Annotated in this window: 62 protein-coding genes and 8 pseudogenes; 51 read left to right on the top strand and 19 right to left on the bottom strand. The window is 67.6% G+C overall.

All coding sequences use genetic code 11. The features are described from left to right. The first annotated feature begins 123 nt into the window (after positions 1-123). The 3 genes from LP418_RS14865 (at position 124) to LP418_RS14875 (ending at position 1141) form a co-directional block, all read left to right on the top strand. Positions 124-327 carry a cold-shock protein gene (locus tag LP418_RS14865; protein ID WP_257952651.1) on the top strand — a complete coding sequence of 68 codons (204 nt, stop codon included), beginning with the start codon at positions 124-126 and terminating at the stop codon, positions 325-327. Between the two features lie 206 nt (positions 328-533). After that, entirely contained in the window at positions 534-968 is a 435-nt protein-coding gene (locus LP418_RS14870; RefSeq protein ID WP_257952652.1) for a hypothetical protein, read from the top strand. After that, positions 962-1141, top strand: coding sequence for a hypothetical protein (locus LP418_RS14875; protein ID WP_257952653.1), 180 nt, complete (start codon positions 962-964; stop codon positions 1139-1141). The genes LP418_RS14870 and LP418_RS14875 overlap by 7 nt, the downstream gene beginning before the upstream one ends. A gap of 46 nt (positions 1142-1187) precedes the next feature. Here the strand turns inward: LP418_RS14875 and LP418_RS14880 are convergent, their stop codons facing one another. Beyond that, positions 1188-1583, bottom strand: a complete 396-nt coding sequence (locus LP418_RS14880; RefSeq protein WP_257952654.1) for a hypothetical protein — start codon at positions 1581-1583, stop codon at positions 1188-1190. Then, on the bottom strand, positions 1549-1815 hold the full coding sequence (locus LP418_RS14885; RefSeq protein WP_257952655.1) for a hypothetical protein: 267 nt from the start codon (positions 1813-1815) through the stop codon (positions 1549-1551). Before LP418_RS14885 ends, LP418_RS14880 begins: the two co-directional genes overlap by 35 nt. 45 nt (positions 1816-1860) lie before the next feature. Here LP418_RS14885 and LP418_RS14890 point away from each other — a divergent pair, with 45 nt between their 5' ends. From LP418_RS14890 to LP418_RS14925, 8 genes and pseudogenes are all read left to right on the top strand, one after another. Next, on the top strand, positions 1861-2094 hold the full coding sequence (locus tag LP418_RS14890; protein ID WP_257952656.1) for an NUDIX hydrolase: 234 nt from the start codon (positions 1861-1863) through the stop codon (positions 2092-2094). A gap of 5 nt (positions 2095-2099) precedes the next feature. Beyond that, complete coding sequence (locus LP418_RS14895; RefSeq protein ID WP_257952657.1) at positions 2100-2717, top strand: histidine phosphatase family protein; 618 nt, start codon at positions 2100-2102, stop codon at positions 2715-2717. A 201-nt stretch (positions 2718-2918) separates the two neighbouring features. Next, on the top strand, positions 2919-3131 hold the full coding sequence (locus LP418_RS14900) for a hypothetical protein (RefSeq protein WP_257952658.1): 213 nt from the start codon (positions 2919-2921) through the stop codon (positions 3129-3131). Position 3132: 1 nt separating this feature from the next. Continuing rightward, entirely contained in the window at positions 3133-3561 is a 429-nt protein-coding gene (locus LP418_RS14905) for a substrate-binding domain-containing protein (RefSeq protein WP_257952659.1), read from the top strand. Positions 3562-3578: 17 nt separating this feature from the next. Next, a pseudogene (locus tag LP418_RS30940) lies at positions 3579-3893 on the top strand (substrate-binding domain-containing protein); the annotation flags it as partial. A gap of 200 nt (positions 3894-4093) precedes the next feature. Further along, positions 4094-5764 carry a phosphate ABC transporter permease PstA gene (gene pstA / locus LP418_RS14915; RefSeq protein WP_257952661.1) on the top strand — a complete coding sequence of 557 codons (1671 nt, stop codon included), beginning with the start codon at positions 4094-4096 and terminating at the stop codon, positions 5762-5764. A gap of 130 nt (positions 5765-5894) precedes the next feature. Beyond that, positions 5895-6661 (top strand): annotated as a pseudogene (gene pstB / locus LP418_RS14920) (phosphate ABC transporter ATP-binding protein PstB). 117 nt (positions 6662-6778) lie between these two features. Then, positions 6779-7565, top strand: a pseudogene (locus LP418_RS14925) (phosphate ABC transporter ATP-binding protein). Between the two features lie 91 nt (positions 7566-7656). On the opposite strand, the gene LP418_RS14930 reads toward LP418_RS14925, so the two are convergent. The 3 genes and pseudogenes from LP418_RS14930 to LP418_RS14940 form a co-directional block, all read right to left on the bottom strand. Continuing rightward, the gene (locus LP418_RS14930) at positions 7657-8556 is read right to left on the bottom strand and encodes an inorganic phosphate transporter (protein WP_442939913.1); all 900 of its coding nucleotides are present in this window, start codon (positions 8554-8556) and stop codon (positions 7657-7659) included. Beyond that, on the bottom strand, positions 8538-9278 hold the full coding sequence (locus LP418_RS14935; protein WP_442939914.1) for a DUF47 domain-containing protein: 741 nt from the start codon (positions 9276-9278) through the stop codon (positions 8538-8540). The genes LP418_RS14930 and LP418_RS14935 overlap by 19 nt, the downstream gene beginning before the upstream one ends. Before the next feature lie 184 nt (positions 9279-9462). Further along, positions 9463-11428 (bottom strand): annotated as a pseudogene (locus tag LP418_RS14940) (RNA degradosome polyphosphate kinase); the annotation flags it as partial. Positions 11429-11638: 210 nt separating this feature from the next. Here LP418_RS14940 and LP418_RS14945 point away from each other — a divergent pair. After that, complete coding sequence (locus LP418_RS14945) at positions 11639-12673, top strand: alpha/beta hydrolase (RefSeq protein WP_257952662.1); 1035 nt, start codon at positions 11639-11641, stop codon at positions 12671-12673. Beyond that, positions 12670-13416 (top strand): hypothetical protein, encoded by a 747-nt coding sequence (locus LP418_RS14950; protein ID WP_257952663.1) that lies wholly within the window; start codon positions 12670-12672, stop codon positions 13414-13416. The genes LP418_RS14945 and LP418_RS14950 overlap by 4 nt, the downstream gene beginning before the upstream one ends. Positions 13417-13635: 219 nt before the next feature. Here the strand turns inward: LP418_RS14950 and LP418_RS14955 are convergent, their stop codons facing one another. Further along, positions 13636-13998, bottom strand: coding sequence for a DsrE family protein (locus LP418_RS14955; RefSeq protein WP_257952664.1), 363 nt, complete (start codon positions 13996-13998; stop codon positions 13636-13638). A 23-nt stretch (positions 13999-14021) separates the two neighbouring features. Here LP418_RS14955 and LP418_RS30945 point away from each other — a divergent pair, with 23 nt between their 5' ends. From LP418_RS30945 to LP418_RS14980, 8 genes and pseudogenes are all read left to right on the top strand, one after another. Then, on the top strand, positions 14022-14150 hold the full coding sequence (locus LP418_RS30945) for a hypothetical protein (protein ID WP_336275726.1): 129 nt from the start codon (positions 14022-14024) through the stop codon (positions 14148-14150). After that, a pseudogene (locus LP418_RS30950) lies at positions 14120-14302 on the top strand (FABP family protein); the annotation flags it as partial. The gene LP418_RS30945 and the pseudogene LP418_RS30950, both read left to right, overlap by 31 nt. 112 nt (positions 14303-14414) lie before the next feature. Next, a complete protein-coding gene (locus tag LP418_RS30955) occupies positions 14415-14516 on the top strand; it encodes a heme-binding beta-barrel domain-containing protein (protein ID WP_336276082.1) in 102 nt (33 codons plus the stop codon). 69 nt (positions 14517-14585) lie between these two features. Then, positions 14586-14954 (top strand): Fur family transcriptional regulator, encoded by a 369-nt coding sequence (locus tag LP418_RS14965; protein ID WP_257957053.1) that lies wholly within the window; start codon positions 14586-14588, stop codon positions 14952-14954. Continuing rightward, entirely contained in the window at positions 14951-15652 is a 702-nt protein-coding gene (locus tag LP418_RS14970) for a hypothetical protein (RefSeq protein WP_336275727.1), read from the top strand. The genes LP418_RS14965 and LP418_RS14970 overlap by 4 nt, the downstream gene beginning before the upstream one ends. After that, positions 15619-15897, top strand: coding sequence for a hypothetical protein (locus LP418_RS30960; RefSeq protein ID WP_336275728.1), 279 nt, complete (start codon positions 15619-15621; stop codon positions 15895-15897). Before LP418_RS14970 ends, LP418_RS30960 begins: the two co-directional genes overlap by 34 nt. After that, positions 15894-16193: a hypothetical protein gene (locus LP418_RS14975; RefSeq protein ID WP_257952665.1), complete on the top strand. Its 300-nt coding sequence runs from the start codon at positions 15894-15896 to the stop codon at positions 16191-16193. Before LP418_RS30960 ends, LP418_RS14975 begins: the two co-directional genes overlap by 4 nt. Before the next feature lie 290 nt (positions 16194-16483). After that, positions 16484-16693: a GNAT family N-acetyltransferase gene (locus LP418_RS14980; RefSeq protein ID WP_257952666.1), complete on the top strand. Its 210-nt coding sequence runs from the start codon at positions 16484-16486 to the stop codon at positions 16691-16693. Positions 16694-16696: 3 nt separating this feature from the next. On the opposite strand, the gene LP418_RS14985 is transcribed toward LP418_RS14980, so the two are convergent. Then, positions 16697-17425, bottom strand: a complete 729-nt coding sequence (locus LP418_RS14985) for a winged helix-turn-helix transcriptional regulator (RefSeq protein WP_257952667.1) — start codon at positions 17423-17425, stop codon at positions 16697-16699. Positions 17426-17612: 187 nt separating this feature from the next. Between LP418_RS14985 and LP418_RS14990 the strand changes: the two genes are divergently transcribed. From LP418_RS14990 to LP418_RS15010, 5 genes are all read left to right on the top strand, one after another. Then, positions 17613-17768: a hypothetical protein gene (locus LP418_RS14990; protein WP_257952668.1), complete on the top strand. Its 156-nt coding sequence runs from the start codon at positions 17613-17615 to the stop codon at positions 17766-17768. 295 nt (positions 17769-18063) lie between these two features. Beyond that, positions 18064-18657 carry a hypothetical protein gene (locus LP418_RS14995; protein ID WP_257952669.1) on the top strand — a complete coding sequence of 198 codons (594 nt, stop codon included), beginning with the start codon at positions 18064-18066 and terminating at the stop codon, positions 18655-18657. Further along, positions 18647-19024 carry a hypothetical protein gene (locus LP418_RS15000; protein WP_257952670.1) on the top strand — a complete coding sequence of 126 codons (378 nt, stop codon included), beginning with the start codon at positions 18647-18649 and terminating at the stop codon, positions 19022-19024. The genes LP418_RS14995 and LP418_RS15000 overlap by 11 nt, the downstream gene beginning before the upstream one ends. Beyond that, positions 19021-20127, top strand: coding sequence for a hypothetical protein (locus LP418_RS15005; protein WP_257952671.1), 1107 nt, complete (start codon positions 19021-19023; stop codon positions 20125-20127). Before LP418_RS15000 ends, LP418_RS15005 begins: the two co-directional genes overlap by 4 nt. Positions 20128-20214: 87 nt before the next feature. Then, positions 20215-20991: an FkbM family methyltransferase gene (locus LP418_RS15010; protein WP_257952672.1), complete on the top strand. Its 777-nt coding sequence runs from the start codon at positions 20215-20217 to the stop codon at positions 20989-20991. A gap of 303 nt (positions 20992-21294) precedes the next feature. Here the strand turns inward: LP418_RS15010 and LP418_RS15015 are convergent, their stop codons facing one another. Continuing rightward, positions 21295-22305 carry a hypothetical protein gene (locus LP418_RS15015; protein WP_257952673.1) on the bottom strand — a complete coding sequence of 337 codons (1011 nt, stop codon included), beginning with the start codon at positions 22303-22305 and terminating at the stop codon, positions 21295-21297. 77 nt (positions 22306-22382) lie between these two features. Between LP418_RS15015 and LP418_RS15020 the strand changes: the two genes are divergently transcribed. From LP418_RS15020 to LP418_RS15030, 3 genes are read left to right on the top strand one after another with little or no spacing between them, the layout of a single operon-like run. Then, complete coding sequence (locus tag LP418_RS15020) at positions 22383-23072, top strand: YveK family protein (protein WP_257952674.1); 690 nt, start codon at positions 22383-22385, stop codon at positions 23070-23072. Next, positions 23023-24078, top strand: coding sequence for a hypothetical protein (locus tag LP418_RS15025; protein ID WP_257952675.1), 1056 nt, complete (start codon positions 23023-23025; stop codon positions 24076-24078). Before LP418_RS15020 ends, LP418_RS15025 begins: the two co-directional genes overlap by 50 nt. Next, positions 24041-24616 (top strand): hypothetical protein, encoded by a 576-nt coding sequence (locus LP418_RS15030; RefSeq protein WP_257952676.1) that lies wholly within the window; start codon positions 24041-24043, stop codon positions 24614-24616. The genes LP418_RS15025 and LP418_RS15030 overlap by 38 nt, the downstream gene beginning before the upstream one ends. Positions 24617-24652: 36 nt before the next feature. Here LP418_RS15030 and LP418_RS15035 read toward each other — a convergent pair whose 3' ends face one another. Together LP418_RS15035 and LP418_RS15040 are read right to left on the bottom strand one after the other, a co-directional pair. Beyond that, entirely contained in the window at positions 24653-24967 is a 315-nt protein-coding gene (locus LP418_RS15035; RefSeq protein ID WP_257952677.1) for a glycosyltransferase, read from the bottom strand. Then, on the bottom strand, positions 24889-26790 hold the full coding sequence (locus LP418_RS15040; RefSeq protein WP_257952678.1) for an acyltransferase family protein: 1902 nt from the start codon (positions 26788-26790) through the stop codon (positions 24889-24891). The genes LP418_RS15035 and LP418_RS15040 overlap by 79 nt, the downstream gene beginning before the upstream one ends. Before the next feature lie 166 nt (positions 26791-26956). Here LP418_RS15040 and LP418_RS15045 point away from each other — a divergent pair, with 166 nt between their 5' ends. Next, the gene (locus LP418_RS15045; protein ID WP_257952679.1) at positions 26957-27931 is read left to right on the top strand and encodes an NAD-dependent epimerase/dehydratase family protein; all 975 of its coding nucleotides are present in this window, start codon (positions 26957-26959) and stop codon (positions 27929-27931) included. Positions 27932-28083: 152 nt separating this feature from the next. Beyond that, the gene (locus LP418_RS15050; protein ID WP_257952680.1) at positions 28084-29136 is read left to right on the top strand and encodes a glycosyltransferase family 4 protein; all 1053 of its coding nucleotides are present in this window, start codon (positions 28084-28086) and stop codon (positions 29134-29136) included. Between the two features lie 185 nt (positions 29137-29321). Here the strand turns inward: LP418_RS15050 and LP418_RS15055 are convergent, their stop codons facing one another. Then, complete coding sequence (locus LP418_RS15055; RefSeq protein ID WP_257952681.1) at positions 29322-29750, bottom strand: hypothetical protein; 429 nt, start codon at positions 29748-29750, stop codon at positions 29322-29324. 668 nt (positions 29751-30418) lie between these two features. On the opposite strand from LP418_RS15055, the gene LP418_RS15060 reads away from it, so the two are divergent. From LP418_RS15060 to LP418_RS15135, 16 genes are all read left to right on the top strand, one after another. Continuing rightward, positions 30419-31273, top strand: coding sequence for a sulfurtransferase (locus LP418_RS15060; RefSeq protein ID WP_257952682.1), 855 nt, complete (start codon positions 30419-30421; stop codon positions 31271-31273). After that, a complete protein-coding gene (locus LP418_RS15065; RefSeq protein ID WP_257952683.1) occupies positions 31273-31569 on the top strand; it encodes a DUF1416 domain-containing protein in 297 nt (98 codons plus the stop codon). The genes LP418_RS15060 and LP418_RS15065 overlap by 1 nt, the downstream gene beginning before the upstream one ends. A 187-nt stretch (positions 31570-31756) precedes the next feature. Further along, on the top strand, positions 31757-32563 hold the full coding sequence (locus LP418_RS15070) for a DUF4395 family protein (protein WP_257952684.1): 807 nt from the start codon (positions 31757-31759) through the stop codon (positions 32561-32563). 19 nt (positions 32564-32582) lie between these two features. After that, positions 32583-33086, top strand: a complete 504-nt coding sequence (locus LP418_RS15075; protein ID WP_257952685.1) for a hypothetical protein — start codon at positions 32583-32585, stop codon at positions 33084-33086. A gap of 13 nt (positions 33087-33099) precedes the next feature. Continuing rightward, positions 33100-33702, top strand: coding sequence for a glycoside hydrolase family 16 protein (locus tag LP418_RS15080; protein WP_257952686.1), 603 nt, complete (start codon positions 33100-33102; stop codon positions 33700-33702). Between the two features lie 110 nt (positions 33703-33812). Further along, the gene (locus LP418_RS15085) at positions 33813-34208 is read left to right on the top strand and encodes a hypothetical protein (RefSeq protein ID WP_257952687.1); all 396 of its coding nucleotides are present in this window, start codon (positions 33813-33815) and stop codon (positions 34206-34208) included. A 70-nt stretch (positions 34209-34278) separates the two neighbouring features. Next, positions 34279-35961 (top strand): DUF4012 domain-containing protein, encoded by a 1683-nt coding sequence (locus LP418_RS15090; RefSeq protein ID WP_257952688.1) that lies wholly within the window; start codon positions 34279-34281, stop codon positions 35959-35961. A 546-nt stretch (positions 35962-36507) separates the two neighbouring features. After that, positions 36508-36885 (top strand): hypothetical protein, encoded by a 378-nt coding sequence (locus LP418_RS15095; RefSeq protein WP_257952689.1) that lies wholly within the window; start codon positions 36508-36510, stop codon positions 36883-36885. Continuing rightward, the gene (locus LP418_RS15100; protein WP_257952690.1) at positions 36879-37724 is read left to right on the top strand and encodes a sugar transferase; all 846 of its coding nucleotides are present in this window, start codon (positions 36879-36881) and stop codon (positions 37722-37724) included. Before LP418_RS15095 ends, LP418_RS15100 begins: the two co-directional genes overlap by 7 nt. 57 nt (positions 37725-37781) lie before the next feature. Further along, positions 37782-38735, top strand: a complete 954-nt coding sequence (locus LP418_RS33530; RefSeq protein ID WP_442939916.1) for a glycosyltransferase — start codon at positions 37782-37784, stop codon at positions 38733-38735. Positions 38736-38886: 151 nt separating this feature from the next. Next, on the top strand, positions 38887-39633 hold the full coding sequence (locus LP418_RS15110) for a glycosyltransferase (protein WP_336276083.1): 747 nt from the start codon (positions 38887-38889) through the stop codon (positions 39631-39633). Positions 39634-39649: 16 nt separating this feature from the next. Continuing rightward, positions 39650-40426, top strand: a complete 777-nt coding sequence (locus LP418_RS15115; RefSeq protein ID WP_257952692.1) for a glycosyltransferase WbsX family protein — start codon at positions 39650-39652, stop codon at positions 40424-40426. A gap of 4 nt (positions 40427-40430) precedes the next feature. Beyond that, positions 40431-40838, top strand: coding sequence for a glycoside hydrolase family 99-like domain-containing protein (locus tag LP418_RS15120; protein WP_257952693.1), 408 nt, complete (start codon positions 40431-40433; stop codon positions 40836-40838). 956 nt (positions 40839-41794) lie between these two features. Beyond that, a complete protein-coding gene (locus LP418_RS15125; RefSeq protein WP_257952694.1) occupies positions 41795-42118 on the top strand; it encodes a polysaccharide pyruvyl transferase family protein in 324 nt (107 codons plus the stop codon). After that, on the top strand, positions 42115-43233 hold the full coding sequence (locus tag LP418_RS15130; protein ID WP_257952695.1) for a lipopolysaccharide biosynthesis protein: 1119 nt from the start codon (positions 42115-42117) through the stop codon (positions 43231-43233). The genes LP418_RS15125 and LP418_RS15130 overlap by 4 nt, the downstream gene beginning before the upstream one ends. A 254-nt stretch (positions 43234-43487) precedes the next feature. Continuing rightward, complete coding sequence (locus tag LP418_RS15135; protein WP_257952696.1) at positions 43488-44567, top strand: hypothetical protein; 1080 nt, start codon at positions 43488-43490, stop codon at positions 44565-44567. Positions 44568-44619: 52 nt separating this feature from the next. Here LP418_RS15135 and LP418_RS15140 read toward each other — a convergent pair. From LP418_RS15140 to cysD, 4 genes and pseudogenes are all read right to left on the bottom strand, one after another. Beyond that, positions 44620-45931, bottom strand: a pseudogene (locus tag LP418_RS15140) (ISL3 family transposase). Between the two features lie 168 nt (positions 45932-46099). Then, positions 46100-46792: an elongation factor 1-alpha C-terminal domain-related protein gene (locus tag LP418_RS33535; RefSeq protein ID WP_442939917.1), complete on the bottom strand. Its 693-nt coding sequence runs from the start codon at positions 46790-46792 to the stop codon at positions 46100-46102. Then, positions 46789-47352: a GTP-binding protein gene (locus tag LP418_RS33540; RefSeq protein WP_442939918.1), complete on the bottom strand. Its 564-nt coding sequence runs from the start codon at positions 47350-47352 to the stop codon at positions 46789-46791. The genes LP418_RS33535 and LP418_RS33540 overlap by 4 nt, the downstream gene beginning before the upstream one ends. Before the next feature lie 35 nt (positions 47353-47387). Next, positions 47388-48302: pseudogene (gene cysD / locus LP418_RS15150) on the bottom strand (sulfate adenylyltransferase subunit CysD). Between the two features lie 343 nt (positions 48303-48645). On the opposite strand from cysD, the gene LP418_RS15155 reads away from it, so the two are divergent. The 4 genes and pseudogenes from LP418_RS15155 to LP418_RS15170 all read left to right on the top strand — a co-directional run bounded on the left by LP418_RS15155 (position 48646) and on the right by LP418_RS15170 (position 53285). Further along, positions 48646-49767 carry a helix-turn-helix domain-containing protein gene (locus LP418_RS15155; protein WP_257952697.1) on the top strand — a complete coding sequence of 374 codons (1122 nt, stop codon included), beginning with the start codon at positions 48646-48648 and terminating at the stop codon, positions 49765-49767. Next, on the top strand, positions 49764-50312 hold the full coding sequence (locus tag LP418_RS15160; RefSeq protein WP_257952698.1) for a nucleotide-binding protein: 549 nt from the start codon (positions 49764-49766) through the stop codon (positions 50310-50312). The genes LP418_RS15155 and LP418_RS15160 overlap by 4 nt, the downstream gene beginning before the upstream one ends. Before the next feature lie 494 nt (positions 50313-50806). Further along, positions 50807-51838, top strand: a pseudogene (locus LP418_RS15165) (transposase). Positions 51839-52358: 520 nt separating this feature from the next. Then, positions 52359-53285: a hypothetical protein gene (locus LP418_RS15170; RefSeq protein WP_257952699.1), complete on the top strand. Its 927-nt coding sequence runs from the start codon at positions 52359-52361 to the stop codon at positions 53283-53285. Positions 53286-53511: 226 nt separating this feature from the next. Here LP418_RS15170 and LP418_RS15175 read toward each other — a convergent pair whose 3' ends face one another. The 4 genes from LP418_RS15175 to LP418_RS15190 all read right to left on the bottom strand — a co-directional run bounded on the left by LP418_RS15175 (position 53512) and on the right by LP418_RS15190 (position 55928). Next, on the bottom strand, positions 53512-53715 hold the full coding sequence (locus tag LP418_RS15175) for a hypothetical protein (protein ID WP_257952700.1): 204 nt from the start codon (positions 53713-53715) through the stop codon (positions 53512-53514). A gap of 255 nt (positions 53716-53970) precedes the next feature. Continuing rightward, entirely contained in the window at positions 53971-54285 is a 315-nt protein-coding gene (locus tag LP418_RS15180; protein ID WP_257952701.1) for a hypothetical protein, read from the bottom strand. A 370-nt stretch (positions 54286-54655) separates the two neighbouring features. Continuing rightward, positions 54656-55042 carry a glycoside hydrolase family 16 protein gene (locus LP418_RS15185; RefSeq protein WP_257952702.1) on the bottom strand — a complete coding sequence of 129 codons (387 nt, stop codon included), beginning with the start codon at positions 55040-55042 and terminating at the stop codon, positions 54656-54658. Positions 55043-55127: 85 nt separating this feature from the next. Next, positions 55128-55928 (bottom strand): tyrosine-type recombinase/integrase, encoded by an 801-nt coding sequence (locus LP418_RS15190; protein WP_336275729.1) that lies wholly within the window; start codon positions 55926-55928, stop codon positions 55128-55130. Positions 55929-56125: the final 197 nt, after the last annotated feature.

Genomic DNA, 56125 nt, shown 5'->3' on the forward strand with positions numbered 1-56125 from the left:
GTGATCCAACGGCGTTTCTTCTTCGGGCCCTGCCAGTCCGCGAGTCGGAGCGACGTGTCACCGCACTTGATGCGGGATCGTTGAAGTGACGATCTTTCGCCCGATAACAGGAGTAACAGAGCAATGGCTCAAGGCACCGTGAAGTGGTTCAACGCCGAGAAGGGTTTCGGCTTCATTGCGCAGGAGGACGGCGGCGACGACGTGTTCGTGCACTACAGCGCCATCCAGTCCAACGGCTACAAGTCGCTGGATGAGAACCAGAAGGTCGAGTTCGACGTCACCCGGGGTCCCAAGGGCCCCCGGGCGGAGAACGTTCGCGCCGTCTGATCAGACTCTGTCTGATTGACCGTGCGAAGCCGGACAGCACCTGTCCCGGACTTCAAACACAGTGAGGCCCCACCCATCTGGGTGGGGCCTCGCTGCCGTTCGGATCATCTTCGGCCTAGTCAGGCAAAATCTGGGTTCTAATTGGTTTCAGGGCCGTGCGATTGGGCATGGTGTCTCTTCAACGTCTGCTGATCGGAGGTGCTGCTGTGCACGATCAGTTCGACGTGACCCTCGAGGACGATGACCTCCTCAGCGAGGTCGAGCTCACCACCACCTTGATCATCGCGGCCAGCGAGTCCGACGAGCACCTCACCCGGGGAAGAGATCGATCGCCTTCTCGGTGTGACCCCCGTGCCACCCTCCTCCGAGGTCCCGCTGCCGCGTCCGCGCGAGAGTTGACCCCGCTCGCCTGCTCAGCAGGTGGCGAAGAGGACCGGCCCGCTCGTCAGGTCCGACAGCACGTACTGGTCCGCGACCGGCTCGAGGTCGAGCTGCACGACCGTGCCTTCGGCGGTGGCCGAGGTCACCGCGAAGCGATCCGTGAAGTCACCGCCCTGCCCGGGAGCCGGACCGCCCGCGAGGCCGCCCCCCGGAGTCGGCATCGTGGCGGGCGTTGTCCTCGGACTCGAACGACATGCTGACGCTGATGCCACCATCCGGCTGGGTCGCCATCGCGAACCCGGTCATCGGGTGCACGCCACCGGCTCGTTCTGACGAGCTCCGCGGCCAGTGCCCGGTCGGTCTCGTCGGCTGCGGCCATGGCGAGGTGTTCACAGGTGTAGTCGCCGGTGAAGACCGCGGCGACCAGTGGTGACCGGGCCGCCGACACCACGTCGTCGACGGATGTGAGGTGGTCGGCCTCACCGGTGGCCGCATCGACGGCGGTCTCGAGGTAGCCCCCGGGTGTCCGAGGTGAGCACGACACCGGCGTCCGGCAGCAGCGCGATGAACTGCAGCTCGGGCGTCAGGTCGGTGCCGATCCGGGGGAGCAGGTCGGCACCGCCCTTCCACAGGCCCTGCTCGTCGTCGGGTCGTGTGTAGCCGAGGGACTCGAGCGTGTCCGCCAGCGCATCGAAGTCGGTGCCGTCGGGGAAGCCGAGGATGTCGACGGCACCGTCGGGCCCCTGCGCGAACAGCTCCCAGTCGAGGGTCGCGGGGGAGAAGCGGAACTGCTGCTGCATCGTCGGAGCCGACTCGACCGGGGCGGAGGACGTCGACAGGTCACGGCCGAAGGCCTCGTCGAGGAACGCGGTCAACTCGTCCGTGGACGGTCGGGTGCCGAGGTCGGCGCCGAGCGTACGGCGTACTGCCTGCCAATCCGTCCAGGGCGAGTCGCTCCGTCGTCGCCGGCGCGAGGGACACCGCACGCTCGAGATCGGACCGCTGGGCGTCTCGCCACCACCGGACGCCCAGCACGGCCACGACGAGCAGCACGACCACGCCGGCGATGAGCGCGATCGCGAGACCCCGGGGGAGACGACGAAGCACGGGGGGACTCCTCACGGGGCGGTTGATGGTGTGAGACTAACGCCCATGCCAGCCCCGGACGTGCGTGCCGCTGGAGCCGTCGTCACCCGCAAGGGTGGCGACGTCCTGCTGGTGCACCGCCCCCGCTACGACGACTGGTCCTTCCCCAAGGGCAAGCTCGATCCCGACGAGCACGTGACGACCGCTGCCGTGCGCGAGGTGGCCGAGGAGACGGGACTGGACATCCGGCTCGGCCCGGCCCTGTCGACCCAGCGTACGACACGGGTCGTGGGCGGATGAAGTCGGTGAACTACTGGGTCGGTCGCGTGCAGGGCGACGACGACGTGAGCGGCTACCTCGTCAACGACGAGATCGACGAGGTCGTCTGGGTGCCGTGGGCCGAGGCGGCGACGCGTCTCACCTATGAGCACGACGTCGACACGCTGACCGAGGCTCGGTCGCTGCGTCGCAAGACCCGCGCCCCGGTCGTCCTGCGCCACGGGCATGCAAGATCGCGCAGGGCCCGGGCGGGAGACGACCGGCGCCGCCCGTTGCTGGTGGCGGGCAACAGCGAGGCGCAGCGTCTCGTCCCGGTCCCGGCGGCGTTCGACACGACGGAGATCCACTCGTCGTCCAGCGTGCGCTGCGTCGCCACCGTCACGCCGTACGTCCACACGACCGGCTGGCCGTTGCACTCCTACGACGAGCTCAGCGAGGAGGGGGTCTCCGTGCCGGCGGTCGAGTCCTTGGTGGCCGGACTGCTGACGGGCGACTGCAGCGCGGTGCTGTGCACCCACCGGCCGGTGCTGCCGGTCGTGCTGAAGTCGCTCGGCCTGTTGGACGTCAAGCTAGAACCGGCCGAGATGCTGGTGGTCCACCACCGCAAGGGTGCGGTCGTCGCAGCCGACCGGCTGCAGGCCTGAAGGGCTGCCTTACGCCCGCGGGAGAGCCCGCGTCAAGGCAAACCGGGCTTGTTCATGTGACGGCCGTCTCGTCCTCGGGCGGTTGTGGTCGAGCGGCCCTCTTCAGTTCACCGGCCGTTCATCGAGGCCGACGCAGACAGTCACTTCCGCTGCCTAACTTCGCCGATGTCAGCTTCACACACAGACATCAGGAGTTCCGAAGTGAACCGCACTTCCTTCCGCCGCGCGCTCGTTCCCGGCGTGGCCGCACTCGTCCTCTCCCTCTCCGCCTGCGGTGGCGGCGACGCCGGCACCGACAGCGGCACCGGTAGCGAGGGCTCCGGCGCCAGCGGCTCGGTTGCCGTCGACGGTTCCTCCACCGTCGAGCCGATGAGCAAGGCCGCCTCGGAGCTCCTCTCCGAGGAGAACCCCTGACGTGCGCGTGACGGTTGCAGCGTCCGGCACCGGTGGCGGCTTCGAGAAGTTCTGCGTCGGCGAGACCGACATCTCGGACGCCTCCCGCCCGATCAAGGACGACGAGGAGGTGCCGGTGTGCGAGGAGAACGGAGTTGAGTTCACCGAGCTCGAGGTCGGCACGGACGCCCTGACCGTCGTCGTGCACCCCCGACCTCGCCGTCGACTGCCTCACGACCGAGCAGCTCGTCGAGCTGTGGGCGCCGAACTCCAAGATCACCAACTGGAGCCAGCTCGACCCGAGCTTCCCCGACCAGGAGGTCTCGCTCTTCGGGCCCGGCTCGGACTCGGGCACCTACAGCTACATGGCCGAGGACGTCATCGGCGACGAGTCCGAGACCACCCGCGAGGACTACGAGTCCTCGGAGGACGACAACGTCCCGGTCCGTAGGTGTCTCCGGCACCGAGGGCGCCACGGGCTACTTCGGCTACACGTACTACGAGGAGAACGCCGACTCGCTGAAGGCTCTCGCCATCGACGACGGCAACGGCTGCGTCGAGCCGTCGGCGGAGACCGCCCGAGCCGGCGAGTACACCCCGCTCTCGCGCCCGCTCTTCATCTACGTGAGCAACAAGTCGTACGCCGACAACGCGGCCGTCAAGGAGTACGTCGACTTCTACATCGAGAACCCGGAGACCATCGTCACGGCGGCGAAGTTCATCCCCTCCAGCGAGGAGACCTACGCAGAAACGCAGGCCGCCCTCGCGGGTCTGTCCTCCTGATCGCCGGGAGTACCTTCCTCGCATGAGCAGCAACGTCAGCACCGGTGCAGGCTCGTCCTTCGGGACGGGCCTGCCCGGCGCCCCCAACCTGAGGGGACGCAGTCGTCCCGGGGAAACGGTCATCAAGTCGGTTCTCTTCGTCTCGGCGATGCTGTCCATCGTCATCACGTTCGGGGATCATCGCCGCCCTGATCCGGCCGGTGATCGACTTCTTCGGCGAGGTGGCCTTCTCGGAGTTCTTCTCCTTCGAGGAGGGGTCGCGGTTCGCGGTGCTGCCTCTCATCTCGGCGACGCTCATGACCACCTTGATCGCGCTGCTGGTCGCCGTACCGCTCGGACTCGGCGCAGCCATGTATCTCTCGGAGTATGCGTCGGCACGGGCGCGCAAGATCCTCAAGCCCACCGTCGAGCTCCCGGCGGGAGTCCCCTCGGTCGTCTACGGCTTCTTCGCCGTCATGTTCGTGACCCCCACGCTGCTCCAGGATCTCTTCGGGCTCGAGGTCAGCTTCCTCAACGCGCTCTCGGCCGGCCCGGTGCTCGGCGTCATGATCATTCCGACGATTGCCTCGCTGGCCGAGGACGCGCTCAGCGCCGTGCCACACGCGTTGCGACAGGGCTCGCTGGCCATGGGCGCCAACCGGATGCAGACCACTCTGCGTGTCGTGCTCCCGGCCGCGTTGTCCGGGTGTCGCAGCCGCTATCGTGCTGGGGCTGTCCCGTGCCATCGGCGAGACCATGATCGTCACGATCGCTGCCGGCTCGCAGAAGAACTTGTCCCTCGACCCGCGGGAGGGCATGCAGACCATGACCGGCTTCATGGCCAGCACCGCGGGTGGCGAGAACCCCGTCGGCTCGACGTCCTACAACACACTGTTCGCCGTCGGACTGACCTTGTTCGTGATCACCCTCGTCATCAACATCATCAGCATCGCGCTGGTCCGTCGCTACAGGCAGGCATACTGATGAGCATCGCCACCACCGCCGCGCAGGACACCACCGTCCGCATCGCGACCGGCAAGAGCCGCGACCGCAACGTGGGGTCGATGGTCTTCCCGGGTGCCTTGTGGTTCTCGCTGTTCTTCGGCGTGATGGTCCCGGTGGTCCTGATCGTCGACACCGCGATCGCCGGCGCCCACCGCTTCGACGCCGACCTGCTGACGAGCTACGACTCCACGTTGTTCCCCGAGCGCACGGGGTTCCGCGCCGGGATCCTCGGCAGCCTGTGGCTGATGCTGTTCACGGCCGTGATGGCCGTTCCCCCGGGCATCGCGGCAGCGCTCTACCTCGAGGAGTTCGCCGACGGTCAGCGATGGTACAACCGCCTCATCGAGGTCAACCTGCAGAACCTTGCCGCCGTGCCCACGATCGTCTACGGCCTGCTGGCCGTCGCGGTGATGGCCTCCATGGGCATCCAGCGCAAGGGAATCGTGCTGGGCAGGGCGATCGCGCTTGCCCTCCTGATCCTGCCGGTCATCATCATCACGACTCGCGAAGCAGTCCGTGCCGTACCGAGAGACATCCGCGACGGATCGCTGGCCCCGGGAGCAACCACGTGGCAGACGACGTGGCGTCAGACTCTTCCCTCCGCCGTACCGGGCATCGCGACCGGGACCATCCCGGGGCTCTCGCGTGCCATCGGCGAGGCCGCACCACTGGTGATGCTCGGGCTCGCCAGTTCGCTGCGGTTCGATCCCGAAGGAGTGATGAGTCCGATCACCGCTCTGCCCATCCAGATCTACGGGTTGAGCTCCAGCTCTCAGGACGCTTACAAGGACGCCGCGTCGGCTGCCATCATCGTGCTGCTGGTCATGATCCTCGGGCTCAACGCACTTGCCATCTTTATCCGAAACAAGTTCCAGCGATCCCGGTGAGGACACCCATGGCCAATCCCCTGCCACCGCGACTGCAAGTGGCGCCAAGCAGCCTGCCCATGTGGGTAGCCTTGCCGACGTGCACGGCGAATCAGACCGCATCCTGTCCGCCGTCCCGGAGTCACCGGTCATGGAGGCACGTGACCTCAACGTCTTCTACGGCGACTTCCACGCCGTGCACGACGTCAACCCGGCCTACGGTCGCAACGAGATCACCGCCATGATCGGCCCTTCGGGCTGCGGCAAGTCAACCGTGCTGCGCTGCCTCAACCGGATGAACGACCCGGTCACGGGAGCGCGTCGAGGGCGAAGTGCTCTACCACGACATGGACATCTACGCGAAGGGCGTCGACCCGATCGCCGTACGCACCCACATCGGGATGGTGTTCCAGAAGCCCAACCCGTTCCCGAAGTCGATCTACGACAACATCGCCTACGGCCCGCGGGTCACCGGCATGAAGGTCGACAACATGGACGACCCGGTCGAGAAGGCGCTGCGCGACGCGGCCCTGTGGGACGAGGTCAAGGACAAGCTCAAGCAGTCCGCCTTCGGTCTCTCCGGTGGTCAGCAGCAGCGACTGTGCATCGCCCGGACGATCGCCACGCGACCCGACGTGATCCTGATGGACGAGCCGTGCGCCTCGCTCGACCCGATCGCCACCGCGCGTCGAGGACCTGATGGTGGAGCTGCGCGAGGACTTCACGATCGTCGTCGTCACGCACAACATGCAGCAGGCGGCGCGCGTGTCCGACCGGACGGCCTTCTTCACCGCCCGTCCCGACGAGACCACGGGCAACCGCACGGGCCTGCTGGTGGAGTTCGACCTGACGTCGAAGATCTTCTCCAACCCCGGCGACCAGCGCACCGAGGACTACATCTCCGGTCGCTTCGGCTGATCGGCCTGTTTGGCTTGGGTAGTCCGTGACAAACGGATCCCGGTTCGGGGGTTCCCGCGGGGTCCGTTTGTCACGGACTATCCAGGTCGGCCGTGGGCGTCAGCAATGATGGCGACCATGGCCCGGGACGTGGAGGTGTCTGACCTCAACCTCTACTACGACGACTTCCTCGCGGTCGAGGGCGTCAACCTGACCGTCAAGGCGAAGTCTGTCACCGCCTTCATCGGCCCCTCCGGGTGCGGCAAGTCGACCTTCCTGCGGTCGCTGAACCGGATGCACGAGGTGATCCCGGGCGCGCGAGTCGAGGGCAAGGTGATGGTGGACGGACAGTCGTTGTACGGCGACGACGTCGACCCCGTCGCCGTACGCCGCAAGATCGGGATGGTCTTCCAACGTCCCAACCCGTTCCCGACGATGTCGGTCCACGAGAACGTGCTCGCGGGCTACCGGTTCGGCTCGAAGAAGCTGACCACGGCCGAGGCTGACGCGATCGTCGAGAAGTCGTTGAAGCGCGCGGACCTCTGGACCGAGGTCAAGGACCGCCTCGACCGTTCGAGCACGGCTCTCTCGGGAGGCCAGCAGCAGCGCCTGTGCATCGCGCGCGGATCGCCGTCGAGCCCGAGGTGCTGCTCATGGACGAGCCGAGCTCGTCCCTCGACCCGGTCTCCACTGCTGCCATCGAGGACCCGGTCCTCGAGCTGAAGACGGACTACACGATCGTGCTCGTCACCCACGACATGCAGCAGGCCGAACGCATCTCCGACGAGACGGGCTTCTTCAACGTGAGTGCCCCCGGCCAGCCCGGTCGCCCGGTGGAGTTCAGCTCGACGCAGAAGTTGTTCATGCGAGCCCGGACAACCCCGACACCGAGGCGTACATCGCCGGCCGCTCAACTCCGGGGTAGTTAAGTGCGAGCTTGTCGGATTCTGGCGGACGACAAACTCTCACTTAACTACGCCGACCCGGGGGGAGTCAGGCCCACCCGGCCCCCGACGTCAGGGGAGGAAGAGGGCAGCAACCCAGTAGGTGACGGCGGCAGCGAGGGCGGCGGCCGGGAAAGTCAGCACCCGGGCCGTCAGGATCGACTTGGCGACGCCCCAGCGGACGGCGGAGAGGCGTTTGGTGGCGCCGACGCCCATGACGGCCGACGTGATGGTGTGGGTCGTGGAGATGGGCGCCTCGAACACGTACGCCGTCGTGTAGAGCACGGAGGCGGCGACCGACTCGGCGGCAAAACCGCGTGGCGGGTCGAGGTGGATGATCCGTCGGCCGAGGGTGCGCATGATGCGCCAGCCGCCGGACCAGGTCCCGAGGGAGATCGCGGTGGCTGCCGCCATGATGACCCACAGGGGGAGTCCGTCGGACTCGGCGACGTAGCCGCCGGTCAGCAGGGCCGGGAAGATCACGCCCATCGTCTTCTGGGCGTCCCGGAGGCCGTGGCCCGGGGCCATGGCGCCGGCGGAGATCGTCTGGGCGATCTTGAATCCACGGTTGGCCTTGGACGGGTTGGCGTTGCGGAACGCCCACATGATGCCGAGCATCACCGCGAAGCCGAGGCCGAATGCCACGAGGGGCGAGATCAACATCGGAATGACGACCTTCTCGATCACGACGCCCCAGTCCGCGGTGGCGCCGGCAGCCAGCGCGGCGCCGACGAGGCCGCCGATAAGGGCGTGCGAGGAGGACGACGGGAGGCCGTAGTACCGGGTCGTGAGGTTCCACGCGATGGCGCCGACGAGGCCGGCCATCACGATCACCGAGCCGTGGGTGCCGACGCCGGGATCGATGGTGTCGGAGACGGTGTGGGCGACCTTCTGGCCGAGGAACGCGCCCACGAAGTTCATGATCGCCGCCATGGCGAGGGCGATCTTCGGGGTCAGTGCGCCCGTGGACACCGAGGTGGCGATCGCGTTGGCCGCGTCGTGGAACCCGTTGGTGTAGTCAGAACACCGGGGCCACGACGACGACCGCGATGATGATCGCGATTTCCATCAGGGGTCAGGACTCCTTGACGGCGATCTGCTCCGGGATGTTCATGACCTTCTCGAAGGCGTCGATGGCACCTTCCGAGGGACTCCACGATGTCCTTGAGCTTGATCACTTCCATGGCCTTGTAGTCGCCGTTGAAGAGGTTGGCCGGGATGCGGCGGTAGCTGCGGTCGCCGGCGTTCTCGAGGCGGTTGATCTCGATCCAGTACTCGTCGAGCGCGCTCATGGTCGCCGGGCTGGGCATGGCGGCCACGGTGAGCTCGGCGCAGCGCTGCAGCACCTCGACCTGCTCGGAGGTCTCGGCGGGCAGCGTCGTGACGCCGTAGAGCAGGACGAGGTCGACGGCTTCGTCCATCTCGTCCATGACGTCGTCGAGCGCCGAGGCGAGGGCGTAGATGTCCTCGCGGTCGAAGGGCGTCACGAACGTGCTGTTGACGCGCTTGACGATGGCGTGGGTGGTCTCGTCGGCGGCGTGCTCTGCGTCGCGCATCCGCTTGGCGATGGCCTCGCGGTCACCGCCATCACCGAGCATCTCGGCGAGCAGCTGTGAACCCACCACGAGGTGGGCTGCGGACTCACTGAACAGGTCGTAGAAGGACGCGTCGACGGGCCGGAACTTCAAACGCACGGCGAACTCCGTATGAGGGGGGCGTGAACGGTCCACATGCTAGGGGGTCGATGACCTCAGGCCGCAAACCAGCGACCCCTCGTGGCGTACGCCGAACCGCTACCGACGCTTGCGCTGGAGCTCGATCAGCCTCTCCCCGGAGATGCACATCACCCTCGTTCTGGTGCCACTCGCCGGTGCTGTCGAGCTCCCACGCGCTGATCTCGGGGCTGAACGCAAGATCGAGGAGCGCGCCGATGGCCGCCACGTTGGGCCCCTCGGGCAGCCGGACCAGCACCTCGACACGGCGGTCGAGGTTGCGGTGCATCATGTCGGCCGAGCCGATCCGGGCCAGCGGGTCACCGTCGTTGACGAACCAGAAGACGCGGCTGTGCTCGAGGAACCGACCCGAGGATCGAGCGCACGTGGATGGTCTCGGACAGGCCGGGCACCCCCGGGCGCAGGGCGCAGATGCCGCGTACCAGCAGGTCGACGGGGACGCCGGCCCGGGAGGCGAGGTAGAGCGCGTCGATGATCGCCTCGTCGACGATCGAGTTGGCCTTGATCCGGATCCCGGAAGGACGTCCGGCCCGGTGGTTGGCGACCTCGGCGTGGATCTGGGCGATCAGGCCGTCGCGCACGCTGTCGGGCGCGACCAGCAGACCGTCGTACGTCGTGTTGCGGCTGATCCCCGAGAGGTTGTTGAACAGGTGGGCGACGTCCTCGCCGACGAGCGGGTCGGCCGTGAGCAGGCCGAGGTCCTCGTAGAGGCGCGCGGTCTTGGGGTTGTAGTTGCCGGTGCCGATGTGGGTGTAGCGACGGATCCCGTCGGGTTCGTCGCACGACCATCGAGAGCTTGCAGTGGGTCTTGAGGCCGACCAAGCCGTAGACGACGTGGCAGCCGGCGTGCTCGAGCTTGCGGGCCCAGCGGATGTTGGCCTGCTCGTCGAAGCGGGCCTTGATCTCGACGATGACCAGCACCTGCTTGCCGGCCTCGGCGGCGTCGATCAGGGCGTCGATGATCGGGCTGTCGCCCGAGGTGCGGTAGAGCGTCTGCTTGATCGCCAGCACGTGCGGGTCGGCGGCAGCCTGCTCGACGAAGCGCTGGACCGAGGTCGCGAATGAGTCATAGGGGTGGTGGAGCAGGACGTCGTTTCGGCGTACGGACTCGAAGACGTCGACCGGCTTGGACGACTCGACCTCGGCCAGCTGCGAGTGGGTCGTGGGCACGAAGGTGGGGTACTTCAGGTCCTCGCGCGGCAGGTCGGCGATGGAGTGCAGGCCGCGCAGGTCGAGCGGCCCGGGCAGCTTCGAGACCTCTTCGCGGGTGACGCCGAGCTCGGAGACCGGGAGGTCGAGCACCTCGGGGTCGATCGACTCCTCGACCTCAAGTCGCACCGGGGGCCCGAACTTGCGCCGCAGCAGCTCCTTCTCGAGCGCCTTGAGGAGGTTTTCCGCGTCGTCCTCCTCGACCTCGAGGTCCTCGTTGCGGGTGACACGGAAGGTGTGTGCCTTCAGCACCTCCATGCCGGGGAAGAGCTTCTTGAGGTGCTCGCCGATGACGTCCTCGAGCGGCACGAAGCGTTGGTTGCCGACGGGCACGAAGCGGCCGAAGGTCTGCGGCACCTTGACCCGGGCGAAGTGCTCGGTGCCGGTCTTCGGGTGGCGCACGACGACGGCGAGGTTGAGCGAGAGGCCGGAGATGTAGGGGAAGGGGTGCGCGGGGTCGACGGCCAGCGGCGTCAGCACCGGGAAGATCCGCTCCTTGAAGAGCTTCTTGCAGATCTTCTGCTCCTCGCGGTCCAGCTCGGACCACCGCACGATCTCGATGCCCCGGTCGCGCAGCTCGGGGATCACCTGCTCGCTGAACACCCGCGCGTGCCGCTCCATCAGGGCGCGGCTGCCGGCCCAGAGCTGTTCCAGCTGATCGCGCGGCAACAGCCCGCTGGCGGCGCGCATGCAGCGACGCCGGCCGCGATCCGGCGCTTGAGGCCGGCCACGCGGACCATGAAGAACTCGTCGAGGTTGCTCGCGAAGATCGCCGGGAACCGGGCCCGCTCGAGCAGCGGCAGCGCTGGGTTCTCGGCCAGCTCGAGCACCCGCTGGTTGAACCGCAGCCACGAGAGCTCGCGGTCGAGGAAGCGGTCGTCGTACTTCTCCACGGCCTCGATCTCGGCGGCGTCCGGGACATAGGGCGGCTCGACGTCGAAGGTGTCGCTGGGGTGCCCGAACGGCTCAGCGGTGGGGCCGTCCTCGACGGAGGCGCCGACGGTGCTGGGAAGAGTGGTGCTGGCCACGATTGCTTCGGACATGCCCGCCAGTCTGGCACCGCATCGTGAACGGCAGGTGTCCGACGACCGCGGTGCGCATAGGTTGCTCGCGTGAAGATCATCGACACGGTCGAGGCCCTGACCGCGAAGTCACTGCTGGCCCTTCCCGAGCGGATTCAACGCAGGCTCGCCGGTCGGCCGGTGGTGCTGGACGGGCAGACGCTGGCCACCGAGACCCAGCTGCTGCTGCGACTCCAGCGGGTGGCGCGCGAGCCTGCTGTCGAGTCGTTGCCGATCCCCGAGGGACGCACCGCCCTGCTCAAGCAGTCACTCCCGGTCGGCGGCACCCAGCCCGTCGGACGCGTCCGCGACGAGAAGGTCACGGGTCTCCCCGCCCGGCTCTACGAGCCCACGGGTGCCCCGGCCGTCGGGCCGATGCTGGTCTTCTTCCACGGCGGCGGCTGGATCTACGGCGACCTCGACTCGCACGACGCCGTCTGCCGGGTCCTCGCCGAGCGCGCGGGGGTCCGGGTGCTCGCGCTGGACTACACCCTGTCGCCGGAGGTGGTGTTCCCATCGGCGTACGACGAATGCGTCCGCGCCTATGCCGAGATCGTGGAGAGGGCCGACGAGTGGGGAGCCGATCGCACCCGTCTCGCCGTCGGTGGCGACAGCGCGGGTGGCAACTTGGCCGCCGGCGTGGCGATCGAGGCGGCGCGGCAGGGCTGGCCGTGCGCCTTCCAGCTGCTCGTCTACCCGCTGACCGACGCGACCGGAGCGGCGCAGAGCCGCAAGACCTTCGCCAGCGGCTTCTACCTCACCGCGGAGTTCATCGCCCCGGCGCGCGCCAACTACGCCCCCGATGCCCGGACTCGGACGGACCCGCGGGTCAGTCCGTTGTACGCCGACCTGCCCGCGGGCCTCGCCCCGGCCCTCGTCGTCACTGCCGGCTTCGACCCGCTGCGCGACGAGGGGGAGGCCTATGCCGAGCGGTTGCGCGGAGGCCGGTGTCGAGGTGGAACAGGTCCGTTTCGACAGCTTGATCCACGGGTTCTTGAACATGGTCGGCGTCGGGCGCGAGACCGGGCGAGCGGTTGCCCGGATCGCCGACGCGTTGAAGGCGGGCTTGGCAGACTGAGGCGGTGAAACGTCCTGACCGAGCGCGCCCGGCCCGGCTGGTCGTCACGATCGGTCTCGGGTTGGCCTCGTTCGTGCTGACTGGGCAGCTCACGGAGTCGATCGCTCCGGTCACGTCCTACCTGCTGCCGTTCCGGGTCTTCGAGTTCTGCTTCGGCGTCGCGCTCGCCTCTCGTCGGCGGCCGGTGCAAATCGCTCGCCCTGCGGACCGTCATCGGTCTCATCGGTGTCGTCGCTTTGCTCGGGGCGCTGCCCCTGTCCGAGGCGACGATCACGCTGCTCGTCCTCGGTGCGCTGATCCCCGCGGCCCTGAGCCACCACCTGCTCGAGCAGCCGATCCGGGAGCGCTCGGACCGCGCCGTACCCACGCTCGCGGTCGCGGTCGTCGGGGTGCTGGTGCTGTCGATCGTCGGCGCCGGCAGCGCGGCGGTGGCCTGCCGGCCGTCCTCGAGCGGGCGGACGAGCAGGACGTCAACGTGGTGGCCCGGGTCTACCCGGACTGCCCGCCGCTCGGGCTCAGCCGGGCACGGGCGTGGGAGTTCCTGAGCGGCTTCGAGCAGGACTCACCCGGCTGGAACAGGTGGGCCAGCTGCGTCGTGGTCAACCACCCGGCATCGCTCGACGTCGCCACGCTCGGTGCTGGAGGTGGGGTGGTCACGATCGCGGCGGCGCGCTGGCCGGCCTACCCGGGCGGCGCGGAACCGGCCGTCGAGGCCGTGCTGGCCAGTGCCGCACGCACCTGCTGCGGGTGATGGCGTGCGCCCTCGACCGGCCGGCTGCCGATGCCTTCGTCGCCGACAGCACACAGTGGTTGCGCACGGTCGTGGATGACGTGCCCTGATCGATCTCACGGCCCACCTGTGTGACCACCTCACCTGCTCCGCAGGGTCCTACCTGGACACCACGCGCCTCGACGCGCGGCGGGTCGAGGCGCTGGCGCCGTACTTCGACGAGGTCTTCGACCGGCTCGATCAGTAGACGAGCGCCTGCACGCCGTCGCCCGGGATCTCCTCGGCGAAGACCGCGGCGCCGGCGATGCTGACGCCTTCGCGAAGGTCGCCCTCCACGATGCCGCGCCGGGCCGCGCACTGCGTGCACACGGTGACGCGACCTGCGGCGACCACCACTGCGAGCAGGTCGGCCGGGGGCGTGGCAAGGTCGAGCGAGAACTCCTCGGCGCGGCCCGGGACGCCGAACCAGGCTGCCTCACCGGTCAGCCACAGGGACACGTCGGCGCCGCTCGCCGTGGCGGCCGCGGCCACCGTGAACGCTTGGTTGCAGCGCTCCGCATCCTCGGAACCGCAGGTGACCTTGACGACGAGTGGGCGAGCCATTCCCACAGCCTAGAGTGAGCGTCATGGTCTTCGAGATCCCCGACAACCTGCACCCCAACTGCGCCCCCGTCGCCCGGCTGCTCGGCACTGGCGCGGCAACGGGCACGGGGACTACCCGACCATCGACGGCTTCGAGTTCGGCCGGGAGCTGATCTTCACCCACGACGGCCGGCCCTTCTTCCACTACATGGCGCGCGCCTGGATCGTCGACGCCGAGGGCGAGCTCGTCCGCGACGCCGCGATGGAGTCCGGCTTCCTGCGCTGCCCCGAGCCCGGCAAGCTCGAGCTCCTGCTCGCGCACAACACGGGCTTCGCCGAGGTCTGGTACGGCGCCGCGGACGCCGGCAAGGTCGAGCTGCACACCGCCGGGGGTGGCCTTCACGGAGACCGCCAAGCACGTCGACGCGGGGTCGCGGATGTACGGAAACGTGGAGGGCGACCTGCTCTACGCCTACGACATGGCGGCGATGGGGCAGGAGCTCCAGCCCCACACGTGGGCCCGGCTGAAGCGAGCCTGACGTGGCCGACGAGCTCGCCGATCGGCTGCGGGGAGCGGCTATCGCCTCACTCCCCAGCGACAGCTGATCCTGCGCGCCGTCGAGGAGCTCGGGCACGCGACGGTCGACGAGGTGCTGGCGCAGGTGCGCACGCAGGCGAGCGCCGTCAACGCGTCGACCGTCTACCGCACGCTGGAGGTGCTCGAGGAGCTCGGCCTCGTGCGGCACACGCACCTGAGTGATCGCGCTCCGACCTACCACTCCGCCAACGAGCCGGAGCACTTCCACCTCGTGTGCCGGAATTGCCAGCGCGTGCGATCCGTTGAACCAGACGTGGCCACCGCCCTCGTGGCGACCCTGCGAGACGACCACGGCTTCGCGGTCGACCCGGGCCACCTCGCCATCTTCGGCAACTGCATCAATTGCGACAGCGCAGACAATCAATTGGAGTCTTCATGACCAGCCCCCTGCTGCACCTGCCCGGCGCCGTCGGCGGCGATGGGATCGACGCCCCGGTCGCGGCCCACTACGGCTCCTTCAACGGCGAGCAGCGGGTCCTCGAGTCCGGCGACGGGTTCGTGGATCTCTCGCACCGCGACGTGATTCGCGTCGAGGGGCCTGACCGCCTCACCCGGCTGCACAGCCTGACCACCCAGTTCTTCGAGGGACTCGCCCCCGGGGTCTGGACCGAGTCGCTGATCCTCAGCCCCAACGGCCATGTCGAGCACGCCTTCGGCGGCGTCGACGACGGCGAGGCCTTCGTGGCGCACACCGAGCCGGGCGCCGGCCGTGCCCCGGTCGACTTCCTCGACCGGATGCGCTTCATGATGCGCGTCGAGGTCACCCTCAGCACTCCAGAGACAGCCGTGGCGTGGCGCCCCGCCGACGAGCGGGCGCGCTGCGACGTACGACTTCGTGCCCCGCGACCGCCTCGAGTCCTACGCCGAGGCCGCCGGCCCGGCTGCCGGGCTGTGGGCCTTCGAGGCGCTGCGGATCGCCCGGGGCGAGCCGCGTCTCGGCCTCGACACCGACCACCGCTCGATCCCCAACGAGCTCGGCTGGATCGGTCCGGCCGTGCACCTCGAGAAGGGCTGCTACCGCGGCCGGGGAGACGGTCGCGCGCGTGCACACGCTCGGTCGCCCGCCGCGGCGGCTGACCCTGCTGCACCTCGACGGCTCGGAGAACCGACTGCCCGTGCGGGGCTCGGACGTGACGGTCGGGGAGAAGGCGGTCGGCTTCGTCGGCACGTCCGCACGCCACCACGAGCTCGGCCCGATCGCGCTGGCCCCGGTCAAGCGCAACGTCCCCATCGATGCGGTGCTCACCGTCGAAGGCATGCCCGCCGCGCAGGAGGTCATCGTCGATCCCGAGGTGGGCCTGCACGTGCGGCCCCAGCGGTGAACCTCGACCTCGTCCGCACCATCGCCGATGCCGCCACGGACGTGGACGGCGCCGACCCACTCGACGAGGGGACCCGGCTATCGCTGCGCGCGGGCGACTCCGGCTGGAGCGGAGTCGTCACCGACGACGGCTTCGCGCTGACCCACGGCGAGGAGCTGCACCTCGTCGTCACCCCCTCCGCCCGTGGTCGCGGCCTCGCCACGTCGTGGCTGGGCGACGTCGACGGCCCGGCCCGAGCGTGGTCGCACGGCGGTCACCCCGCGGCAGCGCGCCTTGCCGAGCGTTTCGGTTTCTGAGCGGGTCCGCGACCTGTGGGTGATGCGGCGCTCGATGAACGACCCCTTGCCGCCTGTCAGCGACGTGGCGATCCGCGCGTGGACCCCCGCCGACACCGACGAGCTGCTGCGCGTCAATGCCGAGGCATTCGCCCACCACCCCGAGCAGGGCGCGCTCGACGAGGCCGGACTCGCCGCCCGGATGGCCGAGCCGTGGTTCGATCCCGCCGGGCTCCCGGTCGCCGTCGAGGGTGGCCGGATGCTCGGCTTCCACTGGACCAAGCAGCACTCCGCCTCGCTCGGCGAGGTCTATGTCGTCGGCATCGCCCCCCGAGGCCCGGGGCCGCGGGCTCGGCCGAGCGCTCACCCTCGCAGGGCTCCATCACCTCGCCGGGCTCGGTGTCTCGGAGGTCCTGTTGTACGTCGAGGCCGACAACCACGCCGCGCGATCGACGTACACAAAGCTCGGGTTCGCGCACGCCGACGCGGACACGCACGTGATGTATCGCCGGAAGGCGTGAGCCTCACGCGTCGGAGCGGGCGGCCTCGGTGGCGTCGACGCCCGCCTGCTCCTTGGACGGCAGCACGAAGCGGTAGCCGACGTTGCGCACGGTCCCGATGAGGTGCTCGTTCTCCGGGCCGAGCTTGGCGCGCAGGCGCCGGACGTGGACGTCGACGGTGCGGGTGCCGCCGAAGTAGTCGTAGCCCCAGACCTCCTGCAGCAGCTGCTGGCGGGTGAAGACCCGGCCGGGGTGCTGCGCGAGGTACTTCAGGAGCTCGAACTCCTTGTAGGTCAGGTCGAGCGCACGCCCGCTGATCTTCGCGGTGTACGTCGCATCGTCGACCACCACCTCACCGGAGCGGATCACGTGCGAGGACGGGTCGGCTGCCTCACGCTCGGCGGCGAGCCGGCCGATCGCGAGCCGGATGCGGCCCTCGAGCTCGGCCGGGCCACACGTGTGGAGCACGACGTCGTCCATCGCCCAGTCGTGGGCGACGACGGCCGAGCCGCCCTCGGTGATGACGAGCAGGACGGGGACGTCGCTGCCGGTGGTGCGGATCAGCCGGCACAGGTCACGGGCGTGGGCGAGCTCCCGGCGACCGTCGACGAGCACGAGGTCGGAGTCGGGCGCCTCCAGCAGGGCGCTGCCCTCGGCCGGCAGGATCTTGACCGTGTGGCCGAGCAGGGAGAGGGCGGGCAGCACTTCGGCAGACGGCTGCAGTGCGCCGGTCAGCAACAACAAGGTGCCCATGATGAGTCCTCCCCACAATGGTGGAATACGTAAGGATAGGGCTCATGAGCACCCCTATCGACCGAAGTGGCGAGGTTGAGACGACCGTCACGGCTCGCTACTGGGCGGGCGGGGGCCGCGGCCGGGGTGGCGGAGGACGTCTTCGAGGTGTCCGGCCCCGGTCAGTCTGGCCGAGGTCGTACGCCGCGTGCTGGCCGCTCACCCCGGCCCTGACGTGGCCCGGACGATCGGAGTCTGCTCCGTGCTGCTCGGGGATCGGCCGGTGAGCAGCGAGGACGCCGCCGACGTGCTCGTCGACCCCGGCACCACGGTGGAGTTCCTGCCGCCCTTCGCCGGCGGCTGACCCCAGCCCACAGAACGCGTCGCGTGTCCGCGCAACAAATCTCGTGCGGGTTGCGTCAACCCCTTCGCGGGTCGGATTTCAAGGTGCACTTAATCTGTTTGATCTCACGCGTTTGTGGGAAGGTGCGGGCCGGAGGACGACTCAGTCCGCATTGTCCGATTTAGTAGGGGGAAGTATGAGCAACGCTATTTCGCGACGCCTCGGGCGTCGTTTGACTGCGATCGGTGCGGGTGCCGCACTCGTCGCCGCGGGACTGAGTCTGGGGGTGATGGCTCCCGCCAACGCGGTCTCGACCGTGACTGGCGGCGTCACCGACGGTCTCGGCAACCCGATCAGCGGTGACCTGAACGTCTTCAGGCTCGACACCACCACCGGTGTCTACGAGGAGTACTTCGACTTCGACGTCTACGCGAACGGCTACATCGACGGCAGCCTCTCCGACGGCACGTACAAGTTCTCGTTCGACACCGGCTACATCACCGAGTACTACAAGGACAAGGCCGACCCGGCCACGTCCGACGCCATCGTGGTCTCCGGCGGCGCGCCGGTCCAGCTCGGCGGCTGGACGATCGACCAGCCCTACATCCTCGGCAAGATCACCAACGCGGCCGGCAAGCCCCCGGGCGGCGCCGCTGTCGACGTCTTCAACGCGGCCGACGGCGACTACCTCGGTGGTATTCACGCGGACGACAAGGGCGCGTTCAAGATCCCGACGCAGGCTGCGCCGGTGAAGGTGGCCTTCTCGGCCAACGACTACGCCCTCGAGTTCTACTCGGACGCTGCTGACCTCGCGTCCGCCTACCCGATCACGGCGCTCGCCAGTGGCACCGACGTCGGCAACGTCGTGCTCGCCCCCCGGTGGCAGCGTCAGCGGCCGGGTGACCAGTGACGCGGGCGCTCCGCTCGAGTTCGTCCAGGTCTACGTCGGCAACTTCAAGTACGACTACACCGACAAGTTCGGCTACTACTCGGTCAAGAACGCCCCGACCGGCAGCCAGCAGGTGTGGTTCCACGGACCCGATCGGCGAGTACAGCTCGGAGTACTACAACAACGCCACCAACTTCAGCAGCGCCACCCCCGTCGCGGTGGGCGTCGGCCAGCACGTGGGCGCCATCAACGCCAACCTGACCCCGAAGCCGGCCGACCCGTCCAAGACGGTCGAGATCACCGGCTCGGTCAAGGACAGCCCTGGGTGCGCCGGTCGTCGGCGCTCCGATCTTCGCCGAGGGCACCCCGGCCCACGCGTCGGACGTGAAGCCGTTCGAGGTCGCCTACTCCAACCGGCAGGGCGTCTATGCCTTCACCGAGCTGGACAAGGTGCAGGGTGAGAACCAGTTCAAGATCAGCGCGGGGAGCGACCAGAGCTACATCGAGCAGGGTGACGACAACGCGTTCACCCTCTTCGGCTCCTACTGGGGCGGTAGCCGGGACTACGACCGCTCGCCGGCCGTGACCGTGACGCCCGGGACGCCCGTCGGCGCTGTCGACTTCACCCTTGAGCGCGCCGGCGGTCTCGCCGGTTCGGTGACCGGCCCGGCCGGCACCCCGCTGCAGCCCTCCGTGTCGGCCATGGGGGACCGCGACGGCAACTACACGAGCGTCTTCGCCGACTTCGAGGTGGACTCGACCTTCGAGACGCGGTCGATGCGCCCCGGCACCTACAAGATCCGCTTCGACGACTTCTCCGGCTTCCACGCCGGCGAGTGGTGGAAGGACCGGGCCAAGGTCGACGACGCTGTGATCATCACCGTGAAGGCAGGCCGGGTCACCGGTGGCCTCAACGCGGTGCTGGGCAACCAGCTCGGCGCCGTCGAGCGCCCGAGCATCACCTCGCCCTACGCGTGGGTCGGCAAGGCCCTCACCGCCGATCCCGGCGTGTGGAACGTCCAGACCAACACGGACTTCAACTACCAGTGGCTCGTCGGCACCACGGTCGTTGGTCAGGGTGAGACCTTCACCCCGACGACCGCCCACCTCGGCGACCATCTGACCGTGCGGGTGACCGCGGAGAACGGCAAGCTGCTCGGTTCCGCCACCTCGCTCGCCACGACCAAGGTCGGCTACCAGCCGAAGATCAAGGTCAAGGTCAAGGGCGACAAGGCGTCGCTGAAGGTCAAGGCGCCGCCGGTCAAGGGCAAGAAGGTCAAGGGCACGGTCGTCGTCAAGGAGATCGTCAAGGTCAAGGACAACGGCACGATCAAGTACAAGAAGATCGCCAAGGGCAAGATCAAGAAGGGCAAGGGCACCGTCTCGCTCAGCAAGCTGAAGAAGGGCAAGCACAAGCTTGTCTTCTTCTTCACCGGCAAGGGCAAGGTCGGTTCCAACGAGGAGAAGAAGAAGGTCAAGGTCAAGAACTGACCCCGATCCTCAGAGCGGGCCCCGGCGCACCTGCGCCGGGGCCCGCTTCCGTCCCCGGCCGACGATGAGGAGATAGGTTTCGCTCCCATGCGAAGAATCGCCCACCGGGCCTTCAACCGGGCGTCGTGGACGGTGCGCCGACTGCGCCCGGATCGCGAAGTCGTCCGCGTCGTGCAGGGAGTCGAGCTCCGGTTGCCGTGGTCGCACCGGCTCCCGGACTACGCGCGGTTGGCTCCGGCGTACGGCCAGAACATCGTGGCCCTGTCGACGGCACTGGGCGCGGCCGATCCGCTGCGACTCATCGACGTGGGTGCCAACGTGGGCGACACCGCGCTGCAGGTGTTGGCGGCCGTCGACGGCGAGGTGCTCTGCGTGGAGGGCGATCCGCACTGGCTCGACTGGCTGCATCGCAACGTCGACCGGGAGCCGCGGATCACGGTGCACCCGGGTCTGTTGTGGAGCGGCGACGACCGGCTCGACCTCGCGCCGGTCCGCCGCGGCGGGACCACCCGCTTCGCCCCGGGCGAGGCCGACGCGGCGCAGGTGATCACGCCCGCCGCGCTGCGAGTGGCCCACCCCGGCTTCGACCGGGTCCGCCTCGTCAAGAGTGACACCGACGGTCACGACGTGAGGCTGGTGCCGGCGCTGGCCGAGGCCCGGGCCGACGCATCGCCGGTGCTGTTCTTCGAGTACGACCACGGGCTCTCGAGGCTGGCCGGCAACGACCCGTTGGCGGTGTGGCCTGGACTGGCCGCCCCGGGACTATGCCGAGGTCGGGATCTGGGACAACCACGGCGTTGCCCCGGGCCGGGTGCCACTGGCCGAGATGTCCGAGGTTGCGACGCGTCTGGACCGGACCCGTGAGTGGGACTACTGGGACGTGGCGGTCGTCCATGCCGGGGACAGTGCCGGGCTGGCCGCGCTGCGGGGCGTGCTGCCCGCGGCCCTGGACCTCCTGAGCGTCGTCTGGGTCGGCCTTCGTCGGCGGCAGCGCGTAGAGAGCGACGGTGATGAAGAACCACAGGTGCCGGTCCCAGACCATGTTCTCCAGCTGCGCGAGGACGAAGTAGCCCGCGACGCCGACCAGCAACGACCCTCTCAGCCAGTCCTTGCGGCGTACGCCGTAGCGCAGCTGTCGCACCAGCAGGGCGGCGATCGTCCCCCAGATCAGGGAAGAAGCCGGCGAGGCCGAGGACGCCGCCCATGTTGGCGGACTCGAGGAACAGGTTGTGGGCGTCCAGCCCCTGCGCGAAGCCGAGCCCGGTCAATGGGTGGGCGCCGATCTCGGCCAGCGCGTCCGGGGCATTTTGGAGATGCTCGCCGTTGCTCAGGGTCACGAGACCGGACAGGTCGCCGCCGAAGGTCCGGTGCAGGGTGCTGCCGTGAGGAAGGAAGGGCATGGCGGCGGCCATCGCGATCCCGGCGGCGATCGTGGCGCCGACGGCGATCCGTAGCCCCCGGGCACGTCCGAGGACGGCGAGGTAGGCGATCGCCAGCAGGGTGCCGAGCAGGGCCGAGCGGGCCCCGGTGAGGAGCTGGCCCCAGAGGCACAGCACCGGGACTGCCGACGCCACGACGCGCTGCCGGGTCGACGAGGTGGAGACGAACCAGCCGATGGCCGGGACCACGCCGAACATCGTCGACACCGCCGGGTGCATGAGGTGCTCGCCGAGCCCCGACGCGCGCGAAGCCGGGAATGACGGGGCCGGTGATCGCCGCGACGGCGCTCACCGTGGCACCGGCGGCGTAGCAGCCGGCCAGCCAGCCGGCGAGCCGCGGGGACGGGCGGACGATCGCCAGTGTCCCCATGACCAACGGGATGCCGAGCAGGAACCGCAGGAGCCACTGCACCTGCCACCAGCCGTCCGTCGCGACCATCCCGAGCAGGCCGCCGGCGCACATCACGAGCGCGCCGGTGAAGGGCACGAGCACGCGCGGAGGCATCCGCAGTCGACCGAGGAACGGCAGGCAGCCCAGCACGAGCAGCACCAGAGCCGGGTCGCCGAGCGAGGCGCCGGGACCGAAGGGACGTACGCCGTTGAGGGGCTGCAGAAAGGCGACGATGCCCAGCAGCCGGGAGGCCGACGGTCCGCCGTACCGCTGGAAGCCGACGCCCGCCGCGACGACCGCGACGCCGAGCGCACAACCGATCAACAGGAGGGCGGGGTCGGTCAGCACGCCGACACCTTAGGCCGTCGTGGGGTGAGGGGCGGCCAATGTGATACTTGCGCGCAGTCCAGCCCGGAGGAGCAGCAATGTCCGTGAACGCCTATGTGCTGCGCATCCTTGCGCGCTGGCGCCTCATCGCGGTCTCGACCGTCGTCCTCGGGCTCGGGGCGCTGGCGATCACGCTCGCCGCGGACCCGGTCTACACGTCCCACGCCCAGCTCTACGTCGCCAGCGCGGGCGACGACTCGGACTCGGAGGCGATCGTCGCCGACGGCGTCCGTGTCAAGGGCCGTGCCTTGTCGTATGCCGCAGTCGCCAACACCGAGGCGATGGCCACCGTCGTCATCGATGACCTCGAGCTGGACGAGTCGCCCGAGGACGTTGCCGATCGGATCAACGCGGTGGTCCCGTTCGCAACGGTGCTGATCAACCTGTCGGCGACCGGCGACTCCCCGGAGCAGGCACGTGACCTCGCCGAGGCCGTGGTCCGCAACTACAACGACGTCCCGGCGGGCATCGAGACGGCCGACGTGGGCGGACTCCGTGTGGAGGTCTCGACGCTGAAGGAGGCAACCCTCCCCGAGGAGGCCACCTCGCCCCGACCATTGCTCAACATCCTCGCCGGACTGGTCGCCGGACTCCTGCTCGGCGTCGCGCTGGCGGTGCTGCGCGACCTGTTCGACCAGCGGGTCCGCACGCCCGACGACATCCGCGGCCCGGGGCTCGGTGCCGCTCGGCAGCATCAGCTCCGACGCGGAGGCCGACTCCGTGCGTGACGCCGTGCTGGCCATGACGGCCGGGTCCACGCAACGCTGTGTGGTTGTCACTCCTCTGCACGACGGGCTCGACGACATCGCCGACAAGCTGAGCAAGGCGTTCACGGCAGCCGGCTACCGGGCACACGCGGTCGCGCCGAAGCCCGGCCCCGACGGTGAGCGACAGGTCGCGGGACTGCGCGAGCAGCACGAGGTCCTTGTCGTCGCGGCGGCGCACGGTCTGCAGCTCGCCGCGGGCGCCGACGGAGCGATCCTCGTCCTCGAGGCCGGCCGGAGTCGGACGCGACGCCATCACCGAGACCGCACGACAGTTTGCCGACGTCGACGCGCGGGTGCTCGGAGTCCTGCTCGTCGAACCCCGCACCCGCTGATCGTGAGCCCGCCCCCGGGCGCCGGTCGGCTCCGACTCTCGGCCGGCCATCCAGCGGCCCGGCTGCTGCGTTCCTCGCTGCTGGCGCAGGCGGCCCTCGTGGTCTCCGGGCCGCTCGTGGTGCGCATGCTCGGCATCTCGGACCGCGGCCGTCTGGCGCTCGTCTTCGCCGTCGTGCTGCTCGTCAGCCGGGTGGGCGTGGCGGGGCTGCCGGCCGCCGTGACGTGGTTCGTCGCGAGCAGGCGGCTCGATGCGGCGGCCTTCCCGGGCGCGCCTGCAGCGACGCTTCGTGCGGCAGGTCGTTGTCTGCGTGGTGCTGGCCGCGGCCACGGTGCTCGTGCTGGACCAGCTCTCCCACCCGTTGCCGCGCGCAGGCCTGCTGGCGTTGATCGTCGGGCTGGGGGTCGCCGCGGTGATGGCGGCGATGATGGGGATGGCGGCGTTGCAGGGGCAGCAGAGGTTCGAGGCGCTGGCCCGGTTGCAGCCGTTGCCCGCGGTGTTCTATGCGGCCGCCACCGCGCTGCTGCTGCTCACCGGCGGCGGGTCGGTGTGGCTGTTGCTCGCGATCAGCCTGACCGGCTGGGCGGTCGTCGCGGTCGTGTCGCTCCGGCTGGTCGCGCGCGGCGTGCCGGGTGACGGCACGGAGTGGCCGACGGCAGGCGCCGTACGAACTTATGCGCGCAGCGCGCTCGTCACCACCGCGGCACCGATCGACACCCTCGGCATCGAGCAGCTCCTCGTCGGTCTCATCGGCGGGCACTATCTGCTCGGCCTGTTCACGATCGGCTGGGCCTTCGAGACCGGACCGATCGTCCTGCTGGTGGCGCTGGCGAGCTTCGTCGGCCCGCGGGTCAGCACGCTGTCGCCCGCCGAGCGTCCCGCGTTCGTACGCCGCTGGCTGCTCGTCGCAGTGGGCGTCGGCGTCGCTGCCTGCCCGGCCATCCAGCTCGTCCCGGCGCCGGTGCTGGTGCTGGCCTTCGGGGCCGAGGCCGAACCGGCGGTGCCGCTGGCGCGGGTGCTCGTCGTGGCCGGCGTCGTGCTGGGCCTGCGCCGGATCACGTCGGTGTGTCTCGTGGGCATGGGCGAGGCCGGGGCCGCCACGTGGTGTGAGCTGGTCGGGCTCGCCACGATGGTCGTCGGCGTGCTGCTCGCCGACCTGCCCCACGCCCCCTGACGACGGCCGGTTGGGCGCTGGCCGCCGCGGGCACCGTCACCCTGTTCGGCCAGCTCCCGGTGCTGGCCCGAGCAACGTCGTCAGCAGCTCGCGGGTCTGCGTGACGTTGTTGGCCCAGGTGAAGCCGGCCGCGTGCTGGCGGGCGGCGGCGAGCTGCGCCGGCGATGCGGCGAGTCCGTCGCGGACGGCGCGGGCGAGCTCGGCCGGCTGCCACGAGGACATCTCGAAGGCGTGACCGCCGGCCACCTCACGGGTCGCCGGCTCCGGGCCGATCACCACCGGGACGCCGAGTCGCATCCCCTCGACCACGGGCAGGCCGAAGCCCTCGAAGTCCGAGGGGAACAGCACCATCGAGGCACCCGCCAGCGTGCGCCGGAAGTCCGTCTCGCCCGGGGAACGGCGCCGGGCTCACGCTCCCGGCCGGGCCGCGTCGCACCACGCCCTCCTCGACGGTCGTACGGCGATCGCCCGAGACACCGAGGACGAGCAGCTCCGGCGCCGAGGGGCCGAGCAGCTGCCAGCCGTCGAGGACCGTGTCGAGGTTCTTGTTGGTGTGATGGGCGAACGTCACCACCCGCCCGGTCGGTTCGGCGGCCGGCCAGTCGTCGACGTGGTCGCCGCCGAGGTGAGCCACGACGGCGGGTCGGCCCACGGTGCTCGGATGCAGCGAGTGCAGGTCGGTCAGGGTGCGTTGCGAGATGCTGACGAAGCCGTCGGCCGGGGGCGTAGCCGCGGTTGTAGCTCGCCCAGCGCAGGGCCCGGCGCGCACGACCGAACTGCTCGGGTCGCAGCTCGTGTCGCAGGTCGTAGACGACGATGGCGAGCGGCACGTCGAGTCGCAGCAGCGTGGTGGCCGGGAGCGTTGCGAGCACCACGTCGGGCTCCAGCTCGCGGACCAGCCGTCGCAGGGCCCGCGTCTGGGCCGGGGGCCGCGCCAGCACCTCCGGGCCGCGTACGGCGATGTCGTGCCGCAGCAGGGGAGCGGGCACGTCGATCGTCGAGTCCGACTGCACCAGCACGTGGACCTCGTCGCCGGGGGCGACCGACGACCGGGCGGGCAGCAGGTTGTCGACGTACGTCCGGATGCCGCCGAACTTGGCGCTCATGGCCTCGATCAGGATGCGCATGCCGGCCGGTCCCTTCTGCCGACGGCCGCCGACCTGCGAGACGACGGGTGCTCGACCCAGTGGAAGACCGGGTTGCCGGCCACCGGGCTGAGGACGAGCGACGACGGCACGAGCACGGCCGGGGGCGCGGCGTCCCCGGTCAGGCCGAGCGGTTCGACGGCGAAACGCCAGAGGATCTCGATGACCGGGGCGTGCACGAGGTAGGTGCTGTAGGACCCGGTGCCGGCCCAACGGAGCGGGGCGCTGGAGAGCAGCCGCTGCGTCCGGTCCTGCCGGGCGGACAGGTCGTGCCGCAGCATCCACCAGATCAGCAGCGGGGTCGCGGCGGCTTCGAGGACCGGGAACCGGGTGCCGCTCTGGGGCAGGTCGCCCGCGACGACGATCAGGGCCGCCGTCGCGAACCCGACGAGTGCGCCGGGCAGCACCGCCGCCGGGAGCCGGCGGGTGTCGATGGCCGTGAGCGCCCGGCGCTGCAGACCGGTCCCAGAACGCGCTGACGAAGGCCAGCGCGAAGAACGGTGCGATGAAGCCGGGGGCGGCGAACGCGATGCCGAGCGTGAGCACGGTGCCGAGGGCGAGGGTGACAGCGCGACGGCGTACGAGCACGACGAGTGGAGCTAGCAGGTAGAGGTGGAACTCGACCGGGACGCTCCACATGGGGTGGCTGTACGGACTGATGCCGGCGAAATCGGTGAGCAGGAGGTAGTTGAGTGCTGTGTTGGTCCACGTCATCGGCAGGCCGACGTCCCAGTGGCTGCCGCCGGGGTGGCGCAGGCCCGGGAGCAGCATCGCGAGGATGGTCAGGGTGACGACGAACCAGTAGGGCGGCAACAACCGCCAGCTGCGACGCAGGAGGTAGCGGCGCGTCTCAGTGCCCGGGTCGCCGGGGCGCCAGTGCCGGCCCGGGAGATAGCCCGACAGCACGATGAACGACAGGACGGCCGCCTGCGACAGACCTCCCAGCGCCGGGAAGAACCGGGACCACGGTGGCGTCGGATCCTGCGGGATGACCGTGAGCAGCGTGTGCCAGAGAACGATGAAGACCATGGCCACGGCTCCGGACGCCGTCTGCCCGGGGCAGCGGCGGCGTCGGTGCCGGCGTGGTGTCGGCAGGCCTTGATCTCACAAGCGGAGGTTGTCACACGAGAAACAGTGACCGAATCGTTTCTCACGCGTTAACGTGCGTGTCGGGGTCAGGAACAAAGGACAGCGTGTGAGCGTGGACGTGTTGGTCGCCGGTGGCGGCGGCTTCATCGGTGGGCACTTGGTGTCGCGCCTGATCGACCGGGGACGCACGGTTCGCAGTGTCGACGTGAAGCCGCTCGACGAGTGGCACCAGGTGCATCCTGACGCCGAGAACGTGACGGCCGACCTGTCCCTGCTCGACGGCGCCATGAGCGCCTCGCAGGGGGTGGGCGAGGTCTACATGCTCGCCGCCGACATGGGTGGCATGGGCTTCATCGAGAACAACAAGGCCGCCTGCATGCTGTCCGTGCTGACCAGCACCCACATGCTGCAGGCCGCGCGGGCCCAAGGAGTCGAGCGCTACTTCTACTCCTCCTCGGCCTGCGTCTATCCCGCCGGGCTGCAGGAGGACTCCCGCGTCACCGCGCTGAAGGAGTCCGACGCCTATCCGGCCATGCCCGAGGACGGCTACGGCTGGGAGAAGCTCTTCAGCGAGCGGATGTGTCGGCACTTCGAGGAGGACTTCGGTCTCGTCACCCGGGTCGCTCGCTACCACAACATCTACGGCCCGCACGGGACGTGGAACGGCGGTCGGGAGAAGGCGCCGGCGGCCGTTTGTCGCAAGATCGCCGAGGCGGCGATCAGCGGTCAGCACGAGATCGAGATCTGGGGCGACGGGCAGCAGACCCGCAGCTTCACCCGGATCGAGGACTGCCTGCGCGGCACCGAGCTGGTCATGCACGGCTCGTCCGGCGAGCCCGTCAACGTCGGCAGCTCCGAGCTGGTCACGATCAACCAGCTCGTCGACATCGTCGAGGAGATCGCCGGGATCACCTGCGACCGCCACTACCGCCTCGACGCTCCGCTGGGCGTGCGCGGCCGCAACAGTGACAACGCCCTGATCGAGGAGCTCCACGGCTGGACGCCCTCCACCGCTCTGGCCGACGGCCTCGAGGTCACCTACGCCCGGGTCCACGACCGGGTGAAGCGTTCCCGGGGCTGAGGTCGTGCGACTCCTTGTCTTCGATTTCAGCGGCCACCCCTTCCGGGCCCAGCTGAGTCGCGAGCTCTCCCGTCGCGGGCACGACGTGACGCATGCCCGGTGCGATGCCTACGTCAGTGGGCACGGTCGGCTCGAGGCCGACGGCGACACGGATGAGGGGGCGACGGTGCGCTTCTCGCCGGTGTCGGTGGGGCGCACCATCGCCAAGACCAGCTATGTCCGGCGTTCGCTGCAGGAACTTCGCCTCGGCCCTGGACCTGATTGCCTTCGTACGCCGTACACGACCGGACCCGGTGCTCGTGTCGACGACGCCGGTGCCGATGCTGGTGATGCTGGCGGCGGTGTTGTGGCTGTGGCGTACGCCCCGGGTGCTGTGGCATCAGGACGTGCAGGCCGTCGCGGTGGCCCGACTTGCCGGGACCAAGCTGTCACCGATCTTCTCGCTGCTCGCCCGCGTGCTGGAGTGGGGTGAGCGCTGGTCCTCGCGGCGGGCCGCGGCGATCGTGGTGATCACCGAGGCCTTTCGCTCCGTGCACTCGCAGTGGGGCACCGCCGACAAGGTCACGGTCATCCCCAACTGGGCGCCGCTCGACGAGATCTCCCCGCGCGAGCGCGACAACGACTGGGCCGTGACGCAGGGCCTCGACGACGAGCCGACGCTGCTCTACGCGGGGACGCTCGGGCTCAAGCACGACCCGGAGCTGCTGGTCTCGCTTGCCGCATCCGTTCGGAAGCTCGGCACCCCGGTCAGGCTGGTCGTGGTCAACGAGGGTCCCGCCGTTCCCGTCGTGAAGGCCGCGGCCGCGCGGCTCGACGTGCCGCTGACCCTGCTGCCCTTCCAGCCGTACTCCGACCTGCCGGACGTCCCGGCATCCGGCGACATCCTCGTCGTGTTGCTCGAGCAGGACGCCGGCGAGTTCTCGGTGCCGTCGAAGACGCTGTCCTACCCGGCGGCCGGACGACCGGTGCTGGGCCTGATGCCCCCGGAGAACCTCGCGGCGTCTCTGGTGCTCGATGCCGGTGGTTTCATCGCGCCACCGGTGCGCTCATCGTTGCCCGCCGCGGGGATGTGGGCCGATCAGCTGCTCCGCGACCCCGCACGGCTGGCCCAGCTGGGCGCGGAGTCGCGCCTGCTCGCGGAGAAGGAGTTCGCGCTCGAGACCTGTGCGGACGAGTTCGAGCGGGTCCTCGCGGTATCCGGGTAGTTACCAAATGCCCGGATTCTGGGGGCCTCGCCGGCGCGGTAAGTAACTGAATACCTACCCAATCGGGCGAATTCGCCTTGGTCGGCGGCGTGGTTGGTAACGCGTTGCTTACCTCGCCGAAGGAGGGACCTGAAATCGAGGGGATTCGGTATCCACCTCGTTACCCGGATCAGGGTGCCGGTAGATCAGGTGGGTCGGTAGTAGGTGTAGCGCGTGGTGGAGGGCAGGACGTCCTCATCGCTCGCTGGCTCAGGGATCCCGTGTTCGATGTACGCGCGATGAGTGTGGAGGTGCAGCCAGTCGTGGGCGGTGCTCAGCTCCAACGGCTCGTGGGTGGCGGCGACCATCTGCCTCAGGCCGCGCACGAGCACCAGCGTCGAGTCCGGGGTGGGTATGTCGCGGCACATCGTCACTCGGTGGAGAACCTCACGCTCCCGGGCCTCGGTCCCGGCTACCCGACTGCCAACGAGTTCCCGGTGTCGACCGAGCTCGAGCATGGACAACCACACCCGCGTCCACTCGATCTCGTGCTCGTTGAGCGGCAGGAAGAGGGACACCGCCCGGAACAGGTCGAGGTCCGACCAGTACGGCGCGCGCACCCGGTCAGTGCGCATCGTGTCAGCGAAGAGTCGATCCGACCGATCCGGGCACGAGATCCATCGCGCGCCGATGACGGTGGCCAAGGCCTCCCACATGTGCGCTGTGGAGCCGAACCATTTGAGCGCCGCAGCTTGGGTGACGCCCTGCTGTCGGGCCAGGGACTCCGGCGGACACGGCACGGCAGCCCTCGGCCGCGATCAAAGGGATCGCGATGTCCGCGCAGTTCACAGCACGGTGGAGCGACCTCGGGTCCATGATCGGAGAATCGAGTTGGAAGAGTGGGTTGGTGGTGACTCCGGCTGTCATGCCTCCAGCCGACCACGATCCGTCCCACGCCCGCTGGCGTCATCCACAGGCCGTCTCAATCCATGGAACGTCCATCCAACATGCGAGACGAACTGAGTCTGGCGGTTGGTGCCGCCCTAGAGTCCTCACCATGTTCACGACCATGCTGACCAAGCGCCGCGCAGTGGATCACTGCCGCACGCGCTCGGCGCTGTGTCGAATGTCCTGACGGGTCCACACTTCATCCTCTGCTAAGTCCACTGTTCTTGTGGACTATTCTGCGAGAAGTGGGCCCGTTTCTGCATGCCGCTGAGTCGGCCTGCCCCTCTGCTTCCCATCAAGCCAGTCACCGAGCCATTCACCCCACAGCTGTCCGATCAATCAAGGAGCACATCCCATGAGCCGCGAAAACTCGCTCGTCTCGGCCCAGTGGGTCGAGGACAACCTCGACACCGCCGGCATCGTCGTGATCGAGGTCGACGAAGACACCACCGCCTACGACAAGGGCCACATCCGGGGAGCCATCAAGCTCGACTGGACCACCGACCTCCGGGACCGGGTCCGTCGCGACTTCGTCAACAAGGCGCAGTTCGAGGAGCTCCTCTCGAGCCGTGGCGTCAGCAACGACGACACCGTCGTGCTCTACGGCGGCAACAACAACTGGTTCGCCGCCTACGCGTTCTGGTACTTCAAGCTCTACGGCCACGCCGACGTCAAGCTCATGGACGGTGGCCGCAAGAAGTGGGAGCTCGACTCGCGCGAGCTCACCGCCGAGCTGCCCACCCGCGCCGCGACCACCTACGTCGCGCAGGAGCAGGACCACTCCATCCGCGCCTTCCGTGACGAGACCATCGCCGCGATCGACGTGCAGAACCCGGTCGACGTCCGCAGCCCCGACGAGTACGCCGGTCGCCTGCTCGCCCCGGCCCACCTCCCGCAGGAGCAGTCGCAGCGCGCCGGCCACGTCCCGACGTCGGTCAACGTGCCGTGGAGCAAGAACGCCAACGACGACGGCACCTTCAAGTCCGACGAGGACCTGACCAAGCTCTACGACGAGGTCGGCTTCGACCAGGACAAGGACACCATCGCGCTGTGCCGCATCGGTGAGCGCTCCTCGCTCACCCGGTTCGTCCTGAGCGAGCTGCTCGGTCGCAAGAACGTCAAGAACTACGACGGCTCGTGGACCGAGTACGGCTCCCTCGTCGGCGTCCCGATCGCCCTCGGCGACGAGCCCGGAACGGCTGACGCCTGATGTGCGGCGCGACTGAGGGCGGCCTGTCGCTCGACGGCGTCAACACGCAGATCGAGGCCGTGATACAGGGCCGGGTCACCCGCGAGGGCGAGCCCGTCCCCAACGCCTACGTGCGTCTGCTCGACAAGACGGGCGAGTTCACCGCCGAGGTCCCCACCTCGGCGACCGGACACTTCCGCTTCTTCGCGGGCGACGGTCAGTGGACCCTGCGCACGCTGGCCCCCAAGGCCGACCCCGTCGACACCGCGGTCACCGCGGCCATCGGCTCGGTGGCCGAGGTCGCAGTAGCGATCTGATTGGACACCGCCGGTTGAGCAGCGAGCGCCAGCGAGCGTGTCAAAACCAAGGTCACCTTGGTTTCGACACGGGCACGGCGGCCCTGCTCAACCAGCGGTGAATTGGAGGCTGTTGTGACTGGAATCGTGATCCCGGGCGTCGCCCTCGTCGTAGCCGTTGGCTTCGGCGCGTTCCGCCGCGCCACCGATGGCGGGTTTCGTGCCGCCTCGGCGGTCGAGGAGGCGCGCCAGCGCCGTCACGAAACCCCCGGACGACCGGGACTCGGCTTGGCAGCACCTGATCGACGCCCTGCCCCGGGAATCCCTCGGCGGGCGGGCGACGCTGGTCCAGTTCTCCTCGGCGTTCTGCGCCCCCTGCCGGACGACCCGGGTGGTGCTCGCGGACGTCGCAGAGCGGGAGATCGGCGTACGCCATCTCGAGATCGACGCCGAGAAGCACCTCGACCTCGTGCGAGCGCTCGACGTGCGCCGTACACCCACGACACTCGTGCTCGACTCACACGGCCGTGAGATCGCCCGCGCCGCGGGTGCACCCCAGCGGGCCCCGGGTCCCGGCCGCACTACCGACCGGAGTCGCTTCGTGATCGATCCTCGTGGGCCGCGATTCACCGCGGCCGTGACCCCGGTGCTGCTCGCGGTGGCACTGCTCGTCCCGACGCCCGTGGCCGTCGCGCTCGTCGCCATACAGGCGGTGTTCTTCCTGAGCGGCGTCACGCTCGGTGTCCAACGGACCCCGACTGCGTACGTCTTCAAGACGCTCGTCCGACCCCGGCTGTCGCCGCCCGGCGGGCTCGAGGACCCGCGGCCGCCGCGCTTCGCCCGGGGCGTCGGGCTCGCCTTCACGATCGTCGCCCTGCTCGGCTTTGCGACGGGTGCGCTGCTGGTCGCGCAGGTGGCCATCGGCTTCGCGGTCGTCGCGGCCATGCTCAATGCGGTGTTCGGGCTGTGCACCGGTTGCGAGCTCTACCTCCTCGGTTTGCGAGTCGCGCGCTAGGCCAAGCAAGATGCGCGGCATGTCTCGAATCGCCACCGCCCTTCGCCGTACGGCCCCGATCGTCTGTCTGGTAGCGCTGACCGCGTGCTCCGGAGCCTCAGGCATCGACCTCGCGGAGTCCGACTACGAGGACGGCGCGGGCATCACCGCGACGGTGCTCCCGCAGATCGCCGCCGTCGGTGAGGACGTCGAGAAGTCGACGGATGCGGAGTACGTCGTCGACGCGAGGATCGAGGGTGCGCCGGCCGGTCAGGCGGTCGAGCTGCAGGTGGCCGACGGCGACGACTGGACCACCGAGGACGCGGCCGAGACCGACGACGAGGGCCGCGTCGCCCTCACGGTGGGCGAGGCCGACGAGCTGCGCGTCGTCTCCGAGGGGGACGGCCCGGTCGGCATCCACCTCTCCACCGACGATGCCCCGGCCGAGACGTTCGTCGACGAGTTCGACACGCTGGACGACTCGCTGTGGGCGACACGCGACCGGGGGCTACACCGGTGTCCGGCTGTGCTCCCGCGCGTCTGACGATGCGGCCGGGGTGGTCGACGGCGCCCTGCGGTTGAGCGTCATCAACGACCCCGACAAGGGCGCGTGCCGCTCCAAGAAGCAGTTCGACTACCGCCTCAACGGCCACCTCGGCAGCGCCTACAGCTTCACCTACGGCCACGCGGCCGCGCGGATCAAGTTCCGGGCGGAGCGCGGCCAGCACGGCGCCTTCTGGATGCAGGGCTTCGGCCCGGTGCCGGTCGGCAAGGCCAAGAAGACGGGCGCCGAGATCGACGTCATCGAGTACTTCGGCGATGACCACCCGGACGGCGGGCTGACCAGCTTCGTCTACTGGCACCCCACCGCGAAGGGCAAGACGGCCGGCAGCTGGCTGCCCGACCCGGATCAGTTCGGCGACGACTGGTCCTCGAAGTACCACGTGTTCTCGGTCGAGTGGACCCCGGAGCGCTACGTCTTCCGGATCGATGGCCGGGTCACCGACACCATCACGCAGGGCGTCTCCGGGCAGCCCGAGTTCCTCATCCTGAGCCTGCTCAGCTCGGACTACGAGCTGCAGCACCTCGACGGCGAGGACAAGCTGCCGCAGCACATGGACGTCGACTGGGTGAAGGTCTGGTCCGCGGCCCAGGAATGATCGCTGTGAGTTGGAGCACACGGGTCGGTCCACTTTCGCGGAATGGTCATGGGGAGTGCCGTTCCATGAATATGGTTGCGAAACCAACCAATGACTTACAGGGGAATCAAGTGAAGAAGACGCTCGTCGGCCTGTTCACGGCCGTCGCCATGATGTTCGGCGTGATCGGCCTCAGCGGCTCCGCCGCCGTCGCCGGTCCCTACACCGGCACCGTCCCGACCGAGGTGAAGGCCAAGCCCCGCCCGGCTGTGTCCACCAAGCCTGCCAAGGTGAAGGTCGTCGTCGACACCGCCGGCAACGCCGAGCCCACCGGCTGGGTCAAGATCGTCGTGCGTCGCGCCGGAAAGGTCGTCAGCACCAAGACCGTGCGCTACTCCGACGTCGACGTCTACAAGCTCGGCAAGCTCGCCAAGGGCAAGTACACCGTCAAGCTCAAGTTCACCCCCAAGGGTGCGGAGTCGGTCTACATCGCGTCGAAGACCAAGTTCACCCTCAAGGTGGCCTGAGTCCCTCGCTTTCCCCAGCGACCCCGTCACGCCTCGGTGTGACGGGGTCGCTGCATGATCTGGAGTCGTCGTGAAGCGCACTCGCACCATCGCCGCCGGTGTCGGCGTCGCCGCCCTGCTCGCGGCGGGTTGGACGGGCTGGACCGGCTGGCAGGCGGCCCAGCGCCTGCAGGATGCCCGTGACGCGGTGCGCGACCTGCGGGCTGCGGTGGAGGCCGATGACGCCGACGCACGTTCGGCGGCCGCGGACCGGCTGATCGTGGAGGCCCGCGGCGCCCGCGCGGCGACAGACGGTCCGTGGTGGGGCGCTCTGGGGCACCTGCCGGTCGTCGGCGACGACCTCGGGGCGGTGAGTGCGCTGAGCGCCTCCCTCGACGAGCTCGCGTCTATCGCCGTACCTCCTCTGCTCGAGGCCGCCGACCTGCTGCCGGACGTGCAGGCCGGGCGGGGTGTGGACCTGCGCGCCCCGGACCGGCTCGCGACCCCGGTCGCCACCGCCGCCGCGGCCGCGGCGCGAGCGGAGGACCCGGTCGCCGACGTCGACGCCGGGGGCCCGGTGGGTCCGGTGCGCGACGGTGTGGAGGAGTACGTCGACGAGCTCGACGGCCTCGCTCGCGGGCTCGCGTCCGGGGAGACGGCCGTGGCGGTGCTGCCCCGCATGCTCGGGGCCGAGGGGCCGCGCGACTACCTCGTGCTCTTCCAGAACAACGCGGAGATCCGCGCCACCGGCGGGATGCCGGGCAGCTTCGCCCGCCTGCATGCCGAGGACGGCGTCCTGACGATGCACGACCGGGGCACGGCGTCGGGTCTGGGGGAGCGGGCCACGCCGGTCCTGCCCCTCTCACCCGAGGAGCGCGAGGTGTACGGCGAACAGCTGGGCAGTTACTTCCACGATGTCGGCTTCACGCCCGACTTCCCGCGGGCCGCCGAGCTGGCCGAGGCGCGGTGGGAGGAGGCCCACCCCCGCGTCGAGCTCGACGGCGTGCTGGCGACCGACCCGGTGGCGCTCTCCTATGTCATGGACGGCACCGCTCCCGTGCGGGTGGCGGGCCGGACGCTCACGGCTGACAACGTCGTCTTCGAGCTGCTCAGCCGGCCCTACCTCGAGCTGGCGCCGGAGTCCCGGGACCTGTTCTTCGCCCGGGCGGCCGGGACGGTGCTCGACGCGATCACGGGCGACGTGACGTCGCCGATGGACTTCGTCGGGGGCCTGACGCGCGCGGCTCGCGAGGGCCGCTTCCTCGTGGCGGTCGACGACCCAACGGTGAGCGACGCGCTCGCCGGCACGGCTGTGGAGGGCGCGCTGACGGGCGACGACGGCGACGTCCCGCACGTTGATGTCGACGTCAACGACGCGACCGGCTCGAAGATGTCCTACTACCTGCGCCACGACGTCGCCCTGACCGCCGACGCGTGCGCCGCGGACGGCAGCCGCACCCTGACCGGAGCGATGACGCTGCGCCGGGAGATCTCTCCCGCAGAGGCGGCGAAGCTCCCGCCCTCGGTGACGGGCGGTGGCCACTTCGGCACCGAGCCGGGCACCCAGCTGCTCCTGCTGCGGCTGCATGCGCCGTGCGCGCCGGAGCCATCACCTCCGTGTCGGTGGCGGGGGAGCAGGTCGACGTCACCCCGGTCACCCTCGAGGGCCGCGAGGTGGTCACGCTCGCGGTCCCGGTCAAGGGCCGCGAGGTCCCGGTTGCGTGGACGATGGACACCGCTCCGGGACAGACCGCGGCCCCCGAGCTGCGAGTGACGCCGGGTGTCCTGAGTGGGTCACGTGGCGAGGTGTCGGCCGGCGCCTGCTGACCTTGTGCAGGGGATACCCACAAGTGGTGATGCAGGTCTCACGACAGGACGGTAAAGGTTTCGGAAAACGGTCACGGAGCCCTCACCTGTGACGGACACTTGACAGGTCAACTTGTCTGTCCCGGGGGTAGTAGTGCTTCACCTGAACAGCGGTGTGTGCCGGGGAGTCTCCTCGTGAGTATCGTCGACGACTGGCGTCCCGCCAGCCACGATGCGGCTGCTGTTCACGGATTGGCTGAAGCTCGTCAGCCGCTGGCAGAGGCGGTCCGCGTCCCGCCGTTGCGGTGGCGCCAGAAGTACGCGTCGGTCCTGCTCGTCTCAGACCTCGGAGTGCTGTGCGTGGCCATGGCAGCCGCACAGTTCTCGAGGTTCAGGGACGGGCCAGTCGTCTGTCGTGACGACGGTCGGCACACTGCCTTATGGGGTCCCGGGGGCTGTCATCGCCCTTGCGTGGTGGGTTTCCCTCCGGGTCCACCGCACGCGGAGCCCTCGGATGATGGGGCACGGCACCGAGGAGTACCGCCGCGTCGTCGTGGCGACGTTCCGGGTGTTCGCGGTGCTCGCGATGCTCTCGCTCATGTTCAAGGTCGACGCGTCTCGTAGCTATCTCGCCATCGCGTTGCCCGTTGGTCTGATCGGCCTCCTCGCCGGCCGCAAGGCAGCCCGGGTGGCCCTGCATCACCGACGCACGCAAGGCCGCGCCCCGGCCAACGTGATGATCATCGGTGGTCCCCGCGGTGCAGCCCAGATCAACGAGTTCTTCCGGAGCCGACCAGCCACGGGCTACCGCGTCTCCGGTGTCTGGGTGCCTGATGTCTCCACCGCCGGCGCGGTGATCCTCGAAGGGGGGACTCCTTCGTCCCCGTGCTGACGGCCGCAGCCTCGCTGAGTGACGCGCTGACGATCACCAACGCCCAAGCGGTGCTGGTGACGGACACAGACCACCTTGGTGCCACAGGGTTGCGTGAGCTCACGTGGCAGCTCGATGGCACCGGCATCGAACTGATGCTGTCTCCCAACGTCCCGGATGTTGTCGGCAGCCGACTTCACCTGCACGACCTGTCGGGTATGCCGATGCTCCACCTCGACGAGCCGCAGTACGCCGGCGCCGGGCGGTACACCAAGAGCCTCTTCGACCGCGTGGGAGCTGCGGCGCTGCTCGTCATGCTGTTCCCACTCATCTTGGCGACCGCCCCGGCAGTCAAGTTCACCAGTGCCGGCCCCGTCTTCTACAGCCGGGACCGGGTGGGTCGCGACGGGCGACACTTCTCTATGATCAAGTTCCGTTCGATGCGAGAAGACGCGGACGCGGAGCTCGAGATACTCCTGATGGCGGAGGGCAAGTCGCTCAGCGAGTTGCCCAAGCTGATGATGGACCCGCGGATCACTCGCGTGGGCGCCTTCATCCGCCGCTTTTCGATCGATGAAGTGCCTCAGCTCTTCAACGTGCTGAAGGGTGACATGAGCCTCGTGGGGCCGCGTCCGCAGCGGGACTTCGAGGTCGAGCAGTACGACCACGTCGCCAGTCGGCGCCTGACCGTGCGCCCCGGGATGACCGGGCTGTGGCAGGTGTCTGGCCGCTCGGATCTCACGTATGACGAAGCGATCCGTCTCGACGTGCACTACGTCGAGAATTGGTCCATGACCTCGGACCTGATCATTCTCTGGAAGACCTTCCGCGCGGTCGTCGCCTCCGACGGGGCCTACTGACGGTGAGTGAGGCGGCCTCGCCGGCGCATTGTTCCCCCTCGGAGTTCGAAACTTTGGATGCGAGGACGGATCAACACGGAGCGATCTGTGTTGCTGTATACCGCCCGAATCATCGGTTGCTCAGGACGCAACTCACCTCAATTGCAGACCAGTCGCTGGCAGAATTGGACGTGTCACGTCGGAATAGACGGCGCCGACGCGGACACGCTGGCCTTGGTCATCGAGATCGTTGGGCTCGACGACAGGTTCGCTATCCATCATTTTCCGGTGAACATCGGTTTCTATCGAAACTTCGAGCGGATCGTGGCTGCAGTAGACCCGGGCGCGGCTTGGGTGGCGCTCGCCGATCAGGATGACTTCTGGCATCCGAACAAGCTGGAACGACTTGTAGCGGAGTTCGCGGCCGACGATGTTGCTGCGGTGTCCGGGCAGGCACGGTTGGTCAACGACTCCGGTGTTGAGTTGGGGTTGACTCGTCGTTGCGACCCCGGACCGTTCGGCCTCCTGCTGGACAACAAGGTGACCGGCAGTTTCGCTGTCTTCCGCGGCGACGTCGTTCGGCGATCGCTCCCATTCCCCGAACCGACGGACGCCGCGTATCACGACCATTGGCTCGGCATGGTTGCCGCGGGCGTAGGCCGCCTCGTCATCGTCAATGACGCGCTTCAGGACTACGTTCAACATGGCGCCAACGTTCTCGGCGAGGAGCGAGGCAGCCGGCTTGGGTGGCGTGCCCAAACGCTGCGAGAGCGAAGCGGGAGCCACGGGATGCTTCTGTATCTCTCGGCGCATCGATGGGGATGGCGCGTGACCATGGCCCGGGTGCTGATCGAGGCGGAACCTCGTGGGCTCGAACCGCGGCTTACGGTCCAGTGCCCGGGGTCGCCTCTCAGTTGGCCTTGTTGCGCAGTTCGTAGTCGCCATTGTTCTTCGACGTGCGCCGCTCGCCCGGGTGTCTGCGCTCTTCCTCGGCGCATGCGTCTGGCGCGAGCCTCGAGGCACCCATCTTGACGAATCGCCCGCCACGCGAGCCGCCGATTCACTTGACCCGGAGGGGAAACGGCAGTGAGTTCCCGGACCGTCATCACGGTGACACATAACAGCCTTGAGCATCTGATTCCCGAACGGAAGGGCAGGCTCGGCAGAACGCGACTACCGTTGGATCGTCGTTGACAACAGTTCGACCGACGGCACGGTCGCGAGGGCGCGCGAGGTCGCTGACCCGGTTATCGAGTCGGGCGGCAACCGTGGCTTCTCGCACGGTAATAACCTCGGCCTTGCGGCGGTTGACACGGAGTACGTCGCTTTCGTGAATCCCGATGTGACAGTCTCCGGGAGCGACTGGCACGCCTCGTTGGAGGAGACGATCGAGCGAGGTGGTGGTCTCGCTGCCCCTCAACTGCTCAATCCTGATGGTACCGAGCAGGCCAACGCCCGCGGCATCCCCTACCTCTCCGCGAAGGTCCGCAATCGCGCGAAGCCCGAGTCAGAAAAAGGCGACGAATATGCCCGCACTGGATTGGCCGTGCCCACGTACATCGCGTGGGCAATGGGCGCTGTGGTTGCGGGCCGCACAGATGCGGTGCGCGCTCTTGGCGGCTGGGACGACAGCTACTTTCTCTACTACGAGGACCACGAATTTGGCCTGCGGGCCCGGCGTGAGGGCATGGCGGTCGCGCTTGACCCGCGTGTCCGGTGGCTGCACGACTGGCAGCGCGCCACGACAGGACCCGCGCTCTGGGCTTGGAAGGCTGAGTTGAACTCGATGCGGACGTTCTACTCGCAGTTCCCGCAGTTGTTCCGACGGCGCTACGGGGCAGGCCGCAGGGACGCGACCCTCGACCGCGCCGGTCTCGCCCGTCTGACTGACCACCTTTGGAAGCCGGTCGGCCCGGCCGCCAGCCGCTGAGTTTCGGGAGTTTCGCATGAAGACGATCGCCTTTTACCTCCCCCAGTTCCACGCCATCCCAGAGAACGACGAATGGTGGGGTGAAGGCTTCACCGAGTGGTCGAACGTCCGTGGGGCACAACCCCAGTTCGTTGGCCATGACCACCCCCGCAAGGCCGGCCAGATGGGCGAGTACAACCTCCTCAATCGGCAGGTCCACGATGAGCAGTCGTTCTTGGCCGGGAAGTACGGGATTGACGCGTTCTGCATGTACTTCTACTGGTTCAACGGACGCCGGCTCTTGGAACAGCCGATCGATCTCTGGCGCGATGACCCTGACCAGCTCCCGTATTGCCTCTCGTGGGCGAACGAGGCGTGGACCCGTCGGTGGGACGGCAAGGAGCGCGACGTGCTTATGCCGCAGGGCTACCTTCCCGAGTTCGAGGATGAGATCTTCGCGGACCTTCTTCCGCACTTCCGTGCTCCGCACTATCTGCGTCAGGACGGGTTGCCTGTACTGGTCGTGCATCGCGCCGACTTGATCCCGAACCCCGACGGTTTCGCGCGCCGCCTTCGCGAACTCGCTGTAGTTGCCGGTTTGGGTGGGCTGCACCTCGTCGCCACGGAAACCACCCCGGGCCTTACTCCGGAACCGCTCGGGTTTGACGCAGTGGCTGAGTTTCCGCCGGTTGGCGCCAACACGTTTCGCACGGCCCACAAGCGTCCGATCCGGGGCCTCTCCAAGGGATTCCGTGGTCGGCTCATGTCCTACGATCGATTGGTGGAGTACTACTCAGGGGCGCCCCGCGGTTGACTTCGTGCGGTACCCCGCGGTCGCGCCGGGCTGGGATAACACGGCCCGCCGGCAGGAGAACGCCACTGTCTACGTGGGCTCGACGCCGATGAAGTACGGCAACTGGCTCAAGGCAGCTCGTCGGCGCGAGGCTGCGGCAAGAGCAGATCGCGGTCTGGTCTTCGTCAATGCATGGAACGAATGGGCCGAAGGTGCGTACCTCGAACCCGACGCAGGCCACGGAACTGCCTACCTCGAGGCGACCTTGCCGTCGTCTGGTGGCGGGCTTGAGGTTGCTTCGGTGGCTGACGCGCACGGCGCCCTCTTCTGGTCGTATCCACACCTTCGCAGCCTCGCGCTGGCCTTCGCCGGTTCGATTCTCGCGGTTCGGCGGCGCGCCAAGAATCATGCTGCACGCAGGCGAAGGTTGTGACAGAGCCCGTGGCCGAGCCGCCGTCGCGTAAACAGGGGTCAAGTCTTCCCAACGCTGCTTGCCCAAATCACGAGGACGAAAAGGGGATCGGGCATGAGGCCTGACGGTGAAATTTTTAGCGCGGTTCGGACTACGAATGTGGTCTCCGTGGGGGCTTACGACCGGTTCAACTACGGCGACCTGCTTTTTCCACTGGTCCCGGACCACGTCAGCAGTGCCGAGGGATGGTCCGAGCCGATCGGCCATCTGGCCGTCGTGGACGCAGATATGCGAGCGGGAGGCGGGGTGCCTGTTGCGAGCGTTCGGTCAGCGGAACGAGAACGAACGGAGGCCCGGGACGGACTGATCCTCGGGGGGTGGCGAGTTGTTGAGCGCCACTTGGAGCCGGGCGCTGATTAACTTCGCGCCGTACCCGGCCGATCTTGCGCTCCGGGCATGCCGGAAGTTGTTTGGCGAGCGAGTTGCAGGCTATGCCTCTCGCCAACTCCTCCGAGGCACTTGGCCTAGCCCGTACGTGCCCGCTGCCTCGCTCGCATCGAGGACAAGTATCAGTGTGAATGCCGTCGGGGCCTCGTCGGTTGAGAATCTGCACGGTGCAGCTTTGCGGTCTGTCATAGCCACCCTCAGCGCTGCTTCGTTCGTGAGTGTCCGGGACGAAGTTGGACAAGCTGCTCTACGCCGGAACGGGGTCAGAGCCGAACTGGCCCCGGATTCGGTGGCGATCCTTGGCCGGATGTGGAAGTTCGAACAGGCGCCTCCGGAAAGGACTGTGGTCTTCCAGTGTTCGCAACAGTGGCTTTGGGGCAGCCGTGATGTAGTACCGCCTCTCGTGGAAATTTCCAAAGGGTTCGACCGCGTGGTACTTCTTCCGATCGGACTGGCTGGCGGGCACGGGGATCAGCTCGCCCTTCGGACAATCGCGCTGACGGCTTCACGAGCAGGGGATCGAATGCGATTTGAGCGACGGCCTCGACGTTCGACAAATTGCGCAGAACATAGCCGGAGCCGATCTCTTCATCGGGTCAAGCCTGCACGGCGCGATTACGGCGATGGCGTACGCGGTACCGCATGTTGCATTGGACCGAATAAGCAAGTTGACCGCCTACCTCCAGACTTGGGGGGACGGGTTGACGCCATTCGACGTGTCGGCATCCGAGTTGATCGCTGCCTCGGAGATCGCGCTGAGGTCTTCAGAGAGCAAACTCCGTTCTCGGGCTGAAATGATGACTGACCTGTCGTGGCGGAACACCCAACGTGTCCTGAACGCCGTCGAGCGGTGAATTTCCTCACCCATGCCCGCTCGATTCTCGACCGGCCGGTCGCAGTTGCGTTGAGTAGGTTGGTCAGTGCGTGTCTTGGTCTTGTTAGCGCCCTCTTCCCGGCGCGCGGGCTCGGGCCGGCTGGCCGGGGAGAGGCGTCCGCGGCCCTCGCGCTGACCGGGTTGTTGCCGTTGGTTCTTGGCCTTGGGGTGCCGCTGGTGGTCAGGCGACTCGCCGTGGAGTCGGGGGACCCGGCCAAATCGATACGAGCAGCGCGGGCGATCGCAGTGTTGCTTACGCCCATTGCGATATCCGTTGCACTCGGCTCCCGCTCTGTTTTCCTCGGGGACTTAGGTCCTGCAAGCGGCACCACATTTCTGATCTCGGCTTCTCTCAGTTCGCTCTCGATCCTTTGGATCTGCAACGCGAACGTGCTGATTGCGCAGGGCCGGAACGGCGCATTCGCCGTGACTAATTTGTTGCCAATATTGATCTACGTCGCGCTTATCGCCGTCGGGGGGATGGTAGGCGGTCTCAGCGTGGGCTATGCGATCGGTGCAAACCTCGTAGGTTCGGTGGCGACGCTCGCGTTTACTTCGTGGCTGATTCCGGTGGGCTTAAGGGGGCCAGCTGACTCGCCGCAACGGGTTCTGCGGGAGGGAATCCGTTTTGCGGGAAGCCAGATGGCCGAGGCCGCGTCGTACAGGCTTGACCAAGCGATTGCGCTGCCGGTGGTGGGTGCCGCCCAAGCGGGCTACTACGCGGTGGCGGCCACGCTGTCTCTCGTTCCGTTCGCGTTGGGGCAGGCGCTCGCTTCCACGACGTTCAAGCGGATCGCAATGGCTCGAGGCGACGTACGTAACCATCACGTAGCAAATGTGGTTCGAGCTGCGTTCGCCGTGTCCACGATGACCGCACTGCTGATGGGTGTAGTGAGTCCCGCGCTCATCCCGCTAGTGTTTGGCACTGAGTTTGCTGAGTCAGTCGCTCCTGCGTGGGTGTCGTTGGTTGGCTCTGTCGGCGTTGTCGTGGGATATGTCGCCGCGTCTGCCCATACGGCTCTGGGTCGAGGCTGGATCATGACAGCCGCCCGGTGTCGGGACTCGCCGCCGGAATTGGTCTGCTTTTTGCTCTAGGCCCGAGGCATGGAGCACTCGGACTGAGTTGGGCGTCGACGGTTGGCTATTGGTTGACTGCCGTCGCCCCCGTCGTCGCCCTACCGATCCGCATCCGCGATGTCGCCCCGCGCTGGCGATGCGCGCGCCTCAGTCGGCCTGCTACTTGGCCGAGGCTAGTCCTATAAGGGAGCATGCGGGTAGCCGGCCGGCTGACCAGAAGATCGGGCCGAGGCGCCACCGAGCGCCGTAGCTTCTACCGTCAAGGGATGCGCGTGGCAAGTGAGGCACTCCGTTCAGGGGCGATCCGCAAGGATCGCAACGGGACACGAGTCTGGCTCGGCGACAAGAGCATGGCGTTTATCGTCGTGGTGAGTTTGTACGCTCTCGCTGTGAACGCGGTCCTTATTCAGACTATTTGGATCGAAGCGCCGGCCGCCAAGAACGTCGTTCGGGTGGGGGTGCTCTGCCTGATTGTCGTCGCGATGTTGCTGGGCAGAACCGTTATTCCGATGTGGCTCGTGCTTACGATCATGTTGAGCATGTCGCTTATGGCTCTTCGGGCCAATCCGGATCAGCTTTCAATGATCTTTGTCCCGGTTCTCATCCCAACTCTCTGCTCATTGCCTGAGCGTATCGTGGATCGGCTCGCCGTGCGATCTGCTCTTGTGTCGTTTGTCCTCATTTTTCTCTTATTAAAGACAGGCATGACCCATAACTCGGTGATCGACCTGAGGGAACGGACGACATACGGCGTTGCCTCTGTACCGTTCTTCATGAACGTGGTCTTCAGTGCTGGGTCGCTGTGCATCTTTTACGTGCACAAGTACAGGTTGAGATTTCGCCACTTCGTGACGGGGGTGGTCGTTGCTGTCGGCTTCTACTTCTTCACTACCACCGACGGGCGCGGAGGGTTCTACGCACTCGTTTCCTTTACGGTGCTTGCCTACCTGATGCCGAACCTTGCAAGAGTACCGTTCGTTCCCCAGGTCCTCATGTTGACGCCGGGGGTCTTCCTCAGTGTCTCGCTTTGGATCATGAGTAACTCAGAAGAGCGCGATTTGAACGCGCTCTTGAGTTACCGCCCTCGCTTTTATGCAGCCTTCCTTGACCAAGTAAGCAGCTGGGATCTACTTAGTTCGACAAGCGTCAAGCAAAATCTTTTTGTGGAGAACGTTGACAACTCGTACCTTCACCTATTAGTGGGATGCGGGGTTCCAATCTTCCTGCTCTTTTGCTTCTGGGTTGCCTCGGCAGGTGAATGTGATGGTAAAAAACCAGAAGTATCTCGAACTGTCGTTTGTGACGGCAGTGCTCGGTTATTCTGTATCGGAGAGCATCTTGCTTCGAATTGAGAACATTTTCATTGTGTTCACATGGTGGTTGCTTCTCAGGAATGGCGGCTCTTCACAATCCGGGGTGTAGTCGGGGTCTGAAGCCGCCGGACTCGAGCAGGGATCGGGCGATGTAGTTGGTGAGGTTGCGGAATCCGAGGGCAGAGCCGCGGAGGTGTTCGAGCCTGCCGTTGATCGCTTCGGTGGGTCCGTTGCTGGTGCCGGGTCTGTCGAAGTAGGCCAAGACGTCGTCGGCGCGCTTCTTCAGGGTCCGTCCCAGCGTGACGAGCTCTGCTCAGCGCGGCCGGGACGCCGTGGCTGATCGACTCGATCAGCTTGACCATCAGCGCGCGGCCCTTGGGCCGGTCGGGCTCGCGGTAGGCGGCGATCATGCGCTGGTAGATCCACCGAGTCACCTCGACCTCGACGTGGTCCTCGACCCCCAACAGGGCGTTTAGGCGGTCGTGCTGCTTGTCGGTGAGCAGGCCGGCGCCAGTGTGCAGCGTCCGGCGTGCACGGTAGAGCGGGTCGTCCTTGCGGCCGCGGTGCCCATGGATGGCCTGCTGTACCCGGCGGCGGCACTGGTCCAGCGCGTCGCCGGCCAGACGGACCACGTGGAACGGATCCATCACCGCGACCGCGTCGGGCAGTTCCTCGGTGGTGGCGGTCTTGAACCCGGTGAACCCGTCCATCGCGACGACCTCCACACGGTCGCGCCGGGACTGCTCGCGATCGGCCAGCCGGGTCTTGAACGCCTGTTTGGAGCGTCCCTCGACCATGTCCAGCAGCCGCGCTGGGCCGGTGCCGTCACGGATCCCGGTCAGGTCGATGATCACCGTGACGTACTTGTCGCCGTGCCCGGTGTGTCTCCACACGTGCTCGTCCACGCCGATCGCGCTCACGCCGTCGAGCCGGGCGGGGTCATCGATCAGAACACGCTTGCCCTCGGCCGGGGACGGCGTCGTTGGCGGTGTTCCACGCGACCCCGAGACCTTCGGCGATGCGGGCGACCGTGAGGTGCTGACGCACGATCCCTTCCAACGCCCACCGCAGCCCGCGGCGCGACAGCTTCGCCCCCGGGCTCGGCCGCGCGACTGGTGTCTTGGCGCCACACATGTCGGCAACCGGTGCAGCTGTAGCGGCGCACCGTGACCAGCAGCGTCGTTGGTCGCCAGCCCAGCGGCTCGTGGGCTAGACGACGGATCACGGGGTCGCGCGGCACGCCCTCGCAGCCGCAGCGACGGCACCACTGGTCGGGCTCGAGGACCCGGCACGCGAGCACCGCCCGGTCGGGCTCGAGGCGTTGTCCGGTGACTTCCGAGGCCGAGCTCCTCGAGTCGGCAGAACGTGGTCAGGTCAGGGCGCGCGAAGGTAGCGTCAGGCATGTCGAGGTCTTCTGGATGGGCGGCGTAGGAACCTCCATCATCGGGAGACCTCGACGCCTATCCCGCCACCGGCCCACAGCAGCGGCTACACCCTCATCTGTGAAGAGCCCGAAATGCAGAACGGCGGTCACCCCGGAAGGGTGACCGCCGCGCGGCGTACCGGTTGGGTCAGCTGGCGCTGTTGATCATGCCGGCGCCAACGGTGACTCCGGTCGCCTCGTCGATCAGGATGAACGAGCCGGTGGTGCGGTTCTTCGAGTAGGGGTCGCACAGCAGCGGCACGGTGGTGCGCAGCTGGATGCGGCCGATCTCGTTGAGACCGAGCTCCTTGGTGTCCCGGTCGCGGTGCAGGCTGTTCACGTCGAGGCGGTACTGGATGTCCTTGACCATGGCCCGCGCCGTACGCGTCGTGTGCTTGATCTGGAGCTTCTGACGCGGCTTGAGCGGCTCGGTGGTCATCCAGCAGACCATCGCGTCGATGTCCCGGCTGGGCTTCGGCGCGTTGTTGACGCGAGCGATCATGTCGCCGCGCGAGACGTCGACGTCGTCCTCGAGGCGGACCGTCACCGACATCGGCGGGAACGCCTCGGCGACCTCCTCGTCGAAGAGGTCGATGCCCCGGATCTTGGACGTCATGCCGCTGGGCAGGACGACGACCTCGTCGCCGGGCTTGAGCACGCCACCGGCGACCCGGCCGGCGTAGCCGCGGTAGTCGTGGAACTCGTCCGACTTGGGGCGTACGACGAACTGGACCGGGAAGCGGACGTCGACGAGGTCACGGTCGGAGGCCACGTGCACGTGCTCGAGGTGGTGCATGAGCGTGGGGCCGCTGTACCACGGGGTGTTCTCGCTGCGCGTCACGACGTTGTCACCCCCGGGAGCGCCGAGATCGGGATGACCTCGAGGTCGGGGATGTTCAGCTTCGTCGCGAAGGTGGTGAACTCCTTGTGGATCTTTTCGTAGACCGCTTCGTCCCAGTCGACGAGGTCCATCTTGTTCACGGCGAGCACGAGGTGCGGGACCCGGAGCAGCGAGAGGAGCACCGCGTGGCGACGCGACTGCTCGGTCAGGCCCCGGCGGGCGTCGACCAGCACGAGGCCCGGGTCGGCGGTGGAGGCACCGGTGACCATGTTGCGGGTGTACTGGATGTGGCCGGGGGTGTCCGCGATGATGAACTTGCGGCTGGGCGTCGCGAAGTAGCGGTAGGCCACGTCGATGGTGATGCCCTGCTCGCGCTCGGAACGCAGACCGTCGGTCAGCAGCGCAAGGTCGGTGTAGTCGTAGCCCTTGGAGACCGACGAGGCCTCGACGGCCTCGAGCTGGTCCTCGAAGATCGACTTGGAGTCGAGCAGCAGGCGACCGATGAGGGTGGACTTGCCGTCGTCGACGGAGCCGGCGGTGGCGAAGCGGAGGAGATCCATCTGACCGTGGTCAGAGGAGGTCTGGGGGGTGCCCATCAGAAGTAGCCTTCCTTCTTGCGGTCTTCCATGGCCGCCTCGAGAACCGGTCATCGCCTCGGGTCGCGCCGCGCTCGGTGACCCGGGCGATGGCGATCTCGTCGATGATCTCGGCAGTGGTGGACGCAGTCGACTCGACACAACCGGTCTGCGACTTGTCGCCGACCGTGCGGAAGCGGACCATCTTGGTCTCGACCTTCTCGTTGCCGACGGGCTGCACGGCGTCGGAGAGCGAGAGCCACATGCCGTCGCGGAGGATGACCTCGCGCTCGTGGGCGAAGTAGATCGAGGGGATCTCGATCTGCTCGCGGTCGATGTAGTGCCAGATGTCGAGCTCGGTCCAGTTGGACAGAGGGAAGATCCGCATGTGCTCACCGGCGTGGATGCGGCCGTTGTAGAGGCTCCACAGCTCGGGGCGCTGCATCTTCGGGTCCCACTGGCCGAACTCGTCGCGGTGGGGAGTAGACGCGCTCCTTGGCGCGGGCCTTCTCCTCGTCGCGGCGACCGCCACCGAAGGCGGCGGTGAAGCCGTTCTCCTCGATGGCGTTGAGCAGGGTGCCGATCTGGTGGCGGTTGCGCGAGGTCTTGCCGTCGTCGATCACGACGCCGTTGGCGATCGCGTCGTCGACGCTGGCGATGTGGATCCGAGCGCCGAGGCGGTCGACCCAGTTGTCGCGGGTCGAGAGGACCTCGTCGAAGTCGAGGCCTGTGTCGACCGGGAGCAGCGGGAACGGCAGCTTGGCGGGGTAGAAGGCCTTCTCCGCCAGCCGCAGCATGACGATGGAGTCCTTGCCTCCGGAGAACATGAGAACCGGCTTCTCGAACTCGGCGGCGACCTCACGGAAGATGTGGATCGACTCTGCCTCGAGCTGGTCGAGCTGACTCAGCTGGTAGTCGGCGTGGGTGGTGGTCATGACAGACGAGGGGCCTCTCTGGGGGACAGCAGCCCACATCGTAGCGAGGCGTGGCGGGAACGTCGCATCTCGCTGCTCTGCCGGGCAGCGTGAGTCGCGGAATGCGGTCCCGGGGCCGTGGTTGGTGGGTGCGGCTCGGCGGCTCGGGGCGACTTGGGGACCCATCGCGACCGGTGCGGACGTCGCGGTTGGACGCGCCCCCGCTGTCCTCACCGTAGGCATAGCGACACGGGCTTCGTCGCCGCCACGAGGTCCACGCCGGTCTCACCGTTGTCGTCAACCTCCCAGCCGCTTTTGTGGAACCTGTAGATGTACGCGTGCTTGGTGTGCGAAACTCGCACACATGGCTGAGTTCGGTGAGAAGGCGTTGGGCGCCCGGATCAAAGAGGCTCGTGAGCGCGCGGGCTTGAAGCAAGGCGAGCTAGCAGCGCTGGTTGGCCTTGAGCGGACGACTGTAAACAAGATTGAAGGCGGCGTCCGAAAAGTGGCCGCCCTCGAACTTGCCGACATCGCATCTGTTCTTGGGGAACGCATGTCGTCGTTTCTCTCCGAGCCACCCTCCGCGCTCGTGTCACATCGATCCAGCCGGGGCCCGGACATTGCTGACTCACAGATCGATCGGCTACTGGCGGGACTCGCGGTAGATGTCGAGTTGGTCCAGTCGCTGGCCGCAGGCGAACTCGGGCTGCCAGCGAGTCAACTTGAGGCATTGCCACGACCGGACAGCTTGACGGACGCCGACCAATTGGCGATCCAAGCACGGGAACTGCTCGGTCTGGGCGCTTCGGCGCCTGCCCACGATCTGGTTGACAGGGCTGCCTCGATTGGCCTGTTGGTGTTCTCTCGAGACCTTGGGGTGGACACTGCCGATGCAGGAACGATCCAGCTGCGCCAAGGTGGGGTCAGCTTAGTCAACAGCCACAATAAGGTCGGCCGTCGGCGGCTCGCGCTCGCTCACGAACTGGGCCATTATCTCGTCGCCGACGAGTATGTCGTCGATTGGCGAGTCTCGGATCAGCACGGTGGAGATATTGAGTCGCGCCTTGACCGGTTTGCGAGGTCACTGCTCTTGCCCGAGCCGGGAGTGAAGGCGGCATGGGCGCAGAGCGAGGCGCGAGATCTTCGAGAGCGCAGTGTTCTCATCGCCAGCGAGTTCCGTGTCGACATGGGCACCCTCGCCCGGCGACTTGAGGAATTGGGCCTAGTCGACCGGGACGCGGCATTCCTGATCCGTGCCACCACGACGACGCGGGCCGACATTGTGGAGTTCGGGCTTTACGTTCCAACGGACATGGGAGGAACGAGTTTGCCGGTGCCCTACCAGAAGGCAGTTCTTCGAAGCTTCCACGACGAGCAGATCAGCCAGGAGCGTGCACTGGAACTTCTTCACGGCACTTTTGCTGAGGACGATCTGCCCCCGCTCCGGCCACGACGTGAAGACGAAATCTGGAACTTTGTGTCGTGACACAGTCCTCCGAGGCGTTCGTGTTCGACACCGGGCCTCTTCGTCACTTTGCTGTGCAAGGTTGGTTGGGTGTCCTAAAGTTCCTCACCGCAGAGCGCGGAGCAATCATCCCGGAGAGCGTCGAGTACGAGCTTAAGAGACAAGTTCACGAGCTACCTGCCCTACATCAGGTGCTCGATGCGGACTGGATCCGGGTCGATCGCAGTGACGATCTCGACTTTCTGATGGCGTTTGCAAGGTATGAAGAGCGACTTGCGGTCGGCGAGCAGAACCGAGGCGAGTGCGGTGTTCTGGCCCTCGGAAAGACCCGCGGCTTCGAGACCGTCCTAGACGACGGCGCGCCTCGGGCGATTGCTGAGGCGGAAGGCATCCCGGTCACGGCGACTCTCCCACTGCTGTGTCAGGCAATCCGCGAAGGTCGACTGACGGTACCGATGGTTGAATCGCTCGCTGACGATCTCCCGGCCGGCTCCTACTACCTCCCGTTCAGCGAGGGCGGTTTCCGATCCCGGGCTCATCAGGAAGCGCTGATTGAGTACGAATAGGTCCTCGCCCCGCCGTCACCAGCGGTCCAACGCGGGAGTCACGAATAGAAGCCGACCTGCCGCGAGGGCTCACGCATATTTGAAATGTCTCGCCAAGCAGGTGCTCCATCGCCGTCAAGGACGCAACAGCCCACCGCGGAGGTCTAGGTAGGCGTGTTAGTGGTCCGTGCCTAGCCGACGAGTGACGGGATGGCCACTCAGACGGCGTGCCGGTGTCGCGGCTTCGGGGTAGGTCGGGCCACTCGTGCTTACGGGGAGGTGTTCGGCTTTCAAGCTGAACTGGAGTCACCTCGACGGCGGGCGGAACTTCCCGGCGTCGTCCCATGCTCGATGAGCACGCAGCCACCGCCATCCGGGCCGCAGTTCGATGCGCCAGTTGAGTCCACGGGCGTGGTGTACGACGGGCCCGTCCTGAGCGTGGCGTCCTGACAGCGACGGCCACCGCGTGATCCTTCAGAAGACCTGCGAAAGCACGACTGAAGGAGAACCACACGATGACCGTCGATCCCAACTCTATTGACCTGCCCGCGTTCATGGCCGAGCACCTGCAGCGTGCCGAGCCTGACCTGCTCCGCACGATGCTCTCGACGTTCGTGCAGGCGTTGATGTCGGCCGAGGCCGACGCGATCTGCGGAGCCCCGTATGGCGAGCGGAGTCCGGAGCGGACCAATTCCCGCAACGGCTACCGGACCCGGGACTTCGACACCCGGACCGGCACGATGGAGGTCGCGATCCCGAAGTTGCGTGAGGGCTCGTACTACCCGGACTGGCTGCTCGAGCGGCGTCGGCGAGCCGAGCGGGCGCTGACCACGGTGGTCGCGACCTGCTACCTGCTGGGTGTCTCGACGCGGCGGATGGAGAAGCTCGTCGAGACCCTCGGGATCACCAGGTTGTCGAAGTCTCAAGTCAGCGTGATGGCCAAGGAGCTCGACGCGCCCGCAGCCTGACCGGGGTCAAGCTCGTCACCTCAGACGCTCACGCGGGGCTCGTCGCGGCCGTCGGCGCCACGATGGGCGGTGCGTCCCGGCAGCGTTGTCGCACCCACTACGCCGCGAACCTGATGGCGGTCTGTCCCAAGCACGCCCGGCCGGGAGTGAAGGCGATGCTGCATAGCGTTTACGACCAGCCCGACGCGAAGGCCGTGCACGCCCAGTTCGACAAGCTGCTCGACACCGTGGCCGACAAGCTGCCCGAGGTCCACGACCACCTCGACGAAGCCCGTGCCGACATCCTCGCGTTCACCGCGTTCCCGAAGGAGATCTGGCGCCAGATCTGGTCCAACAATCCCAACGAGAGACTCAACCGCGAGATCCGCCGCCGCACCGACGTCGTCGGGATCTTCCCCTGACCGCACTTCCGCGATCCGGCTCATCGGAGCCGTCCTCGCCGAGCAGCACGACGACTGGATCGAAGGCCGCCGCTACCTCGGACTCGACGTCCTCGCCCGCTCCCGCATCGCCCTGATCAACACCGACGAGACCACCACCGAACAGGAGGACCTGACACCCGCTGCACTCACTGCCTAAAGTGCAGCCACCGGATCACGCGGTGGCCCCTTCATCCACCACGACCGTGGACTCGACCGATGCGCCCGCCGCTTGTTGCTTGTACGGGCCCGGTCAGCGGTGCCGGCCCGGGGGCACGAGCCACGAGCGGTGCGAGCTGACGTTCAGCTGCACTTGGACGATCGCGGCGCGATCGGCACTGCTCCTGATCCTTTGTAGCCCTTCCGGTGCGATCCGGGACGACCGAGGCTCGAATCCGACCCGCGCTGCCGCAGTTTGCGCCGCATATGTAGGTCCACTCGTGCGCCGCCGGCTGCGACTCGGCGGTGACGCATGGGTTGGTGGTGCGTGGATGCAGGGAATTTTGATCCAACTTCGAACAGGTGTCCGATCTGGGCCGTCAGCGACATAACCGCATGTGCGATCCGAGTTGTGCGGTGAATCGTGCGAAGAGGTGTAGGCTGCGGAGCGCTGAAGGATCGCTCCCAACCAATCCCGGTCAGGAGCGTCAACACCACCTGATCCGCGAGAGGTCATTTCAATGACTCAATCCCACCTGCACCCAGTCAACAACGACAGCGCCCGCTTCGAGGCCGGCTCCGAGACCGTCGACAACGGCAACGGCACCCCGCCCGTGCCACCCTCGGGCAGCAGCGGCAACTCCAAGCGCGAGGCACGTGCGCGCGCCGAGAAGGCGCTCCCCCACGGACCGCCTCAAGTTCGAAAAATCAGGTCAAGGTCCTCCGGGCCGTGGCCTGCAACCAGCGGCAATAACCGCCGCGGCAGCACCGCTCAGGCGATGTCTGCGGCGATCAACCTCGGCAGCGGAACCGGTGGCCTCAACAGCCGGTTCTTCCGCTCCGCCAACTGGTTCGAGTCGGTCGGCCGTGGCGAGTACACCGCCAGCGCCGGCGTGCTGGCATACCACCAGCACATCACCATCGACCCGGACGCGCAGCACGAGGCAACCAAGAAGATGCGGGACGAGGTCTGCAGCAGTTGGTTCTGGGAGACGCTTGAGCCCATGCTCGCCAGCGGCCACCCGATCAGCATCAAGTTGGCCATCCTCGAACTCGCCAAGGCCGCCGGAGCGTCCAGCCACACCGACCAACTCGAGACCATCGTCGAGTGGCTGGAATGGGTTGGACTCATCGTCCGCGAGGGCGACCAGATCAGGCTTCGGGTGACCACTGAGGGCGGCGCAGAAGTGCAACGTGAGGACAACACCGTCGAGGGCGTCACCAACAACAACTTCGACGAGACCGAGGGCGTGCCATCGGTCGATGGCGACGAGGTTGTGCCCAAAGCTGAGCCGAGCACGACGTCGGCGGCTGCTGTGTCGCCCGGAGACCTCGATGCAATCGTGTCGTTCAACATGAGCGTCCGGCTCACCGCCGCGGACATGAAGTCCCTCGACCGGGAGCAGCGCGACTTCGTGCTTGCGCTGGCTGAGCGCCTGCGCGGCTGACAAAGACAAGGGGCCGCCGCCCGGGAGCCGAAGGGGTCTTGCTGAAGGATCGCTCCGAGGCTCTGGGCGGCGGCCTCTGCTGGTTACGATACAGCTATTCGGCAGCGCGGGGTATTTGGACACGGCGGATCTGCCCCCTGAGATCGACGTAGTCGAGCGCGCTAGTAGCAAATGCAGGTGCCCTGCAAGTCATCGAAGGCCCACGTGAGCGGATCCGTGTCGGCCCCTACAACGTCCACACGCGGACGCAGTCGACCTGCGTCTCCTCGTCGACGTTCTCCGGGGTGACGTCCTCGAGTTCGTAGTCCGACGCGGTGGCGCTCAGCGTCAGCCACTGCGGGGTCCGCGAGATGGCTCGCGCCTCGCGGAAGAACTCGCGGCCGTCGACCCGGAAGACGTACTCAGTTGGCGTCCGGGCCACGGAGAACACTGGAAGCTGTCCTACCACGTGTCGCCGGGCGGCTTCAGGGCAGCCATCGCAGGCATGAGGCCGCCGAGGGCGACGATGGAGCTGTCGGCGGCGTAGTAGTGCAGGAAAGCGCCGATGCGGTCGGTGGCGCGGCCGAATCCTGATCAAAAGCGGCCTTGGCCTGAGCTGAATCAATTGGGCGCGAGGACCTCTTCGCGTCGGACGACATTGCTCTCACCGATCGCCACGGGCATCAACGTAACCCGGACGCGAATCTCATCGGCGCGGGGAAAAACGGATGGGGGTCCTCGTCAAGTGCGGCGGTTGGGTAGAACTTTGCGGCTGGCGCTGGACAGAAACATGGGTGCCATCAAAGATCCACGTCTCTTCCTCGATCACGTCGATGACGTCATCGACCCCGTCTTCACCGGGCTGTCCCTTGTCCACGCCGATCAGTTCCACCACCTCGCGGTAGGGCTGGCCGGAGGCGATGTCGTCCCCACCGCCGATGATTTCATAGGACACTTGTACAACGACTTGGTCCGGGGGCGCGGGCAAAATCGAAAGGGTTACGGGGCCGACGGTTGCCATCGTTCACTCCTTGCTGCCTGCAAGCACAGATAGGGCTAGAACCTCCTTTCGACCGTAGGGCTGGCCTATCCCCGGGTCATGCCGCTATTTGGGTGCTTTCCTACAAGGTCGGCTGCGCTGCTGACCCAGTGGGCGGACGGAGAGCGCGGCAAGATGCGCCTCTGACTCTCCGGTGCGACCGACCAGTCCCGCGCCCAGCCCGCCAGAATCACCACGAGCCCACCGGTACCCGCGCTGATCCTTCCGACACGTTGCACCGGGCAGAGTTCCCGCTCTGCCCGCACGGCTGTCGATTCCGGGGGGGTATGCGAGTTCACATGCCCGCGTCATTGCGGGCGGGGATGGTGCACTCGAAAGGTCGAGTCGGCGCCTACAACGTCCAGACGCGGACCCAGTCGACCTGCGTCTCCTCGTCGATGTTCTCCGGGGTGACGTCGGCCAGTTCGTAGTCCGAGGCGGTGGCGCTCAGGGTGAGCCACTGCGGGGTCCTCGAGATGGCTCGCGCCTCGCGGAAGAACTCGCGGCCGTCGACCCGGAAGACGTACTCCGTCGGCGTCCGGGCCACCGAGAACACGTGGAAGCTGTCCCACCACGTGTCGCCGGGCGGCTTCAGGGCAGCCATCGCGGGCATCAGCCCGCCGAGGGCGACGATGGAGCTGTCGGCGGCGTAGTAGTGCAGGAAGGCGCCGATGCGGTCCGTGGTGCCTCCGTCGTCCCCGAGGAACTCCGCCACGTCGATCTCGGTGCCCCCGGCCACGTCGTTGACCGACGCGGCCTGCCCACACATGCTGTGGCAAACGTGGCCGTAAGCCCCACGCGGACACTTCATCCGTCCGCAGGACTCACGAACCGCCCACGATGTAGGCCGCGAGCACATGAACCGCATGGCGGTCCGGGTCGTGACGGTTCCGGTCGTACCCGGCTGTGGTGCGTGGGTCAGCGTGTCGGGCAGCGATCTGGACGTCGCGCAGTGGCACTCCGGCGTCGAGGGCGTTGGTCACCATCGCGTGTCGCAAGGAGTGAGGGCTGATGCGCTTGCTGATACCAGCGCTCTTGGCCAAGGACTTCACCCACCTGTCTGCGGTGCGACGATCCAGTCGCGAGCCGTCGTACCGAAGCAGGAGCGGACCAGTTGTCCGGTCTGCTGCCGCGGCATCCAGCGCGCGGAGCACAGGAACCGGGAGCGGCATGGTTGCCGGCTTGCCGCCCTTGCCAACAAGTCGTAGGACGCGATGACCCTGCTGTTGGTGCGCATAGTCCTCGATGTTGACGCCGCATGCCTCGGATACGCGTAGCCCGAGCAAGCCGAGCAGAACGGAGAGCGCCCATCGATTCGGGTCGCTGTGCGCTCTGGCTCGGGCAATGAACGCTCCAAGCTCAAGACGATCGAGCCCGAGCGTCTTCGTCTCGTCGCGCCAGACCCCGGGAAGTCGAACGTGTGTGGCTGGCGACTTCTGGACGACTCCGTCCATTTCACACACGGAGTAGAAATTTTGGATCACGTTGAGTCGGTGAGCGACCGTGGCGGGGCCATTTCCACGCTCGACCTCCAGCCAACGACCGAACAGTTCGATGTGGACTCGCTCCACGTCTACAAGAGGTCGTAGGTGGCGCTCGCGGCACCACGAGTTGAAGATGCGCAAGTCAATCTCGTAGAGAGCCCGAGTCCTCTCGTTCGAGTAGCGCAAGAAACGCTGCGACGGCGAAGAAGGTTTCGTCGTGCGGGGTGGCGAGGACGGCGTGCTGCATGGTCGGGGGTCAGATCACGAGTGGAGCGCTTTTCGGACATCCAAATTTACCTCTGCCTCCCTCTCCCAGCAATCGCCTCGGTAGCACTCTC

The organism is Nocardioides sp. B-3 (assembly GCF_024703895.1).
GTDB lineage: Bacteria > Actinomycetota > Actinomycetes > Propionibacteriales > Nocardioidaceae > Nocardioides.

Coding starts and splice junctions, on each gene's coding strand:
- LP418_RS14865 (WP_257952651.1), top strand. CDS start 124: ATGGCTCAAGGCACCGTGAAGTGGTTCAACGCCGAGAAGGGTTTCGGC.
- LP418_RS14875 (WP_257952653.1), top strand. CDS start 962: ATGCTGACGCTGATGCCACCATCCGGCTGGGTCGCCATCGCGAACCCG.
- LP418_RS14890 (WP_257952656.1), top strand. CDS start 1,861: ATGCCAGCCCCGGACGTGCGTGCCGCTGGAGCCGTCGTCACCCGCAAG.
- LP418_RS14955 (WP_257952664.1), bottom strand. CDS start 13,998: ATGGCTCGCCCACTCGTCGTCAAGGTCACCTGCGGTTCCGAGGATGCG.
- LP418_RS30945 (WP_336275726.1), top strand. CDS start 14,022: ATGGTCTTCGAGATCCCCGACAACCTGCACCCCAACTGCGCCCCCGTC.
- LP418_RS30955 (WP_336276082.1), top strand. CDS start 14,415: ATGTACGGAAACGTGGAGGGCGACCTGCTCTACGCCTACGACATGGCG.
- LP418_RS14970 (WP_336275727.1), top strand. CDS start 14,951: ATGACCAGCCCCCTGCTGCACCTGCCCGGCGCCGTCGGCGGCGATGGG.
- LP418_RS14980 (WP_257952666.1), top strand. CDS start 16,484: ATGTCGTCGGCATCGCCCCCCGAGGCCCGGGGCCGCGGGCTCGGCCGA.
- LP418_RS14985 (WP_257952667.1), bottom strand. CDS start 17,425: ATGGGCACCTTGTTGTTGCTGACCGGCGCACTGCAGCCGTCTGCCGAA.
- LP418_RS15010 (WP_257952672.1), top strand. CDS start 20,215: ATGCGAAGAATCGCCCACCGGGCCTTCAACCGGGCGTCGTGGACGGTG.
- LP418_RS15020 (WP_257952674.1), top strand. CDS start 22,383: ATGTCCGTGAACGCCTATGTGCTGCGCATCCTTGCGCGCTGGCGCCTC.
- LP418_RS15035 (WP_257952677.1), bottom strand. CDS start 24,967: ATGGTGCTGTTCCCCTCGGACTTCGAGGGCTTCGGCCTGCCCGTGGTC.
- LP418_RS15040 (WP_257952678.1), bottom strand. CDS start 26,790: ATGGTCTTCATCGTTCTCTGGCACACGCTGCTCACGGTCATCCCGCAG.
- LP418_RS15050 (WP_257952680.1), top strand. CDS start 28,084: ATGAGGGGGCGACGGTGCGCTTCTCGCCGGTGTCGGTGGGGCGCACCA.
- LP418_RS15055 (WP_257952681.1), bottom strand. CDS start 29,750: ATGCGCACTGACCGGGTGCGCGCGCCGTACTGGTCGGACCTCGACCTG.
- LP418_RS15060 (WP_257952682.1), top strand. CDS start 30,419: ATGAGCCGCGAAAACTCGCTCGTCTCGGCCCAGTGGGTCGAGGACAAC.
- LP418_RS15065 (WP_257952683.1), top strand. CDS start 31,273: ATGTGCGGCGCGACTGAGGGCGGCCTGTCGCTCGACGGCGTCAACACG.
- LP418_RS15070 (WP_257952684.1), top strand. CDS start 31,757: ATGGCGGGTTTCGTGCCGCCTCGGCGGTCGAGGAGGCGCGCCAGCGCC.
- LP418_RS15075 (WP_257952685.1), top strand. CDS start 32,583: ATGTCTCGAATCGCCACCGCCCTTCGCCGTACGGCCCCGATCGTCTGT.
- LP418_RS15095 (WP_257952689.1), top strand. CDS start 36,508: ATGATGGGGCACGGCACCGAGGAGTACCGCCGCGTCGTCGTGGCGACG.
- LP418_RS33530 (WP_442939916.1), top strand. CDS start 37,782: ATGCGAGGACGGATCAACACGGAGCGATCTGTGTTGCTGTATACCGCC.
- LP418_RS15115 (WP_257952692.1), top strand. CDS start 39,650: ATGAAGACGATCGCCTTTTACCTCCCCCAGTTCCACGCCATCCCAGAG.
- LP418_RS33540 (WP_442939918.1), bottom strand. CDS start 47,352: ATGGATCTCCTCCGCTTCGCCACCGCCGGCTCCGTCGACGACGGCAAG.
- LP418_RS15155 (WP_257952697.1), top strand. CDS start 48,646: ATGGCTGAGTTCGGTGAGAAGGCGTTGGGCGCCCGGATCAAAGAGGCT.
- LP418_RS15170 (WP_257952699.1), top strand. CDS start 52,359: ATGACTCAATCCCACCTGCACCCAGTCAACAACGACAGCGCCCGCTTC.
- LP418_RS15180 (WP_257952701.1), bottom strand. CDS start 54,285: ATGGCAACCGTCGGCCCCGTAACCCTTTCGATTTTGCCCGCGCCCCCG.